The sequence below is a fragment of the Streptomyces sp. NPDC047108 genome, assembly GCF_040643575.1.
Lineage (GTDB): Bacteria > Actinomycetota > Actinomycetes > Streptomycetales > Streptomycetaceae > Streptomyces.
Genome location: NZ_JBEYUP010000025.1, coordinates 1 through 56,379, shown reverse-complemented (window position 1 = coordinate 56,379; position 56,379 = coordinate 1). Strand labels below are relative to the sequence as shown.

Genomic DNA, 56,379 nt, shown 5'->3' with positions numbered 1-56,379 from the left:
GTGCGCGGCACATACCCGTCGGCCTGATCACCAACGTCCCCTCCTCCTGGGGGAACACCGACGCCGAGCGGGCGGCGGAGCTGAAGAAGGTGATCGACACGGACTGGAAGGACTCCCGCCCCTTCGCCTGGAGCGACTTCGGCGACCGGATCCTCACCCCGCGCACCGAGGCGGAGCGCAAGCCGGCCGCCGTCCTGTGGGAGCGCGCCCGTGACACCACGCACGGGTGCCGGCTGGTCTACCAGGCCGAGACGAACGACGAGATCCAGGCCAGCAGTTCGCTCGGGTACTTCTCGTACCTGGTGGGGCGTCCGCACTGGCCCGCGTTCATGCCTGTCCCGCTGATCGCCGCGCTCGGGCACCTTCCCGGCAGGTCGTAGGGCCGAGGGAAGGGCGACGGCCCGGACAGGGGTTCCTGTCCGGGCCGTCGCCCTTCCCCTGCCGCTGCCGGTCGGCCGCCGTTTCTCCCAACCGGGCGGGGGCAGACGCCCACTACGCGTAACCGGGCAGGTCCGAGGGGCCCGGACTGAGCACGGGAGGCGACGGTATGAACGCGTGGGCACCGGCATGGGGACGGCGCAGAGCCCAGCAGGCGGCGAACAGTTCGGCGATGGAGGCCGCGGCCCGCTGGGGCCTGGCGGCCCGCGGGGTGCTGTACTTCCTCATCGGCGCTCTGGCGCTGCGGATCGCCTTCGGCGACAGCGGGGAGCAGGCCGACCGCGGGGGCGCGCTGGAGGAGTTGTACACCCAGCCGCTGGGCGCCCTCCTGGTGTGGGCCGTGGGCATCGGGCTCGCGGGCATGGCGGTGTGGCGGCTCTCGGAAGCGCTCGTCGGGGCGTCAGGGCCGGACGGCAGGAAGGCCCACAAGCGCCTGCTCTCCGCCGTACGCGCCGCCTTCTACGCCTTCGTCGCCTACTCGGTGCTCTCCTTCGCGGCGGGCGAGAAGGGCAGCGGGTCGAGCGACGCGCAGTCCCGTGACGTGACCGCGCGGGCGCTCGAACTCCCCGGCGGGCAGTGGCTGGTGGGCATCGCCGGGCTGGCCGTCGCCGGCGCGGGGATCTGGATCGGCGTCCGCGCGGCGCTGCGGAAGTACCACAAGCATCTGAAGCGTTCCTCGATGTCGCGGCGCTCCCGCAGGGCGGTCGACGTGCTGGGGGTTGCCGGCGGCATCGCCCGCGGCGCGGTCTTCACGCTGGCGGGGAGCTTCGTAGCGCAGGCGGCGATGGACTACGACCCCGACGAGGCCAAGGGCTTCGACGACACCTTGCGCGTGTTCGCCGACACCCCGGCCGGTCCGTGGCTGCTCGCGGCCGTCGCGGCGGGGCTGGCGCTCTTCGGCCTGTTCTCGTTCGCGATGGCGCGGTGGCGGAGGGTCTGACAACAGGGTCCATCGCGAAGCGTCCATCGCACAGCACGGGCCACCGGACGGGAGTTGAGCAGCCGCTCCTCACGCCGACATGTCGGACCCGCGTGGGAGAGTCCGTCTCATGGACGGACACAAGGACGGACGCGGGGACGGGCGCATGCACGGCGTTCCTCTCGTCGAGCGGGTCATCGAGAAGGTCGGCCGGGAGGGATTCGGAGGGTTCTGCGGCGCCCCACGGCTCGACGCGCCCGTACCGCTGCCGGCCGCGGCGGTGAAGGGTCTGCGGATGCCGGGAGGCAAGCCGCTCCCTCCGAGCCTGCGGCGGTGGCTGGAGTTCGACGCCTCGTGGCTGGCCGGGCTCGGGTGGTTCACGGACTCCGCGACCCCGGCGCTGGAGGGGAACACGCTGTCGGCGACGGCCCATGAGATGTACGGGTTCGACCGCAGCGAGTACATGTGGACCGAGATGTTCGCCGACTTCGAAGTGCTGCTTCCCGGCTCCTGCTTCCCCTTGGTGGGCGGGTGCGATTCCCGCCGGCTGGTCTACGCCGGCGAGCCCGACTCGTTCGGCGAGTACCCGGTCCTCGTGACCGACATCGACGACCTGCCCTACGTGGCGGTCATGTACCCGGGGCTGGACGTGTACCTCGCCGATGAAGCCGGGGTGATCGACCTCGACTTCGGCACGTACACCGAGCTGGCCGACCACCCCGTCTACGGCGCGCGCATGCGGGAGCACGCCACCCGGACCGGTCTCGGTCCCGAAGGCAAGGAGATCTACGACCTCTTCGTGGAGGGGGACGCCGCGGGCGCGGTCATGCCGTGAAACCGACGGCGGTCGGAACCGTTCGGATCGTCCGAACCGTTCGGATCGTCAGGCCGGTTCGGATCGTCCGGCCCGTTCTGCCGTTCATGCGGGCGGGCCGTGCCGGGGGCGGCCGCCGCGGCCAGGACGGTCTCGACGACCACGGGCAGCGATGCCGGGTGGAGGTCCAGGAAGAGGTTCGGCTCGACCAACTCCAGCTCCATCAGGCGCGGTTCGCCGTCGTCGCCGGTGACCAGGTCGACCCTCGCGTACAGCAGTCCGGAGGGGTCGGGCACGGCGGCCAGCGCGCGCTCGGCCACGTCGAGTTCGGCCGCCGTGGCCTGCCATGGCTCCAGTCCGGGGTGGGGCATCTTGTCCGCGTCGTAGGGCGTGCCCGGTTCGAGTACGGCGCCCTTGCGGCTCGCGTGCAGGAACCGCCCGCCGAAGAACTGCAGCGCCCGCTCGCCCTGGACGTCGATGCTCGCCATGTACGGCTGCACCATGGCGGTCAGGCCCTTCTCGTGCAAGCCCGTGAGATGCCGCAGGGCCGCCTCCCGCTCCCTGGGCGCGTAGCGCGCGGCGTTACGGGCGCCCGCTCCGCACACGGGCTTGAGGACGTACTCGCGGTCGTCCGGGAGTCCGGCGACGGCGCCGGGTTCGAGATACCGGGTGGGGACGACGGGCACTCCGGCGGCCGCCAGCTCCCCGAGGTAGCGCTTGTCGGTGTTCCACCGCACGATGCCGGCGGGGTTGGCCAGCCGTGTGGCCTTGTCGCAGAGCTCCACCCACGCGGTGAACTCCTCGGTCCGCCAGGTGTAGTCCCAGGTGGAGCGGATGAGGGCGAGATCGAAGGCGGACCAGTCGGTGCCGGGGGCGTCCCAGGGCACGGCGTGCGCCTCCGCCCCGGCCTCCTGCAGAGCCCGCACCAGCACCGGGAGGTCCCGGTCGTGGTGGGGCTCCGCCCCGGAGTCGTAGGTGACGGCGGCGATGCGCACCACGGTCGGTTCTCCTCTCATCTCCGGCGCTCGGCCCGCCGGGTCGGCCGCCGCGCGCCGCACTGCGGCGGTTCGCGGCCCTCCGGCGCAGGCTAACCGCAGACGCGGGTGGATCACCGAACTTTTTCCCGGGGGCGGCCGACGGCCAGGGCGGCGAGGCCGGGATTCCGGGGCCGTGGCGGTGGAGACGGAGAGTCCGGGACCGTGGCGGCGAGACCGCGAATCCGGGATCGTGGCGGTGGAGACGGAGAGTCCGGGACCGAGGCGGCGAGACCGCGAATCCGGGACCGTGGCGGACGACGCAGAGTGCGGGCGGTGGGGGCCGGGGCTCCGGGGCCGGAGGCCGGGCGGACACGCCCTCGGGCCGGCCGGCCCCGCCGGCTCATTGCCAGCCGTTCACCCTGCTCCGTTTCCTCGACGACGACGTCGTCAGAACGGTGTGGGTCAGCAAGTCGGTTCGGATCATGGTTCCGTTCCCTCCTCGAGGGGGTTCCTTCACCCGGAACCGTAGGCCGCCGGCCCCGCCAGTTCGTGGGGTGCTGTTACTCAGATTCCCGCCACACGTCCGTAACGACGCAGGTGATGGCCGCGCGAATAGTAGGCGGACGGCCCGGCGGAGTCAGGCGTCCGGATCCGGGCGACTCCGCGCCCGGCCTCCGGGGCAGGCCGTTCCCGCCGGAGGAGGCAAGACGCCCCGCCTGCACCGGCGTCGGGCGACAGCGACGGTTACCGGGCCGTGACATGAGAAGTCCGGCCCTCCGGGAAGGCGTTCTGATGAACCGAACCGAGGGGCCGGCAACGACCGGCCGGTCCCGAAAGGAGCCGGATCGATGTTCAGCAAGAAGACCGTCATGGCGATCACCGCCGCCACCGCCGCGGTCGCCGGGGGACTGGCGTTCGGGGTCCCGCAGGCCACGGCGTCCGGCGCGGCGACCCCCACATGCCGGGAGGCGGGCCTCGAGGTCACGCTCGACGACCTCGGCACGCCCCAGGCGGGGATGAACCACTCCGGAACGTATCTGCGGATGAAGAACACCACGGACCGTACCTGCGCCGTACGGGGCTACCCGGGCCTGGGGCTGGAGAAGGCCGGGCACGAGCAGGCCCCGACCGACACGGACCGCGGATCCACGTACTTCGCCCAGGATCCGGGCAGGAAGACCGTGTATCTGCAGCCCGGTGACTCCGCCTGGGCGGACCTGGAGTGGACCCACACCGGTGCGAACGACGTCAAGGCGAAGTCCCTGCGGGTGACGCCGCCCGCCGCAACGACGCAAGCGCGGGTCCCCCTCGACGAGAAGGTCGACAACGGCAGGCTCGCGGTGACGGCGCTGTCCGACACACCGCCCGGAAGCCCGGCAGGCTGAGGCCGGGCGGGACGACGGAACCGAACAACGGTTCCGCGTCTGCCGAGGTCACCAACGTTCCGCGCCCCCGCGCCCTTTGGGCCGGGGGCGCGTGCGTGCCCTGCTCCGCCGGACCGCGGGCCTCACACCCAGGTGCGGGCTCGCGCCACCCTCCCCTGCCCGTTCACGCCCCGGTGCGGGCTCGCGTCACCCTCCCCTGCCCGTTCACGCCCCCGGCACGGGCTCCGCGCCCTCCCCGGCCGGGCGCTGCACCGGCACCAGCGGCTGGTTCGTGAGGTGTTCGAAGGTGCCGGTGATGGTCAGCATCCGGTCGAGGCCGGTGCTGCGCCGGTCCAGGTGCAGGCGTACGCCGTGCCCGCCCGCTGTGCGGTGGACCTGGAGGAGGGCGGAGAGCCCCATGGAGTCGACCGTGCCCAGCCCCGCGCAGTCCAGGTGCAGTGCCTCCAACTCCGTCCGCCCGTCGAGGACTTCGTTGACCCGCTGCAGCAGCACATCGCTGGTGTCGTAGGCGAGATCACCGACAAGGGCTATCGATACGGCGTGCGGCCCGCTCTCCTCCGTGGTCAGGGACAGGTTCGGGTCGGGCAACGGAGTGGTCGTCATCAGCTCTCCAGGCCGGCGGTGTCAACAGGTGGCCAGCGCGCTGCGCCCGTCGGCGAGAAGGGCTGAGGCGCGAGGGAAATCGTGCAGGTGCTCCTGGAGCAGCTCCAGCGTGGGGACCAGAGAGCGTGCCGGGACCTTGCGGGCGGTGAGGACGTCCGCGGTCCAGGTCAGGAATCCGGTGAACAGTGTGGGGTCGTCGACGTAGAGCGCGACGGCGAGGAAGTCGGCGATGTGCGCGAGGTCCTCCGCCGTACGGTCCCGCTGCGCATCGTCGTAGTCCCGCATCGCCGGGAAGCGGTCCTGGAGGCCCTGGAGGGTCTCGCGCACCAGCCGGACCCGGCTGCGGGCGACCATCGTGTACTCCTGGTCCTTCAAGTGCGGGAGGTCGTCGGCCACTTGGTGACCGACGGACGGGCGGTGCAGGCCCTCGGCGAGCCGGTCGGCGGCGGCGCGGGCGTCGGAGGCCCAGGCGTCGGCGCCCAGCAGCCGCGCGTACCGGCCGTCGGGGCCGAAGGCAGCTCCGCCGGCGATGACCGGGACACCGGCCGCCTGGCATGCGGTGATGGCGGCGTGGGCGGTCGGCAGGCGCGGAGGCAGCGAGCTGGAGAGGGCGACGGCGGCGGGCGCGGTGCGGTGGAGGTGGGCGATCAAGTGGGGCGAGGGCACATGCGCCCCGAGGTAGTCGACGTGGAAGCCGCGCAGCCGCAGGGTCTCGGCGAGCAGGCGCGCGGGAAGGGCGTGCCATTCGCCGTCGACGCAGGCCACGGTCACCCGTGTCCGCTCCGCCGCGGCGACGTCCGGGCGCGGGGGCCTGGGCAGCGCGGAGACGGCGCGTTCGCTGATGGCGGTGGCCGCGTGTTCGTCGGCGACGGTCATACGGTTGGCGGCCCATTCGATACCCACCCTGTGCTGGACGGTCCCGATCACGTCCAGCAGCACGCTCTCCGGGGCCAGGCCCGCAGCGAGCGCGGACTCGACGACCTCCAGGGCCGCGTACTCGTCCTGGGCGCCGATCGCGGCCCAGAGCCGGTCCGCCCACGGCTGGGCGGCGGCATCGATGTGCGGCGGGCTCAACAGCCGGGCGCCGGGCCGGAACCCCTCGGGATCCGTCGCGTCGCCCTCGGGATGCGGGTCCCGCTGCGGGGCGGGGTGCGTCGTCATGGCGTGGGTCTCCCGGATCCGGTGCCGTCGGGGGCACCCGCGGTGCGGGGCGCCGTGATGGCGATGACCGCCATGTCGTCGGGGGCGTCGGCGGCGGCCCATTCGGACGCCAGCATCTGGATGCGCTCGGCGACCGCCGTGGCCGGGGCACCGGCGCACTCGGCCAGCGCCCGCCTGAGGCGCTCGTCGCCGAACAGCTCGCCGCCCATCGGACCGCCCCTCGCCTCGGTGATGCCGTCGGTGAACAGCAGGCAGGTCTCCCCCGGCGCGAGCGTCGTCGTCACCGTGTGTGCCGGTGCCTCGGGCAGGGCACCGACGATCGTCCCGTGCGTGGCGGCCTCCTCCACGGTTCCGTCCTGCCGCACGATGAGCGGCGTCGGGTGCCCGGCCGAGGTCAGCCGCAGTCGCACCGCGCCGTCCACGTGCCGGGCCGAGGCCAGGACGAGGGTGGCGTAGCGGGTGTGATGGCTGCTGAGCATCGCGTTGTTCAGCAGGCGCAGCATCCGCTGGTGGTCGTCCGCCAGTGGCAGGAGCGCCTGAACGGTGCTGCGGATCTTGCCGGTCAGGACGGCGGCTTCGAGTCCCTTGCCGCAGACGTCGCCCAGGACGGCCAGGGTCTCGTCCTCGCCCGGCCCCGTGCCGGGGTGGACGTCGTAGAAGTCGCCGCCGACGCGTTCGCCGTCCCCGGACGGCCGGTAGCGTCCGGCGAACTCCACCCCGGCGACCTGATGCACGGCGGGCGGCAGGAGTTCGCGCATGAGGGTGTCGGCCAGCGAGGTCTGCTCGGCGTAGAGACGTGCCGCCGACAGGGCCGCGCCCGCCCGTTCCGCGAACAGGCCGACGAGCTTGTCCTCGCCCTCGCTGAACGCGGCGTGCCGGCTGTTGCGCAGCAGGACGATCGCCCCGGCGGGGACGCCGTGCCCGGGCAGAGCGGTGACGGCGACGGCTCCCGGGTCGCCGAACCCGTCCGGTACCAGCCAGGACGGCGCGCCGGACGGGTCGATCCACCGGGACGGTACGGGCGGGAAGCCCTGCAGCGCCTCGGCCAGCCCGGGCACGTCGTCCAGGGCGGCCGAGGTCGTCGTGGCGCGGCGGACGGTCCCGTGCTGGTCGCACATCGCCAGAGGCAGCTTCCGCCCCGCCCCGGGAGCGATGACCACCGCCGCGTCGGCGAGGTGCTGGACGGCGAGGGACGCGGTCAGCTCCATGCAGCGGTCGAGGTTGAGGGACCCCAGCAGCCTGCCGGACACCTCGACGAGGAACTGCGTACGGTCGCGCTCCGCGCGCAACTCCTCCAGGACGCGGAGGTGTTCGGTGTCGTCGGTCAGCCAGTACGCCGTACGTCCGCCTCCGAGCACGGAGGGCCGCGCCGAGAATCTGCGCCCGTCGACGCTCCCGGCAAGGACCGTGAGGTGCGGCTCGTCATCGGGACGGCGGCCCCGCACGCGGCCCGTGAGGCGTTCCGGGCCACCGCCGGCGGCCACGGGGTACGGGTGGGTCTGCGGCCGAAGCCAGGACAGCGCGGTGTCGTGGAGGTGGCCGCCGGGGACGGTGGTGGGGTCCAGGCGTCGGGCGGCTTCGTTCAATTCGACGATGCGTCCTGCCGCGTCGGCCACGAGGACCGGGTAGGGGGCACCGTCGACGCTGCCGTGGGGGGCTGCCGCCGCGCCGGGTGAACTGTCCGCGAAGTGGGTCACTCTGCAGGGCTCGCACCGGCGTGGGCCCTTCTCCTCTCCCTGATGTGTTCCGTGGCCGGAAGATTGCCGGACGGCAACGTTCTCGCAGATCGCTGTACGGGGCAACCCTCTTGGGGCGGCACCGCCTTCCCGAGCACTCGCCGTACGGTTCGTCCCCCTTTGCCGCGGAGAGGGCGGAGCCGGTCCGGGTCGGCAACGAGCCCTGGGGCACGGTCCGTTCGGGGCCGACAGGACGGACAAGGCAGGCACGCAAGGGCATTTCGGGCGAGAGAGTGTCGGCCGTGCGTGTAGGCGGGAGCGGTGCGCGTACGCGGGGAGCGCCGCCGATGCGGACGCAGCGGCCGGCTCGGGTCGGCCCGCCGTACGGCCCGGCGTACGGCGCGGGGACGAGGCCCGCCCGGGCCCTCCCTGCACCCGACCTCCGGGATCTTGCGATACCGACGCAGAATCGGTGCGAGTTGTCTGCGTCGGGGCTCCCCGACCAGGGTGAAAGGACCGCGGCGCGCACGGGGCGCCCGGTCACAGCACCACCCGCCTGACGCGGCCCGTCACGGCATGGTTTTGCCCATCCGCCGGATCGCGCCCCGGTGACGAGGAGCCGAGATCATGGCCACTGCCGGATCCGGGACGCGCCGGCGCCCGCTCACGGCGCCGGAGCGCGTACGGACCGAGCACGTACGGACCGAGCACGTACGGATAGAGCGCGTACAGACCGAGCCCGTACGGACCGAGCCCGTTCCGACCAGGCCTGTACACAACGAGCGCGTACGGACCGGGGAGCCCCCGCGTCCGTACGCCGAGGGGGACATCGACGCGTCGCTGGCGGCCGGATTCGCCGCCGGGGACGAACGGTCCCTGGAGGCCGCCTACCGCCTCTGCGGCTCCCTCGTCCACGCCCTCGCCCGGCGCGCCCTCGGCGACGACCAGGAGGCGGAGGACGTGACCCAGCAGGTCTTCCTCGCCGCCTGGCGAGGCCGGAGCGGGTACCGGCCCGAGCGTGGCAGTCTGGCCGGATGGCTGGTCGGCATCGCCCGGCACAAGATCGCCGACGCCCTCGACGCCCGTTCCCGGCGCGCGGAGGCCACCGCCGCGGCGAGCGCGGGCTACGTCCGTACGGCCGCCACCGCGCCGGAACCGGAGGAGTCCCTCGACCGGGTGCTCCTCCAGCGCGAGATCCGCCGACTGACCTCGGCGCAGCGGTACGTGGTGGGCCTGGCCTTCTACGCCGACCTGTCCCAGACCCAGATCGCCGAGCTGACCGGCCTGCCCCTGGGGACGGTCAAGAGCCACATGCGCCGCGCCCTGCACGCGCTGCGGCGCTCGCTCCGCCGCGAGCCGTACGCGGGGACATCCGGCGGGACCGCTGGGTGCCCGCCGCTCGAGCGGAGCCGGTAGCCCAGCGGGGATGGCGCGGTACGGGAACCCGGGCGGGGGATGGCGCGGTACCGGAACCCGGCGCCCCTCAGCGCCCGACCAGGGAGACCAGCTCTTCCAGGCCCGACCGCAGACCATGCAGCCTCCGCACTCCCGCGACCTGCGCGGATCCGCCCCACCCGGGGCCCGCGAGCAGCAGCCGCGGATGTGCCCTGGCGCCGCGCAGCCCCCACTGCACGCCCCCGATGAAGTGCACGAGCGCGCGGTCCGCGGTCGAGCGCGACTGCGCCCAGAGCACCACGGCGGCCGGACCGGTCCTGCGGACGGCCTCGTACAGCGCCTCGGCGGGCAGCGCGGCCCCGAACATCCGCGCCGGCAGCCCGCGTTCGCCCAGCGCCGCGGCCAGGGCCTCCAGGGGGAGGCTGTGCTGTTCGCCGGGCGCGCACGCCAGCAGCACCGGTGGCCGGTCGCGGAGCTCACGCGCGGGCCGTACGCGGCGCAGGGCCGAGGAGACGTGCCACGACAGCAGGTGCTCGACCTCGACGTAGCGCTCCCCCGACGACGCCCACTTGCGGCCCGCCGCGTGCAGCGCGGGGGCGATGACCTCCTCCCAGGCGGTGAGGAGCCCGTGCTCGGTGACCGTCCGGTCCAGCAGGTCCTCGACGGCGGAGGCGTCCAGGCGTACGGCGGCGCGTGCGAGACCGCGGCACTCCTGCCGTACGTCGCCCAGCGGCAGCGCGGCCCGTCCGCCGGGAGCCCGCCGCGCCGCCCCCGCTTCGGGAGACCCGGGCGACGCCGCGGGCTCCTCGCGGGACACGGCGGACCGCCCGCCGCCCCCACCGCGGGCCGGATGCGTCCGCAGCGCCGTGCCGGCCGCCTCGGCCGGTGGGACACCCTGGGCGGTCAGCCGGCACATCTCCTCCAGCCGCGCGATGTCCTGCGGGGTCCAGCGGCGGTGCCTGCCCTCCTCGCGCGTCGCGGGGCCGATGGCGTAGCGCCTCTCCCAGGAGCGGAGCGTGGTCGGCGCGACGCCCAGCCTGCGGGCGACGGCTCCCGTGCTCAGCGCGGCGGCCGGATCGCCCGAGGCGGGTCCGGGTCGCCGGTCAGCGTTCACGTCTGCCATGGTACGAGCCGTACGACGCACCATCGATGCAAAAGCTCACCCCTGACCCTCCCCTCCGCGGTCACCGCGCCCGGCTCGCCAGCAGTTCCCGTGCCGCCCGCGTCCCCGACGCCATGGCGCCCTGAACCGAGCCCGTGGCCCGGTGGTCGCCGCAGACGTGCACCCCGTCCGCGACGCGTGTGGTCCGGCTGAGCGGCCACGGCGGCGGCATGGCGGGCAGCGCCCCCGGGACGGTGTACGAGGCGAGGTGCTCCCAGGTGCTCGTGTCCGCCCCGTAGACCTCGGAGAGCACCTGCCGCAGCCCGCGCTCCTCTCCCCCGTCGCCGAGGACCGACGTCGAGACAAGGGACCGGCCGTCCGTGGCGTAGGCGGGTGAAACCTCGGTCAGGACACAGGTGTTGAGGAACCGGCGCCCGGCGTCGAGCAGGAGGGCCGGCTCGCGCAGCGGCGAAGCCGGGGCCGCGTGGTAGGACGTCGTGACGGTCCGCGTGGGGACCGGGGGAAGGTGCGGGAGCAGCGCGGACGCGGCCTGCGCACCCGTGGCGACCACGACGGCGGACGCCGGGCGTTCCGACCCGTCCGCCGTCACCACGCCCTCGTCGGTGAGCGCGGACACCGGGGTCTCCAGCTCCACACAGCCGGGCGGGAGCGCGGCGGCCAGCTGTGCGGGGACCGCCCCGATGCCCGCCGCGGGGAGGGTGAGGCTGCCGCGGACGAAGCTGCGCCAGACCAGATGGAACATCCGGCTGCTCGTCTCGAGGTCGTCCTCCAGGAAGACGCCCGAGAGGAAGGGGCGCAGCAGGGTCTCGACGCAGGTGTCGGAGAGCCCGGCGCGCGCCAGCTCGGTCCGCGTCGTGTGCTCGGGCATCCGCTTGAGCAGCACGGGCGGGGCGAGGGTGTCCCGGGCTGTCAGCCCGGCGAGCACCGCGAGGTCGCGGGGTGACGCGGCCCGCCCGGTGAGCAGCGCCGCGGCGTCCCGGGGGCGGCGGCTGGGGTCGGCGAACCGGACCCGGCCGCGCGCGGTGTGCACCAGGGCGCCCGGTGTGAAGGGACGCAGCCGCAGGCCGGCGAGCCGGATACGTCTCTTGACCTGGGGATACGAGGTGTTGAACACCTGGAACCCGCGGTCGAGCACGAATCCCTCGTGCCGGTCGCTGCGCATCCGTCCGCCGACGCCGTCCGACGCCTCCAGCACGGTGACGTCGACTCCGGCGGCCGCCAGGTCGAGCGCGCAGGTCAGCCCGGCCGGTCCCGCACCGACGACGACCACGGGGTGGTGGTCCGTCCGTAGATCGGTCATCGCTCCCGTCCCTCTCCGTCATCGCTTCGGTCACGCTCCGTCGGGGCGCGCCCCGGTCGCACGCCGTTCCCTCCGGCCCGGTCCTCCTCCACCCTGCATTCCCCCGGCGGGCCGCGCCCGGATGCACCGGTCGCGGGCCGCGCCCGGAAGCACCGTGCCGCGTCTCCTTCACCGCTTCCCCCGGCAGGGCATACGACCTCCCCCGAAAACGCACGCATCCGTTCCCGGCTCCGCTCCGAAATACGGGGTGAGGGGCCAAGGCCCGCAACCGGAGCGTGGAGGGAAGCGGAATGACGACGCGAGGACGCAGGCGTACGGCCGTGGTCGGGGGTGGGATCGCCGGCCTCACCGCGGCCTACCGTCTGGGCCGCGCCCATGACGTGACGCTCTACGAGGCCGACGAGCGCCTCGGCGGTCACGCGCACACCCACGAGCTGACCTCCCGCGACGGAGCGGTCCGGGCCGTCGACTCCGGCTTCATCGTGCACAACGAGCGGACCTACCCCCACCTCCTGCGGCTCTTCGACGAACTGGACGTGCCCACGCAGGAGACCGAGATGAGCATGTCGGTCCGGTGCGAGGGGTGCGGGCTGGAGTACGCCGGGGCCCGCGGGCCGCGCGGCCTCTTCGCCCGCCCCGGTACGGCCGTGCGCCCCTCCTATCTGCGCATGCTGAGCCAGGTCCCGCGGTTCCACCGGCGGGCCCGCGCCCTGCTGCACTCCGGACCGCACCAGGGCTCGGGCACGGACGGGGGCACGGACGGCACCGAGACCCTCGGCGCGTTCCTGAGCCGCTGCGGCTTCGGCCCCTACTTCACGGCACACTTCGCGATCCCGCTCGTCTCCGCCGTCTGGTCCTGCCCGCCCGGTACGGCGCTGCGCTACCCCGCCCGGTATCTGTTCCGGTTCCTTGATCACCACGGGATGCTGTCGGTCGGCGGGTCCCCGCAGTGGCGCACGGTCTCCGGAGGGTCCGCGGAGTACGTCCGGCGGGTCCGCAAACAGCTCGCCGCCATACGCCTGTCGGCCCCCGTCCGCGCGGTCGCGCGGCAGCGGGACGGCGTACGGATCACCACCGCTGACGGTGCCTCGGCCACGTACGACTCCGTCGTCGTCGCCGTCCACGCCGACCAGGCGCTGCGGCTGCTCGCCGACCCGACCGAGGCCGAACGCCGCGTGCTGGGCGCGTTCGGCTACTCCCGCAACCGGACCGTGCTGCACACCGACAGCGCGCTCCTGCCGCGCAGCAGCGGCGCGCAGGCGTGCTGGAACTATCTGCTCCCGGACTGCCGGGCGTCCGGGGCGCAGGTCCGGGTCAGCTACGACATGAACCGTCTGCAGCGCCTGGACGCCCCGGAGACCTACGTGGTGACGCTGAACGGCGACGACCGTATCCGGCGCGACCGTGTGCTGGCGGAGATGACGTACGAACATCCCCTCTACACCCCGCAGTCGGTGGCCGCCCAGCGCGAACTGCCCGGCCTGTCCGGCCCGGTGACGGCGTTCGCCGGGGCCTACCACGGCTGGGGGTTCCACGAGGACGGCTGCCGCTCCGGGGTCGAGGCGGCCGCGGCACTGGGGGTGATCGCATGAGTCCCCGCGCACCGGCCCTGTACCGGAGCGTCATCACGCATGTGCGCGCCGGGGACACCCCGTACGGCCTGCGGCACCGCACGTACCTGTGGCTGGTGGACCTCGACGCGCTGCCGCGGCTGCCCGGTCCGCTGCGCTGGCTCGCGCGCTTCGATCCGCGCGACCACTTCGGAGGGACGGCCGGGACGATCCGTGAGGGGCTGGACCGGTTCCTTGCCGCGCACGGGGTGGAGACGGACGGCGGGCGGGTGCTGATGCTGGCGCACGCCCGTGTGCTCGGGTACGTCTTCAACCCCCTGTCGGTGTACTGGTGTCACGGCCCGGACGGAGCGCTGCGCTGCGTGGTGGCGGAGGTGCACAACACCTACGGGGGCCGGCACTGCTATCTGCTGGGGCCCGAGACGGCGGACTCCCCGGCCCGCACGTCCAAGGAGTTCTACGTCTCGCCGTTCCTGCCTCTGGCCGGCGACTACCGGATGCGGCTGCCCGAGCCGGGCGAACGGCTGGGGATCTCCGTCCACTTGGAGGGGGCGGGCGCGCGGCGCCTGACCGCCACGGTCCGTGGCACGCGCGGGCCCGCGACCCCGTCCGCCGTCCTGCGGGCCGCCGTCCGGCACCCCTGGTCCACCGCCGCCGTCTCGCTCGGCATCCGGCTCCACGGCATCCGCCTGTGGCTGCGCGGCCTGCCGGTCCAGCCCCGTCCACGGCACGAACCTCAGGAGGGTATGCAGTGAGCACCCGTACGTCCCCCGCCGGCGCGACGGCCGGGTCGCCGATCGACGCGGTCCGCTGGCCCGATGTCGCCACGGTGCCGGCCTGTTCGGCCGTCCGGGCCGCCGTCGCGCGGCGGATCGTCCGGCACGCGTTCCACCGGCTGCCGTTGCGGGTGCGGATGGGACAGGACCCCGTCCTCGGAACGGGCGGGCCGGAGCTGCGCGTTGACGATCCCGCGTCCTTCGAGCGCCGTATCGCCACGGGAGGGCTGATCGGATTCGGCGAGTCGTACATGGCCGGGGAGTGGGACTCCGGCGACCTCGTCGGGGTGATGACGGTACTGGCCCGGCACGTGAGCACCCTGGTGCCGCCGCCGCTCCAGCGTCTGCGCCGCCTGTGGGCCGTGGCGCAGCCCGCGGCCCACCGCAACACCCCCGACGGTGCGCGCGCCAACGTCCACCACCACTACGACCTGTCCAACGAGCTGTTCGCCGAGTTCCTCGACGAGACCATGACCTACTCCTCCGCGGTCTTCGGCAGGCTGCCCGCGGACCCGGCGCAGCTCGTCCCCGCCCAGCACCACAAGATCGACCGACTGCTGGACCTGGCCGGTGTGGGCCCTGGTACGCGCCTGCTGGAAATCGGCACCGGCTGGGGCGAGTTGGCGATCCGTGCGGCCCGGCGGGGCGCCCGGGTCCGCTCGCTGACCCTCTCGGACGAGCAGCGCGAGCTGGCCCGGCTCCGCATCGAGGAGTCGGGGTTCGCGGACCGCGCCGATGTGCAGCTGTGCGACTACCGCGAGGCCAGGGGCTCGTACGACGCGATCGTGAGCGTCGAGATGATCGAGGCGGTCGGGGCGGAGTTCTGGCCGGTGTACTTCACGGCGCTGGACCGGCTGCTCGCGCCGGGCGGCCGGGTCGCCCTCCAGGCGATCACGCTGCCGCACGACCGGATGCTCGCCACGCGCGACACGCACACATGGATCCAGAAGTACATCTTCCCCGGCGGGATGATTCCCTCCGTGCGTGCCATGGACGAGATCACCCGCAGCCACACCCGTCTGCGCATCGCCCGCCGCGACGCGTTCGGCCCCCACTACGCGGAGACGCTGAGGCTGTGGCGGGAGCGGTTCGCCGAGGGCGACGCCCGGGTGGACGGGCTGGGCTTCGACACGACGTTCCGGCGGATGTGGACTCTCTATCTCGCCTACTCGGAGGCGGGGTTCGCGGCCGGGTACCTCGACGTCGAGCAGATCCTTTTCACCGAAGCGGGCTCCACGGAAGCGGACCGGTTCCCGGCCCGAGCCGCCGGAAGGACCGATGAGGGCGGTGGTTCCCGGTGAACGTGTTCGGCTCCGGTTTCGCCTGGAACGCCTTCGCGCTCAATCTGGCGGTGGCGGCGGGCGCGGCGTTCTCCGTCGTCCTCGTCGCCTTCCTGGTGGCGCTGCGCGTGAAGATGCACCGGATCGTCGACATCGCGTGGGGCCTGGCCTTCGCCGCCGTCGCCCTGGCCTCGTACGGGATGTCGGCCGGGTACGGCGACGACGGGCGGCGGCTGCTCGTCACCCTCCTCACCGTGGTCTGGGGGCTGCGGCTGGCCGGGCATCTCGCCTGGCGCGGGCGCGGGCAGGGCGAGGATCCGCGCTACGAGCGGCTGCTGGGCAGGGCATCGGGGAACCGCACCTGGTACGCGTTCCGCATCGTGTATCTCCTGCAGGGCGCCCTGGTGTGGCTGGTGTCACTGCCGGTCCAGGCGGCGGCGTACGAGACCGGTGCGATGAGCTTCCTCGCATGGCTGGGCACCGCGCTGTGGCTGCTCGGTCTCACCTTCGAGACGGTCGGCGACCGTCAACTGGCCCGGTTCAAGGCCGATCCGGCGAACCGCGGCCGGCTGATGGACCGCGGCCTGTGGTCCTGGACCCGGCATCCCAACTACTTCGGCGACTTCTGCGTGTGGTGGGGGATCTTCCTCGTCGCGTGCGACGCCCCGGCAGCGGCCGCTGCGACGGTCATCGGCCCGCTGGTGATGTCGTTCCTGCTGATCGGCGGCAGCGGCAAGGCGCTGATGGAGCGCCATATGGCCGAGCGGCCCGGGTACGCCGCGTACCGGGCGAGTACGAGCGGCTTCTTCCCGCGGCCGCCGCGGGGTCCGCGGGAGGGGGACACGGAGGCGGGCTAGGAAGCAGGGCGGGCGCCGTGGGCCCCAGCGGACCTGCCGCTGGGGCGCTTCGACGGGATCGGGCCCGGCTCAGGCGCTGACCTGCCGGCCTGGCGACAGCTCCCTGTCCGGGCGGGACCACGCGGTCATCCCTACTTGCAGTCGTTCCAGGCCTTCGCCAGCTCCTTCGGTATCTCCTTGACCGTGGTGCAGCCCGTGGCCTGCTCCAGGGCGCCGGAGGCGATGAACATCCACTCCCCGTCCTGGATGGTGAAGTACTTCATGGTGGCCCCTTCGTCCTGCATGGCGACTCCTTCCTTCTCGGAGTGGCCCGGCGTCACCTCGAAGGTGGTGCCGGCGAACTCGTTGCCGCACTCGCCGTAGTAGAAGGAGCCGGGAGTCGGCTGGATGTGCTTGAAGACGGGGAAGGCCTGGCGGTAGGCGTCCGTCACCGCCTTCTTCACCTCGGCGGACGCGACGAGCTTGCGGCAGGAGTCGTCCCCTCCGGACGAGCCGCCCGAGGTCTCCCCGCCGGTGCTCCCGGAGTCCCCCTTGCCGGCCGAGGAGTCCGAGCCCGACGAGCCCTTCGAGTCCGAGCCCTTCGAGTCCGAGGCCGAGTTGGAGGAGTCCGAGGCGGACGATTCGTTGTCGTTGCAGGCGGGCAGGGTGGCCAGGGCCCCGGTCAGCAGGACGGCGGCGATCAGGCCACGGGAGCGGGAAGTCACGGTAATACCTCGTTCAGGTGCAGTCCGGCCGGAGACCCGGCCAGTGGTCGTTGCGGGTCCGGCGGGTGTGCCGGACCCGGGATCGCCACGACGATCCGAGAAGTACACGCGCCAGTCGCGCAAAGGTTGCCTGGGACGGAGAAATCTCTTGTCGATTCCCCGGCGACGGTGCCGCGCCCGCCGGGTCGGCGGCTCTGCGGGCGTGGCCGAGCGGCGGCGGCTCTGCGGGCGTGGCTGAGCGGCGGCGCCTCTGTGGGCGCGGCTCAGTGGCGGCCGCTCAGCGGACGACGAGCGAGGAGACGAGTTCCTCGGCCAGAGGCACGTCGCGGGAGTCGAGGCGCATGGCGCGGATGCTGATCTCGTGGCGGGGGATCCACCAGAGGCGAGCGGTGAACTCCTGGCCGCTGCGGCAGGTCACCCGCCAGGCCCGGTAGGCGACCCGCTGACCGGAGACCTGCAAAGTGTCCCGTTCGACCAGCCGGCTGTCGGTCATGGGGCTGTTGCTGTCCGGCTCCCCTTTCTCGGTCCAGCAGTTCAGCAGCGCCATGGGCCAGTTGTCCTCGTCCATGGCTCCGCTCTGGTCCCCCGTCCGCGTCGCGACCTGAATCCCCGTGGCCCAGCAGGGATCCATGTCATGCCGGACGCCGGGAGGCTGTACGCAGGCCTGGCCCCCCCTTTCGGGCTGCCAGGCCTTCCAGCCGCGGGGTACCCGGAAGCTCACGCCGCGCAGATCGACCTGCTGGGACGGGGTCACCGACGCGGGCCTTTCCTGCTCGGCGAGCGGGTGGGGGAAGGTGACGACGGCGACGATCGCGAGGAGCGCGGCGGCCACGGCCGCTCCGAGGGCCGGCAGCGGCCGCGGCCACCGCCGGGCCTGGCCGGCCTCCAGGGGCCGCAGCGACTGTGCGGTCACCAGCGCCGATCTGGCGGCGAGGGCGGCTCTCAGCCGCTCCTCCAGTTCCGCCGTCTCCGGCGACTCCCGCTTCATCGGATCCTCCATCGGGCCTCGAGCCTTCACCCTCCCGCCCGGCGGACGAACGGTCAGTCCTCCAGCCGCTTCCGCAGTGCGGCCAGCGAACGGTGGGCCATCGACTTCACCGCTCCCTTGGAGATGCCCATCGTCTCGGAGATCTCCGCCTCCGAGAGACCTGCCCAGTACCGCAGCACCAGGATCTCCCGCTGACGGGGAGCCAGCAGGCGCAAGGCGGCCAGCATGTCCCGGTGTTCGTCGGCCAGCAGGGCCGTGTCCTCCGCGGAGCGGGCGTGGTGCTGCTGCTCCGGGCGGAACGCGTCGGCCACCCGGCGCCTCCGCAGCACCGACCTGGCCCGGTTGACCACGGCCCGCCGCAGATACGGCACCTTGCTCGTGCTGCCATCCAGCGCACGCCATCTGCGGCACACCGCGGCGAACGCGTCCTGCACCACGTCCTCGGCCGTCGCGTGATCGCCGACCAGCAGCACGGCCAGCCGTACGAGGGACAGCCGGTGGGTCCGGTACAAGTGCCCGAGCGCGTCGTCCTCGGCCTCGGCCGCGGCCTCCGCGGGCCGCAGCGTCACCAGGCCCATGTCCTCGAAGCCCTCGACGTGCGGCAGGAGGATCAGAGGCGCGGGCACACGGAGTCCCCGCAGCACCCGCTGCCATGCCATCTTCCACAAAGCTCCCTCCCGGGATGCTCTCGGCCACCTCCAGTCCCTCGGGGAACGTAGACAGCGGAAGATCGCGCACAAAAGAGAAAGCTCTACTCAACTCCTGCCGGGGGCCTGGACAGTCCATGCGGAGCGTGCTCCTCCGGCGCGGATCGGCGCTCGTACGCGGCGCGTTCGGGACCGTACACGCCCCGTGCCGGACCGTTCGCCAACCCGCGCCGTGTCAGCCGCAGTTGCCGGGGAGGTACGTCACCTGGGGCGCGCCGGTCCGCGGGTGGACCACGACCTCGGCCTCCACGCCGTACACCCTCCTGAGCAGGTCCGGGGTCAGTACCTCGGCGGGCGGGCCCGAGGCCGTGACCGCGCCGTCGCGCAGGACGTAGAGGCGGTCGCAGTGGAACGCGGCCAGGTTGAGGTCGTGGAGCGCCACCAGCACGGTGGCCGGCAGCCGCCGCAGGATGCCGAGGACGTCGAGTTGGTGACGTATGTCGAGGTGGTTGGTCGGTTCGTCGAGCACGAGCAGCGACGGCTCCTGGGCGAGGGCGCGGGCGATGAGGACCCGCCGCCGTTCGCCGCCGGAGAGACGGTCGAAGGGGCGGTCGGCGAAGCCGGTGGCGCCGACGGCTGCGAGGGCCCCGTCGATGAGCCGGGCGTCCTCCGCGGTGTCCCCGGCGAGCAGCTTCTTGTGCGGTGAGCGGCCCATGGCGACGACCTCCCGCGCGGTGAGATCGATGTCCCCGCCCCCCTCCTGCACGACGGCGGCCACGGTGCGGGCGAGCCGGCGGACGGGCAGGGACCAGGCATCTGTTCCGTCGACGCGCACCCTCCCCGCCTCGGGGCGCAGCACGCGGTAGACGGCGCGCAGGAGGCTGGACTTGCCGCTGCCGTTGGGGCCGACGAGGCCGATCACCTCGCCGGGCCGGGCGGTCAGCGAGACGTCCTGGACGAGGTGGTGTGCGCCGGCGGTGAGCGTGACGCCCTCGACGGCGAGTTCGGTCGCGCTCATGCCACTCCCCGCTCGGTTCCGCGGCGGGCGTCCCGGCGCATCAGCCACAGGAAGAACGGTCCTCCGCACAGCGCCGTCAGCACGCCGACGGGGATCTCCATCGGTGCGGCGATCGTGCGCGCCGCGATGTCGGCCCAGACCAGGAAGACGGCCCCGGCCAGCGCGGCCGTGGGCAGGACCCGACGGTGGTCGCCGCCGACGAGTAGGCGCACGATGTGCGGCATGATCAGGCCCACGAAGCCGATCGGCCCGGCCGCGGCGACCAGCACGCCGGTGACCAAGGACAGCAGGACGAACATCCGGACGCGGAACCGGGCGACGTCCAGTCCCATCGTGGTGGCGGCCTCCTCCCCCGCCAGCAGCAGGTTGAGCGACCGCGACTGGACGAGCAGGACGCCGATGCCCAGCACGAGTCCTGCCGTGGGCAGCCACAGCGTCTGCCACCGGACGCCGCCGAGACCGCCGAGGGTCCAGGAAAGGATCTCCCGGGCCTGGTTGCCGCGGTCAGCGGTGAGCAGCAGCAGATGCATCACGGCGGTGAGGACCGCGGCGACCGCCACCCCGGACAGCACGAGGCGTACGGAGGTGATGCGTCCGCCGGCGCGGGCGGTGACGTACACGAGCAGCAGGGTGAGCAGCGCGCCCGCGAAGGCGGCGACCGACAGGGACACGGGGCCGAACAGGCTCAGCCCGAAGACCACCACGACCACGGCCCCGAGCGACGCCCCCGAGGAGACGCCCAGCAGATACGGCTCCGCGAGCGGGTTGCGTACGAGTGCCTGCATGGCGGTGCCGACGACCGCGAGCCCCGCACCCACGACGGCCCCGAGCAGCACTCGGGGCGCCCGTACGGTCAGGACGATCGTCTCGCGCGCCGGGGACGCGACCGGTTCCGGGCCCAGGTCGGCGCCCAGCGCGTGCGCGACGATGCTCCACACCTCGCCGGGCGGCACGTGCACCGAGCCGATGCCCAGGCCCGCGGTGAGCGAGACCAAGAGCAGACCGCCGAGGACGGCAACGGTCAGCGCGAACGTGCGCCCGCGTCCACGGTGTCGGGGGCGGGCGGCCCGTACTGCGGTGGCGGGGGCGGCGGCCTGCGGCGGGGCCGTCACCGGAACCTTCCGGGGTGCAGGGCGCGCGCCAGGTCCTCGACGGCGTACGGCGGGCGGACCCCGACGAGGGTCGAGGTCAGCGGCACCACCACGAACCGCTTGTTCTTCACCGCCGGGACGTCGGCGAGGGCGGGCTGCGACAGCAGGAACTTCTTCTTCCGCTCGACGCTTCCGGCGCCCGCGTAGTCATAGATGGCGATGACCTCGGGCCTGCGGTCCACGACCTGCTCCCAGGACACGTCGCCGAAGACCTCGTCGAGGTCGGAGAAGACGTTGCGGCCGCCGGCAAGGCGGATGATCTCGGTGCCCAGGCCCTTGCCGCCGGCGGTGAACGCCGCCTTGTCGCCGCTGTCGTAGACGAACACCGGCACGTCGGAGGCTCCCTCGAGGGCGCGCTGCGTCCGGTCGATGCGCCGCTCGAGGCCGGAGACCAGTGCCTCGGCCCGGTCCCGGACGCCGAAGATCTTGCCGATGGTGCGGATCTCGGCGTAGGTGTCCTCCATGGACAGCTTCTTCTTCGAGCCGCAGTACTCGCGGTTGAGGTAGGTGGAGATCCCGGCGTCGGCGAACGCCGTGCGGGAGCGGCCCTCGTTCTCGGCGAACGCGCTGCCGTAGCCCCCGTAGACGAAGTCCGGTTCGGCCTCCAGCACGGTCTCGAACGACGGCTCCTTCTTTGCCAGTTCGGGGACGGCCTCGAAGTCCTTCCGGTACTGGGGCAGGACGGCCGAGTCCGGGTAGGCGGTGCCCACCATCCGGTCCTTCAGCCCGAGGGCGAGCATCAGCTCCGCGGGGTGCTGGTGGATGGTGACCACCCGGGACGGCGGTTCGCGGTGCGTCGTGCGCGTACCGCAGTTGTCGACGGTGACCGGGAATCCCTTCGCCGCCGGTGCGGACGCCTTGTCGCCGGCGTCGCCCTGGGAGGAGCCGCATCCGGCGAGCAGGGTCGCGGACAGGGCGACGGCCAGGGACACCGCGACACGCGTGAGGCGGCGGGGGCATGGGCGTGGGCGGGCGGGGGACGTGGGCAGGGGACGGGGCATGCCGTCGTACACGTAGAGCCTCCTGGGGAGTCCGCGCTCCTCGGAACGGGCCCGCGACAGGCCAGTGTCCTGACTCCCGGATCAGCGTGTGCCCCGGCCTTCCCGCGCGGAGCGCGGTGGCCGTGTGCACGGGGTCCACTCCCCGGTCACAGTGGCGGGACCGTGCCGGATTCGCACCGGCTTCCTGTCTCCCGTCGCGGTGATGACCAGGCGATATTACGTTCCTTTGGTCCGGAGGTGAAAGGGCGTGCGGATGTGATCCCTCGCGCGGTCCGGGACACCGCGCACCTCAACAGGCCCGGATCCAGGGCCGGTTCAGGCCCTCGACCGACGAACGCGCCAAAAGCGGAGGGTCCGCACGGTGTGGCCGGCGACACGGTGCGGGATCCGGCAAGGGGCCCTGCGACGCCGCGGTGCGGCCCGCGGACGGTGGAGCCGGGGGACCCGGCAGAATGCCGGGCATGCCCAAGGTGCCGAACATGCCGACCGCCGACGCGCTCACCCAGGTCTCCGCCATCGGCCCGTACTTCGCGGTGGCCTGCGGACCGCGGCCCGACGACGCCGGTTTCCGGCCGCTCACCGACCTGTACGAGGACGCGGCGGCACAGGCCGGCTACGTGACGACGATCGAACGGCGGCTCGGGACCGGCGGCCCACGCGTCGCCGCCTCCACCCTGCACATCGGCACGGCCGCGCGCCTGTGGTCGATCGCCCTGGCGACCGCCGCCCTCACCGGCCGCGTGCCGGACCTGGCGCCCGAGCGGCTGTGGTGGCGTACGCCCGAGTCCGGCCCCGTCGACCTGTGGCTGCGGGAAGTCCCGGCGCTCGCCGGAGGCGAGCTGTCCGAGGGCCTGTACGAGACCGTCCTGGTCCGCAATCTGCTGCCGCTGGGCGATGCCCTGCGGCAGCGGTACGGGCTGTCGGCGCGGATCCTGCCGGGCAACGCCGCCTCCGCGCTGATCGGCGCCGTCCCGCGTGCTGACGGCCCACGTCCCGGACGCGCCCGTGCCGCCGCTCCCGCTCGCCACCGCGCTGCTGGGCAGGGAACCCCTCGCAAGCGCCGGTGAGTTGACCCTGGCCCCCTTCACGTACCGCCGCCGCAGCTGCTGTCTCTACTACAAGGTCGACGGGCGCGGCCTGTGCGGCGACTGCGTGCTCCACGACCGGGGCGGGCGCGGACGCGGCACCGGCCCCGCCCGCGGCGCGAACTCCTAGCGGCGCGGAGCCAGTTCGGTGGCGTCCCGCTTGAAGGCCCACTCCATCGTCGGCTCCATGGTGAAGCGGAAGACGCGGCGTACGGGTGGCGTGCACAGCACCGTGATGAAGGCGGCGGCGAAGACGGTGACCGTGATCTCACCCTCCGGGGTGTGCAGCCACGGCAGGTCGTACCAGTCCCAGAAGCGGGACCCCTTGGCCAGGAAGCCGTGCAGCAGATAGCCGTAGAGGGTGCCCGCTCCCAGGGCGGTGAACCACATGCGCCGTTTGGGCACCCAGGTGAGGAAGCAGGCGACCAGCACCATCGAGCAGCCGAAGAGCGCGACGGTCATGACCGCGCCGCTCCAGGCGGGGGCGCCCAGTTCCTGTGCGCTGTCCCGCCGGTAGAACCAGACGGCGTTCATCCGCGGGGCCGCCCAGTACGCGACGGCCATGGCCATGGCGAAGACCGGAACGGACAGCGTCTTGATCTCCCTGCGGCGCAGAAGCTGAAGATGCTCCGGTCGCAGGAAGAGTCCGACGACGAAGAACGGCAGGTACTGCAGGATGCGCTGCAGGTCGAGGTCGTCACCGATGTCGGGCGAGACGGTGGCGAGGACGGCGATGGCCAGGGCGACGGGAACCGGCCACCGGATCATCCTCCACAGCGGCGTGGTCAGCCGCCATACGAACAACGCGGCCAGGAACCAGGTGAGATACCACGGGTCGAGCAGACTGATCGGGTAACCGGGGTCGGGATCGGCATAGCGTTTGAAGAGCGAGTACGCCACTTCGAAGACCACGTAGGGCACGGCGATGCCGGTGACGAGCCGCTTGAGCTGAGGAACCGTCATGCTGAAGCTGCGCGAGAAGTAGCCGGAGACGAGGACGAACGCCGGCATGTGGAAGGTGTAGATGAAGATGTAGAGCGCCGCGGCCGCCCGACTGTCGCCTCGCAGGGGCTCCCAGGCGTGGCCGCACGCGACGAGGACGATCGCCAGATACTTGGCGTTGTCGAAGAAGGGGTCGCGCACCTTGACCGGACGTCCGGCGTCCTGCCCGGGGCCGCTGCGGGCCGCGCTGCCTCCGCCGGTCCCCTGAGTACGGGCGGCCGGGGTCCGAATGCGGAGTTTCATGGTGCTGGCGGAGTCGTTTCCGCCCGGCCGGTCGGTCACACGCCCACCCGCCCCGTACGGCACGGTGCGTTCACGTGCAGGACGGCACGCCGGCAGCCAGGGGCCGAGCGGACCGTCCACGGCGCCCTCGCGGCGCCGCCTTGCGCAGGTGCGTGCACTTCCCCGAGCCCTCCGTTCCGGTGAATGCGAGACATGTCGCGCGTACCCGCGAAGTGGAGGGAAACGCCTGAGGTTTCCGTCACACCAAGCCCTGCCCGCCCGGCCGCGCGGGCGGGCGCAGCAGGTCAGGCGGGCGGAGCCGGGCAGGAGTGCAGGGGGCAGGAGGGCTGGGGGCAGGGCAGACAGGACCGCCGTTCAGCCGACGAGTTCGGCGAGCACGTCCTCCATGGTGACGAAGCCCAGCACGGCCCCCTTGTCGCCCCGGACCGCCGCGAGGTGCGTGCCTGCGGCGCGCATCGCGGTCAGGGTGTCGTCCAGCGGGGTGTCGATCTCGACCGTGGTGATGGGCCTGAGCGCCGAGCGCGGATACGGCTTCGTCCGGCCCTGCACGCCCAGGGTGTCCTTGATGTGAAGGTAGCCGAGCAGCGTGCCGCCCGGACCGGTCACGGGCAGGCGGGAGAAGCCGGCAGTCGCGGCGGCCCGTTCCAGTTGCTCGGGCGTGACCGTGTGATCCACGGTCACCATGCGCTGGTGCGGCACGAGAACCTCGCCGACGGGCCGGTTCCCCAGCTCCAGCGCGTCCCGCAACCGCTCGCCGTCCGTGGGACCGAGCAGACCGGCCTGGCTGGAGTCCTGGACGAGCCGGAGGAGTTCGTCGTCGGTGAAGACGGACGCCACCTCGCCCTTGGGCTCGACGCGCAGCAGCCGCAGTACGGCGTTGGCGACCGCGTTGATGCCGAAGATCACCGGCCGCAGCGCCAGGGTGAGCGCGACGAGCGAAGGCCCCAGCGCCAGGGCGGTACGGGCGGGCGCGGCGAGGGCGATGTTCTTCGGCACCATCTCGCCGACCAGCATGTGCAGATAGGTCGCGGCCGTCAGGGCGATCACGAACGCGATCGGGTGCACCAGCGCGTCCGGGACGCCGAGGGCCTCGGACGGGGGCTCCAGAAGGTGGGCGATGGCCGGTTCGGCGACCGCGCCGAGCACCAGCGAGGAGACGGTGATGCCCAGCTGAGCCGTCGCCATGACCGCGGAGAGGTGCTCCAGGCCCCACAGCACGGTGCGGGCCCGCCGGTCGCCCTGGTGAGCTCCGGGCTCGATCTGGCTGCGGCGCACGGCGATCAGGGCGAACTCGGCGCCGACGAAGAAGGCGTTGGTCAGCAGCGTCAGGCCGCCGATGAGGAGTTGCAGCGCGGTCATCGGGCGTCCTCCTCCACCTGCTGCTGCTCCCCGGCGGTCTCTCCGTCAGCGGGTGCGGGTGCGGTCACGCGGACCCGGTCGGCGCGGTGGTGGCCGATGCGCAGGACGGCGAGCTGCCAGCCCTCGACGTCGATGCGGTCGGAGACGGTGGGTATCCGCTCCAGGCGCGCGGCGATGAGTCCGGCCAGCGTCTCGTACGGTCCCTCGGGTGCCGCCAGGCCGATGGCGGCGAGCCGGTCCAGCCGGACGCTGCCGTCGGCCTCCCAGACGGCGCGGCCGTCGAAGGCGGGTTCGGCGGGACACAACTCCGGTTCCTCGTCCGGGTCGTGCTCGTCGCGGACCTCGCCGATGACCTCCTCGACGATGTCCTCCACGGTGGCGACGCCGGCCGTCCCGCCGTACTCGTCGACGACCACGGCCATGGTGCGGTGGCTGCGCATCCGCTCCAGGAGCCGGTCGACGGGCAGGGTGTCGGGGACGAGCAGGGGCGCGGTCATGAGCCGGGTGACCGGGGTGCGCGGGCGCTCGGCCGTGTCCAGGGCGAGGACGTCGCGGATGTGGACCGTGCCGATCACCTCGTCGAGGGTGTCCCGGTAGACGGGGAAGCGGGAGAGCCCGGTCGCGAGCGTGAGGTCGGCGGCGTCGGCGGCGCTGGCATGCGCTTCCAGGGCACGTACGTCCACGCGAGGCGTCATCACGTTCTCCGCGTCCAGATCACCCAAGTGCAGGGTCCGGACGAAGAGTTCGGCCGAGTCGGCCTCGATCGCCCCCTCCTTGGCGGAGTGGCGGGCGAGGGCGACCAGTTCCTCGGGGGTGCGGGCGGAGGCCAGCTCCTCGGCGGGCTCCAGACCCATGCGGCGTACGAGGCGGTTGGCCGTGCCGTTCAGGTGGCGGATCAGCGGCGCGAACACCGCGGTGAAGCCGCGCTGGGGACCGGCGACGACCTTGGCCACGGCGAGGGGGCGGGCGATGGCCCAGTTCTTGGGGACCAGCTCACCCACCACCATGAGGACCACGGTGGAGACGGCCACGCCGAGGAAGGCCGCCACGGCGGAGACGGCTCCGGCGGGCAGGCCCACGGCGCCCAGCGGGCCCTCGAGCAGGGCGGCCAGGGAGGGCTCGGCGAGCATGCCGATGACCAGGGAGGTCACGGTGATGCCGAGCTGGGCGCCGGAGAGCTGGAACGTCAGGCGCCGCACGGCCCCCAGCGCCGTCTCGGCACCGGGCTCCCCCGCGGCGGCGGACCGCTCGAGCTCGCTGCGCTCGACGGTCGTCAGGGCGAACTCGGCCGCCACGAAGATCGCACAGGCCAGCGTGAGGGCGAGCGCGAGCAGGAGCAGGAGGATCTCGGTCACCGTGCCACCTCCGCTCCCGGGCTCACCTGGGGCGGGGAGGGGAGGGCACGGCTCGTACTGGGAGGCTCACCCATTGCGGGTCTGCGGCTCCTTCTGGGATCGGGGGACACGGCGGGGCCGTGAGGCACTGGCCCCATAGTAAAGGGAAGGCAAACTGGGGTCGCCTTCGAGGGACGGTCAGCCCCGGACGATGCCGGTCCCTACAGCGGCGGGAGCGCCAGCGCCCGAGGGAGATCGGTCCGGCGGCCGATGCTCAGCTTCTCGTACGAGCGCTGGAGGAGGTTGGCCACCGTGCGGACCGATATCTGCAGGCGGTCGGCGACGTCCTGGTTGCTCATGCCGGTGGCCGCCAGCTCGCACACCTCCCGTTCGCGTCCGGTCAGCGCCCCGCCGCGCGCGGCCCCCGGGAGCCAGGGGGGCCTCTGACCGGTGCAGCGGGAGTTCAACTCCTCGGCGAGGCGGGCCAGTTCGGCGCGGCGCTCCCGGCCCGTCGCCCAGACCGAGGCCGCAAGGACCGCCTCGAGGGCCAGCCCTGAGTAGCCCAGCCGTCCCAACTCATCGCCCACCAGCGCCAGTTCGCCGACATCGCGGCCGGCCAGGGCGCTGCCGTGGCGGGCGAAGAGGGTGAACAGCGGGCTGTCGCAGGACGCCGCGGCCTCCGTCAGGCGGCGGGCCGCCGCGGGGGTCGGCCTCAACCGGCAGCACAGGTACGAGCTTTCGGCCGCTGTGGTCAGCCGGCCCCCGGCGAGATAGCGGTCGGCCAGCCGGTCGGCGAGGTCCGCCGCGAGCCCGAACCGGCCGGCCGCGGCCTCCACGCGCGCCTCGCCCTTCATCAGGTGCTCGCGCAGGCTGGAATCGGGCGGGAGATGGCGTACGGCCCGGGTGAGGACGTCGGCGGCGACGTCGGTGCGGCCCAGCGCCGCGGCGCAGGAGGCGTACTCGGTGACGATGTAGGTCTCGACGGGAAAGATCGTCTGGTCGTTGACCATCGCGTACGCCTCGCGCAGCAGCGGCAGCCCCTCGGCCGGGCGGCCCGCCCAGCAGTAGGCCACGCCGTGGATGAAGGCCACGAGCGTCACCTCGGCGCGGTCGCCGCGTTCGACGGCCTGCCGGTAGTGGCGTGCGGCGGCGGTCAGGGCACGGTCGAGACGGCCGGCCATCACCAGGGCGTAGACCTGGCAGGCGATGGTGGCGCCGCGCATCGAGCCCCACGCGCCGGGCAGGCGGATCGCCCCGCGGTCGAACTCCGAGACGACCTGGGCGGGTCTCCCGCGGAAGGTGAGGGTGTACGCCCGCAGGGGCGCGGAGGCGTTGTCGACCAGCCAGCCGCCGCCCGTACCGGTGTGCAGGGCCGACGGGACGATGCGGTGCGCGGGGCTCTCCCCGTGGGTGAACAGCGCCAGCGCGGTGGTCGCGACGTCGTACTCGGGTCCGCCGTCCCGTGCGTCGCCCAGCACCGCACGCGCACGGTCGGGCCGGCGCAGCCCCCAGAAGAGGTTCAGCGCGCGCAGCGCGGGCGGCCCGTCGTGCGCCGCGAGCAGGTCCTCGGCGCGGGCGGCCAGCCCCTGGGCGACGAGGGCCTGGCCCTGCACGCGGACGGCGTCGGGTCCGTCGGCGGCGGAGGCCAGGCGTTCGGCGAGTGGCGCGTCGCCGCGGGCCAGTGCCGCGCCGGCCGCCTCGACCAGCGCGGCGGAGGGTACGGGGGCTCCGGCGCGCTGCCGCCACAGCACGGGGCGGATCGGGTCGGCCCTGCCCCCGTAGCGTTCGAGCGCCTCGGCCAGGTCCCGGTGGACCCGCCGCGCGCGGAGGGGCCCGGTGCCGGCCCGGACCACCTCGCCGTACAGGGGATGCTTCAGCCCCACCAGCGCCGGGGGCGATGCGGGCGGCGAGGAGACGGACATGCGCCCTGGTCCCTGCGCATCCGGTGTCTCCGTACCGGCGAGCCCGGACCCGGGGGTCTGCCCCTGCGGCTCCCCGGCCGCCGCCGTACCCGCGTCCACGGCCACCGCAGTGTCTGCGTTCGCGGCCACCACCGGACCCTCGTCCTCGGTCACCGGCGGGCCGACATCCACCGCCGGGCCCCCGTCCCCGGGTGCCGCCCGTCCCGTGTCCTCGGGTGCGCAGGTGATCAGTCCGCGTTCGGCGAGGGCGTCCAGCACGGGCGGGTCGACCAAGGCCTCCAGCACCCGCCGTTCGACCGGGCCCGCATGCGCCAGGTACTCCAGCGCCCGCACCTGTTCCGCGGCCAGGACGCCGACGGCCCGGGCCACCAGGTCCCTGAGCCGCGCGTGCTCCCCCACCGGCCCGCGCCACCCCCACACGCCACGGACCCGGTGCAGCGCGCCGGTCTCCGCGCCCGCGCCGAGCAGATGCCGCAGGAACAGCGGGTTGCCGCCGGTCACGCGCCACAGGGCCGCGGCGCTGAGGCCGTCGACCGGACCGCCGAGCACGTGCTCCAGCAGCGTGCCGAAGTCCGCTTCGGGCAGCGCGGTCAGATGCACGGTCTTGAGCGCGACCGAGCGGCGCAGCGCGTCCAGCGCCCCGGTGTCGGCGACCGGGTCGCGCGCGGTCAGCAGCACCGACGCGCCCGCGTCCTCGACCAGCGCGCCGACCAGCGCCGACGAGGCCGTGTCGAGATGGTCGGCGTCGTCCACACCGAGGACGAGACGGCGTCCGCCGGCGCGTGACCGTACGGCGTCGGTGAGGGCCGGCAGCGCCTCGCCTCCGGGGCCGGCGCCGCCGGGGAACCAGTCCGCGGTCGCCAGGAACGGCACGTCGCGGGTGGTCGTACTGCCCCCCGCGGTCAGAACGACCCCGCCACCGGCCGCGCACTCCGCCAGGACGGCCTCGGCCAGGCGCGTCTTTCCCACTCCCGCCTCGCCCGTGACGAGTACGGCGGTGGACGACTGTCCGAGCAGGCCCGCCAGTTCGGCGACCTGACCGGACCGTCCGGTCAAGGGCCACGCGCCTGTGGGGAAGTCGCTGCTCATCGCCCACGAGCCTGGGCCTCCGACGGCGGAAAAGCAATGGTCACGGCTTACTCATGACCCCGTCAGGGCGTGACCACAAAGGTGAGGGAGCCCAAGAGACGGAGCCCGACGGAAGGGCACAGAGACACGGAGCCCGACGGAAGGGCAAAGAGACAAGGAGGCACCATGCGGCGAACAGTCCTCGCCCTCGTGGCGGCGAGCGCGCTGGCCGGGCTCGCGGCCCTGCCTGCCGCGGCCGGGCCTGGACAGCAGGAGGGGAAGGACCGGCAGGCGCAGGGTCAGAGGCAGGAGCGCGGCGGCGGAAAGGCCGCGGCGCAGGAGTCTGCGGTGGTCGCCGCGGCCGGAGACATCTCCGTGAACTGCGGAGAGCCGCGCTGCCCGGACGCCGACACCGCCGAGCTGGTCGAAGGCTGGTCCCCGGACGCCGTCGTGACGATGGGCGACCAGCGCAACGACAGCGCGAGCCTGGAGGACTTCCAGAAGTACTTCGACCCCAACTGGGGGCGCTTCAAGGATCTGATCAAACCCAGCCCGGGCAACCACGAGTACGACGGCGACCCGGAGGCCACCGGGTACTTCGACTACTTCGGCGAAGCCGCCCGTCCTCAGGGAAAGTCCTGGTACAGCTTCGACGTCGGCGGCTGGCACATGGTCTCCCTCAACTCCGAGGAGGACCGCAAGGCAGACGGCGAGCAGGTCCGCTGGCTGGCCGAGGACCTGGCCGCGACCGACAAGCAGTGCGTGATGGCGTACTGGCACCGGCCCAAGTACAGCTCGGGCAGCGGGCACGGCGACTTCCCGAACATGAAGCCGTTCTGGGACGTGCTGCAGGAGCACGGCGCCGATGTCGTGCTCAACGGCCACGACCACGACTACGAGCGCTTCGCTCCGCAGGACGCGGACGGCAACGCGACCGAGAAGGGCATCCGGCAGTTCGTCGTCGGTACGGGCGGCGCGTGGCAGCGGCCGTTCGGCGAGACCCGGCCGAACAGCGAGTTCCGGCTCGCCGACACCTTCGGGGCCCTGAAGCTCACGCTCGAGCCGGGCAGCTTCGCCTGGCAGTTCGTGGACACCGAGGGCACGGTCCACGACGAGGGCGGTCCCACCGCCTGCCACTGACCCGGGCAAGGCCGGCCCGGGGCCCTCGCGGCGGGTGGTGACCGGGGGCGCTCACCGCCCGCACGCCGTACGTACGCCCGCACACCGTACGTACACGCGCGCTGTACGTACGCCCGCGCCGCAGGCCGCACCCGCGCGCCCGCGGACGGGCCCGCGCGGGGACGGAGTCCACGCCGGACACACGCCCCGCACACGCCCGCGCACGGAAGAAGTCCGCCCGCCTCACTGACGGCGACCGGCTCCTCACCCGCGCACCGCCGTGCCGGACAGGGCCGAAAGACCCTCCCGGACACGTTCCCCCCACAGGAGAGTAGGGATGACACTGAGACGCCACATGAAGAAGTTTCTGACCCTGGGCGCCGCCGCCACCCTGGCCGCAGGCGTCGTCGCGACCGCGGGAGCCGCGGAACCGTCGCTGGTCCTGGACTGGGAGAGCGAGGGTCAGCGCACCCTGCCCGACGGGCCGCCGCCGGACTGGGCCAAGGAGTACGACCCGTCGATCCGGCACGACAACGGCGAGCCGCAGGCCCGGATCGCCAAGGCCCCGGACCCGGTACGGGCCGGCGAGTACGCCGCCCGGTTCGAGCTCCGCAAGGACGACCCGGTCATCAACGGCGGCACACGCTCGGAGCTCTCCGGCGACTTCCTCACCGGAGAGCAGTGGTACGGCTTCAGCACGTACCTCAAGGACTGGGACCCCGACCAGGCACCCGACATCGTCACCCAGTGGCACCAGCACTGGGACGTCGGCAGCTCCCCGCCCCTGTCGATCAACACCCGCAAGGGGCACTGGCAGATCAGCCAGAACTGGGAGGACCACCAGGAGCAGACCGACCTGGGTGCGTACGAGACCAACAAGTGGACCGACTGGGTCGTCCATGTGAAGTGGTCCTCGGGCGACGACGGCGTGCTGCAGATCTGGAAGGACGGCAAGCCGGTCCCGGGCTTCGAGAACCGCACGGGCCCGAACAACTACAACGACGACCGCGGCAACTACATGAAGATCGGCATCTACAAGTGGCCGTGGTCGCAGGGCAAGCCGTCCGACACCGACCGCCGCGTGCTCTTCCACGACGAGGTACGCGTCATGGGCGAGGACGGCAGCTACGAGGCTGTCGCCCCCGCGGGCGGCACCCCGCCGCCCGCGGCGGACAAGGCGTCCGGCACCAAGGCGTCGGGCAGCGAGGCGGCCAAGGACAAGGCACCTTCGGAGAAAACCGCGTCCGGCGCCGCGGCGGCCGGTCGCTGACGGGACCGTCATGAACAGCACCCCCTGGCCCCTGGTGGGACGAGCAGGACAGATAGCCGAACTCTCCGCCCTGCTCGGGGAGGAGGCCCGGGGGGTGCTTCTCACCGGCGAGCCGGGCATCGGCAAGTCCCGGCTCGCCGCCGAGGTCCTGGACCGGTGTGCGCAGGACGGCGCCTACGTCGTGCGCACCTCCGGGGCCCAGGCCAGCAGCCGTATGCCCTTCCACGCCATGACGGGGCTGCTCACCCCGCCCCGGTCGCATGCGCACAGCGCCACCACCCGTCCGCTGGACCCCGTGCAGCCCGGTGGCGAGCCGACCGCGGACCTCTTCGCTCGTGTGGCACGGGAGTTGCAGCAGCGAGCCGAGGGCAGGCCCGTGGTGCTCGGTGTCGACGAGGCCGATCATCTCGACGCGGTCTCCGGCGCGCTCGTCCAGCACCTCGCCGCCACCTTCCGGGCCACTCCCCTGCTCGCCGCCCGCACCGACGCGCTGGACACCCCCACCGTACGAGCCTTGCGCGGCCGTTCCCTCGTCCGGGAGTTCGTGGTCGGCGGGCTGCCCCGTGAACAGGTCGGTGAACTCCTCGACGGCGCGCTCGGCGGCCCCGTCGACGGGCTGACCACCGACCGGCTGCACCGGCTGACCGGCGGCAACCCCCTCTTCCTGCAGCATCTGGTCGCCACCGGGCGCAGCTCGGGCGCGCTGCGCGCCAGCGCGGGCGTGTGGCGCTGGCACGGCCCGATGCGCGGCTACGAACGCCTCACCGATCTGGTCGTCGGCGCCGTCCGCTCCCTCGGGCCCGACGAGGCCCGCGCCCTGGAGTGGATCGCCCACACGGAGCCGGTCCCCCTGACCGTGCTGGAGCGTCTCGCCGTCCCCGACGCCCTGGAGGAGCTGGAGCGGCGGCAGTTGATCACGCTGGAGGGCGACGGCGACCGTCTGCGCGTCCGCACCAGCCATCCCCTGTACGGCGAGATCACCCGCTCCCGTACACCCTCGGTCCGGCGCCGGATCGTCTACCGCGAGTTCGCCGACGCCCTCGCCGGCAGCAGCCTCGCCCGCGAACAGCGCCTCGCGCTGGTCAACTGGCGCCTCCTGGCGGGCGATCCGGTGGACGATCAGGACATCCTGGCGGCAGCCTCCGACGCGCTCGCCCGCCGCGACCCGCGCCTGGCCGAACGCCTCGCCCGTACGGTCCCGGCCGGACGCGACCTCCTCGCCGAGGCCCTGGTGGTGCAGGCGCGGGCGGAGGAGGCCGAACAACTCCTCGCGCGGATCGACCGGCCCGCGCTCCGCGCCCTGAACCTCTTCTGGGGGCTGCGCCGCATCGAGGAGGCGACCCAGGTCCTGCGCCAGGCGCAACAGGCCGGCCCGGAGCAACATCAGGGCACGGACGAGGAGCCGCGTGCGGAGCGGGAACCGCAGGGGGAGCAGGGGCGGGCATCGGAGCCTCGCCCTGAACGGGCGGCTCGGGACGGCGCGGTGTCCGCCGCCCGGAACGGCGCGACATCCGCTGCCCGGAACGGCGACCCGTCCGCCACCCAGGACGGCGACCGCTCGGCCGCCCGGCTCGCCCGCGCCGAACTCGCCGTCGCCGAGCTGGCGTTGGCCACCTTCGGACACGGCCGGACCAACACCGACAACCTTCCCGAGCTGCCGGACCTGCCGCCCGAGACCGCCGTCGCCAGCGCCGCCGCGCCGCTGCACGCCTACCTCCTCACCTTCGGCGGCCGCCCGGGCGCGGTCGTCGCGCAGGCCGACTCCGGCGAACTGCCGCTCACTTCCCTCTGGCCGACGATGGGCGGGGCCGTCCGGGCCAGCCATCTGCACGCGCTCGTGCTCGCGGGCCGTATCACCACCGCCCTGGCGACCGCGCGGGAGTACTACCAGGCCGCCGTCGAACAGGGCGTCGGTGACGTGGCCGCACTCCTCACCCTGGAATGGGGCGTGTGCCACGCGTGGGCCGGGAACCACCCCGCCGCGCTGCCCCACTTCCGCGAGGCGCGCGCCCTCATCGACGAGCACACCCCTTTCCCCGTCCAGGCGTTCGTGTTCAGCGAGTACGCCGCCGGGCTGGCCGCCGTCGGGGACGCCCCGTCGGGGCAGCGCGTCCTGTCCGAGGGCGAGAGCCGGATGCCGACCGGGTCCGCGATGCGCGAACACCTTGCCCTCGGCCGTATCCGTCTCCTCGCCTGTTCCGGCCAGATCGACCGGGCCGCGCCGGAGGCGGAGGAGCTGGGCCGTCGCTATCTGGCCCGGGGCCGACTGACGAACGCCGTCGAGGCCCTGTACTACGCGAGCAGGATCCGGCCCTCCCTGCGCACGGCCACGCTGCTGGAGGAGTTGGCCGGCCTGTGCGACAGCCCGCTGTTCCCGCTGCTGGCCCGGCACGCACGGGCCGCCGCCGACCACGATCCGGCAGCACTGGGCCAGGTCTCCTCCGCCCTGGCCGGGCTGGGCTACCACGGCATGGCGGCCGAGGCATCGGCGCGGGCGTCGGCGTACTCCGCGGGGCGCGAGGCGGCGCACCACGCCTACCGCGAGAGCCGGGAGCGCGAACTGTGCCAGGGGTTCCGTGCGCCCTGGTCGCCGCGTACGACGCTGGCGCTGCCGCTCACCGCTCGCCAGCGGGAGGTGTGCGAACTGGCCGCGCGCGGACTGGACAACCCGACGATCGCCTCCCGGCTCGCGCTGTCCGCCCGCACCGTGGCCAACCATCTGCAGGCCGCCTACACCAAGCTCGGCGTCCGCTCCCGCTCCGACCTGGCCGCGGCGCTGGGGCTCTGACCCGGCGTACGCGCTCAGCGCCGGCACGTCGGCGGCGACGGTCCGCCGCGCTACTGGCTGCGGGTGCTGACACGGCCCGTGTGCACCTCGTAGAACCAGCCGTGGACGCGCAGCCGGCCGTCGGCCAGGCGTGCCCGGACGCACGGGTAGGTTCGGAGGCTGTCGAGCTGGAGGAGCATGTGCTCGCGCTCCGCGAGGGACATCCGCGGCTCCGGCTCTCCCGGGCCGCCGGGCGCGACGGGACCGCCCGGCTCGCCGTCGCGGCCGCGTTCCGCCGCGGCCGAACCCGGTCCGCCGTCCTGCGGTCCGGTCACGGCGCCGCACTCGGAGTGGACGCAGACGACGATGTCGGAGACGCCGAGCACCTCGACCGCGTACTCGATGGTGAGCGCCGCCTCCCCCGTCGGCCAGTCGTCACGGTTGGGGGGCACCATGCCGCCCGCCGTCCGCAGTTCGAACAGCTCGCCCGGCCGGGCTCCGGTCATGAGGGCCGGGACGACGCGGGAGTCGGAGCAGCAGACGAACAGCACCTCCGGCGTCTGCCCGCCCGCCAGATGGCTGAGGTCCTCGCCGCTGCTGCTGAAACTCCTGGCGTGCTCGATCAGCGCCTGCACTGTCAACCCCACGTTCCTCGACATCTGTATTCGTCGGCGGACTCCGGCCGCCCGACCTGTGTGAACACCGTGCCCAACCGCACCTGAAGCCCACCTGAAGCCATCGCGTCCGCCGCACCCCGAGGCGACGTCCCCGTACGGGCGCATGACGCGGCCCCCGTCCGCCGCTCTACGACAACTACCCGTCGTAGTCGGGGAGTCTGAACTGCCCCTCGGCGTGGCCGCCCTCGAAATCGGTGGGCGTGTTCCCGATGTTGGCGATGACCGTGTAGCCGAAGTTCTCGATCTCGACGCGTTGGTCACGTTTCAGTTCGCCCTTCGGTATCCGGCGGCGCTCACTCCGGACGCGCCGCCGCCACCTCGTCGAGCACACGAGCGGTCGCCTCGGGCGCGGCGAGCATCATGGCGTGCCCGCACGGGATCTCGCGCAGCTCCCACCCGGCCGCCTCCGCCCGCGCGAACGACAGGTCGAGACTCGCCAGCGGCGGCTGGGTGTGCCGCACATACGTCGTCGGCACGGCGGCAAGGGGAGCCGGGTCGTACGCCGCGGGCTCGGTCTGGCAGCGGAACGGGAACCGGACCAGGCGTTCGCCGACCCACGGCCGCAGATCACCGGTGATGCCCCACTGCTCCAGGAAGCCGGAGTCGGCCGGGAGGTACCAGCCCTCCCCCGCCTCCCGCACCAACTGCCGGTAGCGCCGGGCGACCTCGGGGGGCTCCACGTCGAGCAGGCACTCCCCCGGCTCGGTGACGAAGGCTCCGAGGAAGGTGACCGAGGCGATGCGGCCCCGGGCGCGTTCGGCGGCCGGCCCTGCCAGCACCCCCGCGTAGCTGTGGAGGACCAGATGGACGTCGCCGAGGTCCTCGTACCACAGCAGGCTCGTCAGATCGTCGACGTGCGTGGACAGTCCGACCTCCCGGGTCAGCTCGTCCCGGCGCTCGCCCTGGCCGCGGAGGCTGGGCGTGAAAACCTCGTGCCCCCGCGCGGCGAGCAGACGCCGGACGGGACGCCAGCACCAGCCGCCGTGCATGGCTCCATGCACCAGCACGAATGTCGCCATCGAACCGCTCCACCTCGCCTCACGCCTCCTGCGGCGGCAGCGTAGGCGGCGGATGCGTCGCGGGCCGGTAGCCCACGCCGGGTCCCTTGGTGCGGTGCGCGCCAGCCGGGGAGCGGTCAGCCGGTGTGACGCGGCGCGCGGAGCCGGATGACGGCGGTGCCCCCGGTCAGGTCCACCTCGGAGCGGGGCGGCGCTCCGTCCTCCGCGTCGTCCCGCAGGAGCAGCGCGCTCTGCCGTTCCTTGAGCTCGCTCTGCTTGCCCGGCGAGAAGCTCGCGTGGAGCTGTTCGAAGCCGGTCGCCGACACCTGTCCCTGCCGTGCCGTGTTGCGCCACGGCAGCATCCCGGCCCGTCCTGCCCGCAGCAGGAGTTGATCGAGGAACGCCACCACGGTCAGCAGGATCACCAGCCCCGGCAGCGTCATGAAGAAGACGATCTGCACACCCGCTCCCCTCCTTCCTCCTCCGCGATCGGCCCGCGGATCGTAAGAGCCGTACGCCGTGCGGCCATTCTGGCCCGAAGGCTGCGGAATGGAGCCGGTGAGGGAGATCACGGGGGCGGGAGGACGTGGTGGCGACTCCATGACCTCACATGCCGCTGCCGCCCCCGGAGTAGCCGCCGCGACGTGAGCCGTCGGCGCGCACCACCATGCGGACCGCTTCGGCGATCGGCGCCGCAGGGAGGTACTCCTTCATCCGGCGCCGCACGTCCCGGTTCTCCCAGTCGGGGTAGAGCTCGCGGCTGAACCGCATCGCGGCGGCCAGCGCCGTCAGGTGCACGTCCCGGGGGTCCGGCTGCCCGGACGGCGCGGGGTGTGCTTCCGGGCGGGCCAACGCGTCGACGCGCCGCCGCAGTTCGGAGATCCGGTCGGGCTCGGCCACCGTCCAGTCGGTGACCGGGAAGATGCCCAGGGCGCGTTCGGTACGGACGCGCAGCAGACCGCGCGACGCCATCAACTCCCGGTATTCCCGGCCGACTTCGAAGGACGCCTTGCGCACCCAGCGCTCCAGCCCCATCGACCAGGACCGCGGTTTGGCGGAGAGAAGCTCGCCCAGGACCCAGTCGGCGAAGCTGTCCACGGGCGCGACGGACCGTACGTCCAGGATGCGGAACTCGTCCACCGTGAAGGCGCCGCGCAGCATCAGCTCCGTGAGGACTGCACCGCCGAGACCGCGGTCGAGGTTCCGGATCCGCCGCGCGGCGCCGGTGTCCGGGTCCGCGCAGAGCAGCAGCAGGTCCTCGGGCAGCGACGTCGGCGCACTCGGTGTATTGACCACCCGTTCTGGATACCGGTCGCGCACACATCGGCGCAACCGGGAACGCGTCCGCACAGCACTGGTGAGGGATCGTCAGAAGCCACTCGCCGTACGGCAGTTGGCCGCTGTCATAACGCGATCCCCTCCGCTACGGGGAGTCCTGGGTCGACGCGGAGCCGTTCCTGTCCGACACGTCCTCGAGCCTGCCCCCCACCTTGGTGCGCAGTTCCTTCAGCAGCGCGGGCTTCCCGCTGATCGCCCAGCGTGGACCGACCAGGTACGTCCCTCCGTACATGCTCGCCGAGTCCAGCCACACCAGCTTGAGCTTCTCCTTGGGGAAGGTCGTGACCAGGTACTCGCCGGAGGCGTTCCGGCACACCCCTTCCCGCAGTTCTTCGGCCTCGGTCCGGATCTCGGCCGTGCAGCCGGTCCTGGCGGCGATCTTCTCGATGTTCGCGGGCGCGGGTGCGACCGGGCTCGGCTTGCGTTCGGCCTTCTCCGCCGTCGAACCGCCGTCGTCGCCGCAGCCCGAGGCGAGCGTCAGCGCGGCCAGCACCCCGGCGACGGCGGTGACACGTACGGGCCCCCGGACCCTCCGTTCCCGGCTACCGCCCTGTCCTCCCGCACGCCGCCCGCCCACCTCATGCCTCCCTCTCGGCTGCCCCGCCCACCGGCCGGGCGATCACTCCTGGCCACTCATACGCAGCAGGGCGGCCAACTGCTCACCACGCGCGCCGGACCGTCGCGCGGATGTGGGAGGCTCGGCGGATGCCGCATCTCGGATTGGTCACCCTGGTCGTGCCGGACTACGACGCAGCCATCGCGTTCTATGTGGACGCGGTCGGCTTCGAACTCCGGGAGGACACGCCCCTCGGCGACGGAAAACGGTGGGTCGTCATCGCGCCGCCCGGGTCGCGGGAGACGGGCCTCCTCCTGGCCGAGGCCACGAACGACGAGGTGCGGGCGCGCATCGGCGACCAGACCGGCGGTCGCGTCGGCTGGTTCCTGCACACCGACGACTTCGAACGGGACAGCGCACGCATGCGGAAGGCAGGAGTCGTCTTCAGGGAGGAGCCGCGGCACGAGCCGTACGGCACGGTCGCGGTGTTCCAGGACCCGTACGGGAATCTCTGGGACCTGATCCAGCCCGAGTCCAGGACCTGATCCAGCCCAAGTCCGGGACCTGATCCGGCCCGAGTCCAGGACCTGATCCGGCCCGGGTAAGGACACTCGAGGCTCCGGCGCCTGGGTCGCGGATCCGGCGCCGGGCCGTGTCCGGCCGTGGCGGAGGAGTCAGCCGAGAGGTTCGGGCGCGCCCGTGCCGCACGTCTCGCGCATGAGCCGGGTCCGCTCCGCCGCGGCCCGCTCGACGAGCAGGCCCTCCAGATGGTCCGTCGGCCGGCGACGCCGCCGTACGAGCAGGGCGGCACACCACGCCGCCGCTCCGGCTCCCGCGCCGATCAGCAGATACAGCACCACAACCCCCAAAGAACATCGTCGCTTCGGCGCCCCCCCGCCTCGGACCTCCATCGTCCCCCACCGGGGCTGTGATGGCCCGCCTTCCGGGACTACCGCTTCGGCCAGTACCAGAGCGGTTCGTCCAGCGCGCTCTCCCGCCCCGCGACCTCCGTCTGCCCGAACTCCTTGATCAGCTCGACGCTCTGCATCCCGACCCGGTGGCGGCGGGTGCCCGCCGCCAGCGCGTCGGCCAGGGGCCGGGCGTGCGTGACCACGACAGTCTGCGTGTCACGGCTCGCCGTGAGGATCAGGTCGGCCAGAGGGTCGAGAAGGTCGGGGTGCAGGCTGGTCTCCGGCTCGTTGAGCACCATCAGCGCGGGCGGGCGCGGTGTGAGCAGCGCGGCCACCCACAGCAGATAGCGCAGTGTCCCGTCGGAGAGTTCGGCCGCGCCCAGCGGGCGCAGCAGTCCGTGCTGGTGCAGCTCCAGTTCGAAGCGGCCGTCGCGCGGGGCGATCTCCACGCGGCTGCCGGGGAAGGCGGCGTCGACGGCCTCGTCCAGTGCCGCGCCGTCCCCCGTCTCCCGGATCGTCTGCAGCGCCGCCGGCAGGTCCGAGCCGTCGGCGGAGAGGACGGGGGTACGGGTGCCGATGCGCGGGAGCCGGGCCGGGGCTTCGGCGTCGGTGCGCACATGGTCGTAGAACCGCCAGGAGCGGATGCGCTCCCGCATGCTGAGCAGGTCGGGCGCGAGCTGGGGGTCGGCGAGTTCGCTGAGCATCGAGTCGTACGGCCGGAGTTCGCCGGTGCTGCGGTGCCATCCGCCCTCGGCCGTGCGCGTCCGTACGGAGGGTCCCGACCGGTCGGAGAGGAGGGCCGCGGGGCGCAGGACCGGCCCGGCCCAGGTCGCTTCGCGCTTGATCTCCGGGTCGAGGTTGAAGAGCGAGGACTTTCCGTCCTCCTGCGCGACGGGGATGGGGTGGCCGAAGTCCACGGCGTATCCGAACTCGTCGCCGGAGAAACCGAGGCGCAGACTCACCGGCCCCGAACGTAGCGTGCCCTGGACGGGGTGACGGCCTTCGCGCACCGCGCGGCTGATGCTCTCGGGGCCCGCCCACAGCGTCGAGGGCAGGCCTCCCTCGCGTGCCAGCGCGGCGACGGCCCCGCCGCGCGCCGAGTCGGCGAGGAGACGGAGGGCACGGTAGAGGCTGGATTTTCCGGTGCCGTTCGCCCCGGTCACCACCGTCAGCCGGCCGAGGGGGACGATGAGTTTGCGCAGGGAGCGGTAGTTCTCGACCGCCAGAGTGGTGATCACAGCTCGGATTTCTTCCTCCGGGGACGGGACGGAGGCCGTCGCACCCGGGAGGGGCCCGTGCGGCGCTCGCGTGCATCCTCCCCGCGTCGTCGCCTTCGTCGCCCCGGCCACGCCGGAGCAGTGTCACGCAGGCAGACGCAGGGAGCGCGGGGGAGGTTCATCGGCCCGCACGCCGGAGACGGCCCACGGGGGCACCGGCCGTGCGCCGGGGCGAACGCATCGTGCGCGGCGTGTGCGATCCCTCTGCATACGCCCCGAGGGGCCCGCGGACGGGGGCGCGCGGTGGGCCCGTCGGACCATACGACCGACACGCCGGGGCCTCGCAGGCGCCCGGTCCGGGGCGGTGCGCCCCGTACCCGGATCGGCCGGCAACCATGCTGCCCGACCGACGAACGGCCCGGCGGCAATGAAGCAGTCGGCCGGACGGAGATCGCTTCTGCGCGCTCTGTGGGTGCCGGCCGTGATCGTGCTTGTCTCGTCTTCGTGTTCGTTCCGCGGAATGTCCGGGCGGTCGTCCGGAATTCCGTGCACGGACACGGAATACGGTCCCGATTGCCCGACGGGGCCGGCCATCTGCAATCGATCGGCAGGAGCGAATCGAGATGGAATTACCCCGAGCGTCAAAGGGACCGCATACCCGTGACGCATTCCGGAACAGTGGGCTACGTCGTCGCACGGCGGCCGTGACCGTACTGGCTGCGATCGGCGCCCTGGGTGTCGGGGCCTCATGGCCCGCCCAGGCCGAGGACGGCACGGTGTGGGACCGGTTGGCCGTGTGCGAGAGCGGCGGCAACTGGCAGATCGACACCGGTAACGGCTTCTCGGGTGGCCTGCAGTTCTCCGACACCACATGGCGCGCGTACGGCGGTGGTGCTTTCGCGTCACGGGCGGCGCAGGCGACCAGGGCGCAGCAGATCAGTGTGGCCCAGCGCACCCTCGCCTCGCAGGGGTGGGGCGCCTGGCCTGCGTGTTCGGCATCCCTCGGACTGCGGTCGACGGCCGTGGGAGAGGCCACGTCGGGCGGGACGGAATCCGCGTCCCGGACGTCCTCCGCCGTGCAGCCTCGTCGGTCGCCGTCCGGTGAGCAACATGGCGGCCGGGACGGCACCCGGCGGAATCTGGGAAGGGGCCATGTGGTGAAGCCGGGCGAGACCCTCAGCGGCATCGCGTCCGGCCACGGCGTCGGCTGGATGCACGTCTACCGGCTGAATCGCGGGGTCATCGGCAGCGACCCGGATCTCATCCTGCCGGGGGTGCGCCTTTCGCTGCGATGAGCACGGCCGGAGCCCGGTCGTCAATGTACGGCCGAAGCCCGGTCGTGCGGGCCGGGCTCCGGTGAATCCCGCAATGCACCGGTGAATCCAGGGGAATTGCCGGAGGAGTACGCCCGGTTGCGCGCGCCGAGCCGTACCGGATTCCCCCGGGAAAGCGGGCCGTCCCTGCAGGAGCGGCAGGGACGGCCCTTTCCTCACAAGTCGTTTGACGGTCGATCAGGCAGACGGGTCAGCATGTGCCGCCCCGCACCGCGGAGTTGAGCTTGACACGGCCGTACCCCGCATTCATGCCGCGGTGGCGTGCATGCGCGCCCGTACGAGCTCGGGTCGAGAGGGGGAATTCCACGGACGGTCGACCGGACCCGCTCAGCCCTCCGATCCCCCGGAGTTCTCGAACCGGCGCAGGAGTTCCCTCAGGGCGGACATCTCGGCGGACAGGGCGGCGCGGCCGCCGTCGGTGATCTCCACCCAGGTGCGGGGGCGCTTGCCCTGGTATCCCTTGGTGACGCGCACCAGGTCCTGCTGGGCCAGGACCTCGAGATGGCGTCCGAGGTTGCCGTCGGTGAGCTTGAGCAGCTTCTTGAGATATCCGAAGTCCGCCTGCCGGGTTTCGTGGAGGACGGCGAGCAGGCCGAGGCGGGTCCGCTGATGCACCGCGTCGTCCAGCCCGGTGGTGGGGTGGTGGTCGGTCTCCTCGTCCGGACGGTTCATCGCGCGGCGCGCTCGTTGCGGAGTGCCACCAGCCCGGCGGCAAGGACCGTCAGGCCCAGCAGGACCTGGACGAGCGGTGGCACGCCGTAGAGCCACCCGCCGTGGGACGGTTCACCGACGATGCGTACGGCGATGTCGTTGGCCTTGTCGGTGATCATCGCGTCGTTCTCCATCGAGCCGATCACGGCCAGGGCGGCCGCGCAGGCGGTGAGGTAGGCGTTGCGCTGGACGACGGCCAGGATCAGCAGGGCCAGGCCGGTGATCCCGAGCGGACCTCCTCCGAACACCCAGGTCAGCCCGAAACCGAGCAGCAGCGCGGACGCGAGAGCGGCCACGACATAGGCCCCGCGCCCCGAGCCGATGCCCGTCCTGATGCGCCGGGTTCGATACCAGAAGGCGATGGCGAGGAAACCCACCGGCACCGCCACCCACCAGTACAGCCCTTCGCTCCTCCAGAGCGGGCCGAAGGGGACGTAGGTGAACGGGGCGCTCAGCATGATGATGACCCCGAAGGTGATGAGCGGCACCGACGACGCACGGCGGTCGGCCCGTGCGCGTTGGCGCAGTTCCTCCGTGTGAGCCAGCACGGCCCGGGTTTCAGCGGCTTCCATCGCGGACTCCATTCCTCGCTCCTGCGAACGCAGAGCACTCCGTAATGCAGAGTGATCGGCCGTCAAGAGCGAACGAGCCGGGTGCGGTACATCACTCAGGCGCTTTCGTCCCGCCAACTCCCGGGGTGGCCAGGCACATTGAGAACGGTCCCGTGGCCGGCATGCGGCGGCTACTCAAATCCCTCAGCACGCCCCGCAACCCCGGGATGGGAACGTACGTTTGATAAGCGTTGTCGGCACTCACCGAGCATTCCGGCACCAGACATCAGACATCAGACATCACCCTGACATGGGAGCAGAGCATGAAGATCTCCAACCGGGCGTCCGCGCCCGTCTGGGCCGACCTGTCCGCAACGGACGTGCCCGTGGCCAAGGCCTTCTACGAGGCGCTGTTCGGCTGGTCGGCCGAGGAGGCGCCGTCGGACGAGGCGGGTGGCTACGGCATGTTCGCCCTAGGCGGGAAGCTCGTCGGCGGCTACGGGCCGTGCCCGACGCCGGAGGCCCCGACTGCCTGGATGGTGTATTTCCAGGTCGACGACGTCGACGCCACGGCCGCCAAGGTCACCGATAACGGCGGAGCGGTCGTCGCCGCACCCATGGACGTCCTGGAGGCAGGCCGGATGGCGGTCCTCACCGACCCCGAGGGCGCGATCTTCGGAGTCTGGCAGCCGCGCGACCACACCGGATTCGGGGTCATCGACGAGCCGGGGAGCGTCTGCTGGTTCGAGCTGATGGCCCGCGACACCGGCAAGGCCGTCTCGTTCTACTCCGCGGTCTTCGGCTGGGAGGGTCGCACCAGTTCCGCCGGCCCCAGCGAGTACACCGAGTGGCACCTCGAGGGGACGTCGTTCAGCGGCATGATGGGCATGACCGACGCCTTCCCCGCCGAGCTGCCGGCGCACTGGATGGTCTACATCGCCGTGGAGGACTGCGACGCCGCCGCGGCCCGGGTCACCGAACTCGGGGGCAACGTCAGCGTTCCGCCCACCACCATCCCGCCGGGCCGGTTCTCCGTCGTCAACGACCCGCAGGGCGGCACCCTGTCCCTCATCGCCCTGGCCCCGGGTCACTGAACGGGGCAGAGGGCCGGGGCCGGCCGGAGGTCACTCGGCCGGCCCCGTCTTCCGGCGATGCGCTGCCGGGGAAGGCACACCGCCGGTTGCCACCGACGCCCGTCAGGCGGACGCGTGGCAAGTGAGTTTGACCTGGGCCGCTCCATGGTGGTGGTAGTTGTTGCCGTTCTCGTCCCAGTTGTAGCCGGTGCCGACCAGCCGCACCGCGATGCTGCCGTCCCGTACGGGGAAGGTGCCGCCCTCGACGAGCCGCCCCCGGTTGGAGATCTGGTCGACCGAGAAGGTGTAGTCGGAGGCGTACAGCTCCGCCGGGTCGTGGAACACCTCGTAGTAGGAGGGGTTTCCTGCCACGTCGCGGTCGTTGGTGCCCTCCGGGACGTAGACCGAGATCGTGCAGACGTCGGAGTCCTCGCTGGGCGTCCACCACCAGACCGCGCGGTTGTGCCCGTCGTCGCTGTTGCCCGACATCGGCATCGCGGTGAACGAGCCGTTGCAGCCCGCTCCGGTGTAGCCGCCCGAACTGAGGGTGTACCAGCCCTCGATGCCGTCGGACGAGCGGTTCAGCTCCCGGTATCCGCCTCCGGCCGGTGTCGGGCAGCCGGGGCCTGCCCAGGCGGTGTACGTGGCCGGCTCCTCCGTGGGCGCGGGGGGCTTGGGCGGCGGGGGCGACGGCGAGCGCGTCGGCTTCTTGGCCTTGGACCGGGACTTCGACGGCGAGGGGGACTTCGACGGGGTCTTCTCCGGGGCTCTCCCCGTCGGAAGGACGAGCGTCGGCTTGGGCCCGGCCCGCAGACCGGTGTTGTCCGCGACGTCGTCGGTCCGGCCCACGGGACCGGACACCCACGGAGAGCTCACCAGCAGCCCCAGCCCGGCCATGATGAGCACGGCACCCAGCGCGATCCACCACCGGTACCCCGCGTCACGGAAGGCCCTTCGCCCCCCGTCCTCCCACATCTTCTGCCCGGTCCAGCACGAACACGGCTCTCCCGAAAGGGTAATTCCGCGTTCGTCGCATCGTTGACATGACATCGAATTTTCCCCTGATAACGCCACGAGCACTCGAACACACCCTGGGCCGCCGGTTCGCAGCGACACTAGAGGTGACCGCCGGGTAAAGGTAGAGGTGCGGCCGATCCGCCGGAAGAGTAGCGCACCGAATCCGTCTCCACGCCCCCGCGCAAACAAGGAGCGGGGATTTACAGGAATCCTTCACGGACCCGGGGTCCAGGGCACAACTCCATGACACCACTGACGGGTTGGACGGGGATTCACCGTGCCGGGTTCCCGGAGCGCGCACAGCCCTCGCACCCAGGACCGTCGGCAGAATTGCCCACGGCTCTCCAAAGAGCGGCCAATTCGCCCAAGCAATGCCATTCCCGGCCGCCGGGGACGGACGGGTCGCACATCGGATCGAGCCCGACGCTCACCACCGCGGAGGGATGACGAACCGCATCGCAGCAGGTCACGCCGGAGTTCGGAGGGCATGGAAGGGGACGGCGGGCAGTACCGCGGTGACCGTCGGCCTTCCGACACTCCCCCGACTTCCGCACGCGCTGCGTCGCGTGGGCCCGACCTGGGCAGAGGTGCGAAGCGAAGGTGAGTAGCGATTACTCCTTGAACTCCCGCCTCCATGCCCTACAGTCCGGGAACGGAGACGTCCGCATATCGCTCCGCTCCGGCCACCGGCCCTCGTCCCGGCGTCCGGAAGAATGGCACGCGCGCGAGCGCGAAAACAATGGGAAGCCGATGAAGCACCGACGACCGAACTTCTTTTCGGCGTCGGTGGCAGAAGGCTTTCTCTGCCGGTGGAATACGCACGGTGCACTCTCTCGGTGACACGGCGGATTCCGACTCTTGGCTGCCCGGAATCCCGTTCTGCGGACGCGGCGCATCCGACGGAGTGGCGAATCCCCGTTCCGTGAGAAATCCCGGGGACGCCCTGCCGGCTACGTGCACGCTCGACGGCTCCCGGTCCGCGGTGGCTACAGGCGGGCGATGCGGCCGAGCGGTGCGCGGGGTTCGCGTCGGGTGGGGACGCGGCCGGTCAGCAGGATGAGGCGAGCGGCGCGTCGGCGCTGTCCGGCGTAGGGGGCGAGCAGTTCCGGCATCTCGGTGTCGCCGAGGCCGCGGCGGCCTGTGGGGGCGTAGCCGATGTGCCCGGGCAGATGCGGCTCACCGCATGTGATCACATCGGGCGCGCCGTCAGCCGAGGTCGAGCAGGTGAGCTGCGCTGGTGCGGGAGCACCGCTCGGCCTTGACGTGTTGTCCCTGACCATCCTTGATGATCTTGTCCCGGCGGGCCAGTGACGAATGTCCCTGACCCGGCGTCATCCGACCGGAGGGAAGACCCGTCCGAGCTTTGCGCGCCCACCTGGGTCTGCGCCGCAGGGTGGGAGACCGTCAGGATCCCGCGAGACCGCCGAGTGCCGCCGAGTGCCGCCGAGTGCCGCCGCCAAGGCTCCCGCCTCACCGAAGTACTGCCGTGAGGCGGGGCGGCAGGCCACAGGCCGTGCGGGCCGGCTGCCGTGTCCAGAGCACCGCGCAAAGGTCTGCGACGGCGCGTCGGACATGGCCAGAGGTGTATCCGGGTGAACCTCGACCCGGATGGCTGCGTGAACACGTGCACCGCGAGGTGGCAGGAGCTCGGTCTGCGGAACATGAGCCGAAAACCCCCATAGAGAGGCTCACGTACCTCATGCGTCGTTCCCTACTCGCCGCCTCCAGCGCGGCGACCGCCCTCATCGCCACCCTGGCATTGGCCCTCAACACCCCCGCCGCGTCCGCTGGGACCGGCGGGGGTGACCACGAGCCCTGGGTGGTGCGCACCGCAGCGATGCGCGCGGATGCCGAGCAGTTCCGTTCGTTGTGCGGAAAGCAGAAGGAGGGGAGACCCGAGCGCCGCACGTTCCCTCTCTTCGGCCACCACAACCGCGCGTTCCCTCCGTCCGGCCACGGGAAGGGTTTCACTGCGGTGCAGGACTTCCAGCGCCAGGACGCTGACGGCACCGTGTATTGGGCCGGACACGACCCGAAGCACCCCGAGAACACCATCGCCGTGTCCGTCATCGGAGCGTGCACAGACGGTCCGGTCACCCTCTCCGGCGCGATCGAGGTCGGCTCCCGCCAGTACCAGTACCAGCCGTTGGCCAAGCGCCCGGGCTGGTTCCAGCTGCAGGAGATCGACTCCCTGAAGCTGCCCCCCAACGGACACGGTGTCGACACAGTCGAGGTGCCCGCGGGCCACAAGCCCCCCAAGCCGCCCCACAAGCCCCGTAAGCCGGGGTTGAGGATCGCAACTCCCGACAACCCGGCTGCCATCGACATCGTCGTCGCCTACACCCCGGCCAGCGTCACAGAACTCGGCAGTGTCGCGGCGGTCCAGGCCCGGATCAGGTACGGCGTGAACCAACTCAACAGGGCGCTTGCGACGAGCGGTGTGCCGGCCAGTGTGCACGTCGTCAACACCTACCAGACCCAGCCGACCGGCGTCGCACGCGAAAACGCCGGAACCCTGCTGGGCATGCTCAGCAACCCCGCGAACCCGACCCTCGGCGCCCCGGCCGCCGCGCAGCGGGCGTCATCCAGCGCCGACCTGGTCGCGCTCCTCGCCGCCATCCCCGCAGAGGACAGCTCCGGGCAGGCCAACCTGCCCACCCCGGCCGCAACCTCGACGACCGACAGCGCCGCGTTCTCGGTCACCAGCGTCTTCTCCGTGACAGCGTGGGAGAACCTCGCACACGAGATCGGCCACAACTTCGGTCTGAAGCACGACCGCCTGACAGTGGCCAGCCAGGGGGGAACAACCCCCGTCGGCACCCAGAACTACGGCTGGATCACCCCCGATCAGCAGTGGCACACGATCATGGCCTACTCCAGTGCCTGCACTCAGCCGTGCAAGGTCGTCAATCAGTACTCCAACACCGAGGACGTCTTCAACGGCCAGCCCCTCGGCGACGCGAACAACAACAACGCCGCCGTCGCAACACGCAGTGCCGACATCCTGGCCGCCTACCGTCCCTCTTTGGTCACCAACCGGGTCTCTCTCAACATCTCCGCCGACCCTGTCGGCGGAGCCACCAGTGTCAAGCCCAGTGAGTACGGCCCGTACGACCCCGGCACCCAGGTCACCGTCACGGCCGTCCCCAGCCCCGGCTTCCAGTTCACCGGCTGGGTGGTCGACGGCCAACCCCAAGCCGTCACCACGCCCAGCTACCAGATCACCATGAACGCCAACCGCAGCATCGTCGCGCGGTTCAGCGAGATTCCGTGACCGTACGAGCCTCCTAGGACTCGGCAGCCGAGGACACAACGGCATCGGACGCTGCCCGACCGACATTGAAGTGTCCTGGGCCGAAGCCGGGCGACCGCACGATGCATGATCCCTTGCTCATGCGCGTCGCCCGGCTTCACTTCTCCACGGTCGAGTGGCAGCACTCTCCGCTTGTTCGATCAAGGCGTGGACGAGCAGCCTCATGAAAGCGCGAGGCTAGGCAGAGCTCCCGTCACTCCCGCAGACACCCGACTCCCAGGCCCAGGCGGCGATCTCCACGCGGTTGCGTGCGGCCAGCTTGCGCTGGACGTTGGCGAGGTGGGTCTTGACCGTCGACAGCGTGACGTAGAGCTCGGCCGCGAGTTCCTCGTTGGTACGGCCTCGGGCCACGAGCCGGACGACGTCCAGCTCGCGCTGGGTCAGCGGTTCGGCCGGCCGGGCGGGCCCCTGGCCTTCCCCGCCCCTCACGGGTTTTCCGGCCGCTCCGTCGCGAAGTCCGGGCCGGTGAGGGGCCATGTGCGCGAGGAGGCGGACCGTGATCGACGGTGAGATCAGGGAGTTGCCCGCGGCGGCGGCCCGTACGGCCTCCGTGAGCAGCCCCGGTGCGCCGTCCTTCAGCAGGAAGCCGCAGGCCCCGTTGCGCAGGGCCGTGTAGACGTACTCGTCGAGGTCGAAGGTGGTGGCGATGAGCACGTTCATCGGCTCGGGCACACCGGGGCCCGCGAGCAGCCGGGTGGCCTCCAGACCGTCGAGCTCCGGCATCCGGATGTCCAGCAGGCAGACGTCGGGCCGTACGCGCCGCGCCTCCGAGACGGCCGCCGCCCCGTCGGCCACCTCGGCCACGACCTGGATGTCCGGCTGGGAGTCCAGGATCATGCGGAACGCGGCGCGGACCATGGGCTGGTCGTCGGCGATGAGCACCCGGATCGTCATGGACGACATGATCCCAAGTGTCGCGCCCCCGGTCAGTGGGTGGTCAGGGTGTCGAGCGGCAGAAGGGCGTGGACGCGCCAGCCGCCGCCCGGCCGCTCCCCCGCGCTGATCCGCCCGCCGATGCCTTCGACCCGTTCGCCGAGTCCGACGAGTCCGTATCCCCCGCCGGTTGCCCGGCCGCCGCTCGCGGCGTCGTCCTCCCCTCCGTGCGCGACGCTCCGCCCCTCCTCGTCCGGGCGGCGGCGGCCGTCGTCGGTCACCGTCACCTCGATGCGGTCGGGCACGTCGGGGTGAGGTTCGACCCGGACCTCGACGCGTGTGGCTCCCGCCGCGTGCTTCCGCGCGTTGGTGAGCGACTCCTGCACGACGCTGTAGACGGTCGTGGCGACCTCCGGCGGCACGGGCCGGTCGGTCACCCGCGGGTCGAGGGCCAGTGTGGCGGGCGGCCCCGCGACCGCGAACTTCTCGACGAGCGTGTGCAGACCGCCCAGGTCTCCGGCGGGTCGCGTCGCCGCGGGCGCACCCGGATCACGCAGGACGGAGACCATGGCACGCATCGATCCCAGCGCCTGGGCTCCGGCCTGCTCGATCTGCGCCAGCATCCGGTCCAGGTCCTCGGGGCTCTGGGCGTGGCCGGCGTCCGCCGTGAAGCGGGCCGCCTTGGTCTGGGCGACGATCGCCGTGACGTGGTGGGCGACGAAGTCGTGCAACTCCCGTGCGTACTCGAGGCGTTGGGACTGGCGCACGTCCTCGATCTCCCGGGTGCGCATGGTGTCGCGCAGGCGCAGCGCCAGCCCGAGGACGACCGCGCAGGGCACGGCGCACACGATGACGAAGCTGATCAGCAGATAGAGGGTGTCGTCCCAGGCCTCGATCCGCAGGAAGAGGAGGACCGCCGCGCAGGACACCGCCGCTGACAGCGCGATCGCCTTCAGGGGACGGCAGCGCCGCACCGTGCGCGTGATCACCAGCAGCAGGACGCACAGCTCCACCATCCCCGGCGTGTTCTCGGGGCGCTGCGGGAGCTGTGTCTGTACGACCGTCAGGGCGCAGGACGCCGCCGCGGCGACCAGGACGCACTGCCAGAACCAGCGCTCCGGCGCGAAGAGGGCGAGCAGCGCCAGCGCCCCGGTGACGACGGTCGCAGCCGCCACGGCCACGTAGGGCGCGTTGCGGCCTTCGAGCACGATCAGGGGGAGCAGCCCCGCGCCGATCAGGCAGATGAGGATCTGCTGAGCGCGGGAGCGGGACCGGAACGCGGCAATCATGCAGGTCACGCTACGGCAGGCCGGTCTTCCTTCACCTCGGCCGTTCGGCCGATGGAGGCGGCTCGCCGCTTCGGTATTCCGGTGGATCCGCGGGGGACGTCCGGCCCGGCAGCATCGGGACGGTCCGGTGGGACGGCCGCGGCATCGGCCCCCGTCCCGCCTGCCCGAGCCCGGAGATCCCCTCTCGTCCGAGCCCGCGTCGGTGCCGACCGGCCGGCCGTGTCGAGCGCGGATCCGGCGTCGGCCCGACCGATCGGGCCGAACCGTCCCGTGAAACTCACCCAGGAGCGATGTGCGATGAGTCAGCCCTTGGACGCCCCCGCGTCCCCCCGCAGGCCCGGAGCGGTGGTCGCCACCGGCCACGACCTGACGAAGGTCTACGGCGAGGGCGAGACCGCGGTGACGGCGCTCGCCGGGGTGTCGGCCCGGTTCGTCTCCGGGGAGTTCACCGCGATCATGGGCCCCTCGGGGTCGGGCAAGTCCACGTTCATGCACTGCCTCGCCGGTCTCGACACCCCGACGTCCGGCAGCGCGTGGATCGGCGACACCGACCTCGCCTCGCTCGACGAGGCCCGGCTCACCAGGCTGCGGCGCGAGCGCATCGGCTTCGTCTTCCAGTCGTTCAACCTCCTGCCCACGCTCACGGCGCTGGAGAACATCACGCTCCCCTGCGATCTGGCCGGGGTCTCCCCCGACCCGGCCTGGCTGCGGGAACTCGTCTCCGCCCTGGGCCTGTCCGACCGCCTCGGCCACCGCCCGGACCAGCTGTCCGGCGGCCAGCAGCAGCGGGTGGCCTGCGCCCGGGCGCTGGCCTCGCAGCCCGCGATCGTCTTCGCCGACGAGCCCACGGGCAACCTCGACTCCCGGGCGGGCGCGCAGGTCCTGTCGTTTCTGCAGATGTCCGCGACGATGCTGGGCCAGACGGTCGTGATGGTCACCCACGACCCGGTCGCGGCCGCGTACGCCGACCGCGCGCTCTTCCTGGCCGACGGACGCCTCGTGCACGAGATGACCGATCCCAGTGCCTCCGGGGTGCTGGAGCAGATGAAGACCTTCGACGCCGGTCAGCAGCAGGTCGCCCGATGAGCACCGGCCCCCGTCCGGGCCCCGCGGCGTCGCCCGGCAACGGGTCGTACGGCGGGTCCGCATCTCAACGCCGGTCCCCCGGGTCCGTGTCGTCCACCCACCGCCCCTCGTCCCGGAGGTCCGCCATGCTCCGCACCACCCTGCGCACCCTGCGCTCGCATCGCCTCCGGTTCGCGCTGCCCGCGCTCGCCGTCGTGCTCGGCGTCGCCTTCGTGACCGGATCGCTGATCTACGGCGACTCCGTCAGTACCGCCGTCACCAAGGCCCTGGCCAACTCCCAGCCGGATGTGTCCGTTGCGGTCCAGCCTGCTGAATCCGCCCGGTACTCCTCGTCGGGCTCCTCCGCGACGAAGTCGCGCATCGACGACGCGATACTGAGGCGTCTCCGCGGCGTGCCCGGGGTCGCGGCGGCGCGGGGCACGGTCGAGGGCCGCTCGTTCCTGGCGGGCCGGGACGGCACGCTCGTCGGTGACCTGTACCGGTCCGCGGGCGTCAACTACGTCCCGGACCGCACGGGCAAGGACCCCCGCTACCCCCTCGCCGCCGGCCGCGGACCGCGCACCGCCGGCGAGGTCGCCGTCGACACGGCGGCGGCCGAACGGTCCGGGCACAGGGTCGGCGACACCGTCCGTATCGTCGTCGGCGGCACGGCCCGCGACGCCCGCCTCGTCGGCCTCTTCACCGCCCAGGACAGCCGCGTCGCCACCGGCGGAACGCTCACGGCGTTCGACACCGCCACCGCGCTGCGGCGCTTCGCCCCGGTCCCCGGCAGCTACACGTCGATCACCCTGACCGCCGCCGACGGAACGTCGGAGGCGGAACTCGCCCGGCGGGCCCAGGAGTTGCTGCCCCGCGGGCTCGAAGCCGTCACCGCCGCGGAGCTGGAGAGCGCCGCCACGGACGCCTCCGGCAACAAGCTCACGACGCTGCTGCTCGGCTTCGCCGGTGTCGCCCTGTTCGTCTCCACCTTCCTCGTCGCCAACACCTTCACCATGCTGAGCGCCGCCCGGGCCCGCGAACACGCCCTGCTCCGCGTGGTCGGGGCGACCCGGCGGTACGTGATGCGCCAGGTCCTCGCCGAGGCCGCGGTCGTCGGGGCCGTCGCGTCCGTCGTGGGCTACGCCCTGGGCATCGGCGTCGCGGCCCTCCTCAACACCCTGTTCGGTGCCGCGGGCGGTACGAGCGCCCCGCTGCGGATCGACCGGCTCACCCCGGTCCTGGCCGCCTTCGGCGTCGGCATCGGCATCACCATGCTGGCCGCCTACATCCCGGCGCGCCGCGCGGCGGCCGTCTCACCGGTCGCGGCGCTCCGGACGAACCGGCCGCCCACGCCGGCCTCGCTCCGCCGCCGCAGCGTCCTCGGCGCGGCGGTCACCGGGCTCGGGGTACTGCTGCTCTGGGCGGCCACCGGTGACGAGAACATCCTCTACGCCGCCGGGCCCGTCCTCCTCGTCGGTCTCATCGTCCTCACCCCGCTGATCGCGCTCGGCGTCACGCGCCTGCTCCGTACGCCTCTGCGCCGACTGGCCGGGATCCGCGGCAAACTGGCGCTGGAGAACGCCCGCCGCAACCCGCGCCGTACGGCGGCCACCGCCGCCACGCTCATGGTCGGCCTCGCGATGATCACCGCCGTCACCGTCGTCGTGGCCTCGATCGGGCGTATGGACGAGGACGAGGCCGACCGCGCCATGGCCTCCGATCTGCGCATCACGGCCGTCGACTTCGGCGAGGTCGGGCCGGATGTCGCCCGGCGCGTCGAACGCCTCCCGTACGCCGCGGCCGTCACCGCCGTCGTCGACACCGGCATCCAGGTGTCCCGCGACGACATGATCGGGGCGGCGGCCGTCACCCCCGGCACCGTGGAACGCCTGGCGCCCATCACCCTCCGCGAGGGTTCGCTCCAGCGTCTGGACCGCGGCATCGCTCTCGAGCAGGAGACCGCCGCGGCCCGCCACGTGACGCTCGGCAGCCGCGTCACCGGCAGCGTCGACGGTACGAAGCGGAAGACGGCACTCCCCGTCGTCGCCATCTATGAGGGCAAGGACTTCGCACCCGCGCTGGTCTCGCGGACCAGGCTGCCGCACGCCACCGGCACCGAGGACCGGGCGCGCATCACGTCGGTGCTCGTCGACGCCGACCCCGGCCGCACCGCCGCGCTCCAGCGCGACATCCGGCGCGCGCTCGACAACCCGACCCTGCTGGTGCAGGACCGCGCGGAGGTGCGGACGGCGGCGAGCGCAGACACGGCCGAGTTCCGGGACATCATGTACGCCCTGCTCAGCGTCACCGTGCTGATCGGTGCCCTGGGGGTGGTCAACACGATGGGCATGGCCGTCTCCGAACGCGTCCGGGAGATCGGCATGTTGCGTGCCCTCGGACTCGACCGCCGGCGGCTCGCATCCGTCCTGCGCATCGAGTCGGTGACCATCTCCCTCCTCGGTTCGGCCCTCGGGCTCGTGGCGGGCGGCGCGATCGGCACGGCAGCCGTCCTCACCCGGTCGAGCGTCCCCCTGGTCGTCCCGTGGGGCACGGCGGCCCTGTGCTTCGCCGCCACGGCCGCGATCGGCGTCCTCGCCTCGCTGTGGCCGGGACGCCAGGCGATGGCGGTCCCGATGCTGAAGGCGATGGGCAGCGACACGGACTGACGCGGACAGGAAGACCGTGGGGAGGGAGACCGGCGAAGAGGACCGGCGATGGACACCGCAGAAGCTGAGGGACTGCGGAGATGAACGGCGCGGAGATGAACACCGCGCCAGGTCCGGGCCGTACTTGTCGGCAGGGCGGTGGTCGCCGCCAGCCGTTCGAGGAGGTCGCATCCGGATGTCCGCTCATCGCGCCCTGGCCGCAGCCGCGCTCATCGGCAGCGCGCCGGTGCTTCTCCTCACGGTCGGCGCCGGGCCCGCGTGGGCGCACGGCGCCCCGACCGATCCGGTCAGCCGGGTCGCGGCGTGCGGACGCGAGGGCGGCACGGCCGGTTCCGCCGCGTGCGTGGCGGCGGCCCGGGCGAGCGGCGGTGGCGCGGCCTTCAAGGAGTGGGACAACCTGCGCGTGCCGAATGTGGCCGGGCGGGACCGCCGGATGATTCCCGACGGGAAGCTGTGCAGCGCGGGCATCGACGCGTACGAGGGGCTGGACCTGCCGCGGGCCGACTGGCCCGCGGACAGGCTCCGCGCCGGGAAGCCTTTCAACCTGACCTACGCGTCGACCATCCCCCACAAGGGCACCTTCAGCGTCTACCTCACCAAGGCCGGGTACGACCCGAGGCAGCCGCTGACATGGGGCGACCTCGACGCCAAGCCGTTCCTCACGGCCAAGGACCCGGCGCTCCGCGACGGCGCCTACCGCCTCAGGGGCGAGCTGCCCGCCGGACGGACCGGGCGGCACCTCATGTACACCGTGTGGCGCAACACCGACACTCCCGACACCTACTACTCGTGCTCCGATGTCGTGCTCACCGGCGGCAAGCCGGCGTCCGGCGCGGGCAGTGCCTCAGGCGGAGGGGCCGGAAGCGGTAAGGAGAAGGCGACCGAGGACCGACCGGAGAAGAGGAAGGAGCAGCGGCGCGAGAAGGCGGACGGCCAGGCCGAACGGTCCACGGCCGGGCAGCCGTCGGAGTCGCCCGCCCCTTCGGGGTCCGGACCTGCGGCACAGCCCGCCTCCGCGGCGGGCGACTCCGACGGCGTCCCTGTCCTGCCGATCGCGGTCGCGGCGGCCGCCGCTCTCGCCGCCGCCGGCGCGGCGGGCGCCTACCACCGGCGACGGCGCAGCTCGCGCTGACGGGCCCCGGGCCCGTTCAGCGGCGGGCGGCCCGGTTCCGGGCGTGCTGCCGGGCCGTACGTTCGTTGCCGCGCCGGTAGTTGCCGGTCCATCGCGCCATGACCAACTGCGGCTCGCCGGAGGCGACTTCGTCCAGGAACACGCGGGCGCGCGAGCCGCGCAGCGTTGCCGCGACCGTACGGCGGTGGGTCACCACGATCGTTCCGTCCGCGCGCTGTTCATAGGCGAATCCTGCTGGTCCGGGCATGAGCCCTCCCCCTCCTGGTGCGCAGCCCCCCGGCCGGCGCCACCGGGCGCAACCATCGCACCGACGCCGCACACAGGCAACGGGATATCGGCGCACGGGACGGGGCGGAGGCCCGTGGACCGAGCGCCCTCCATGACTTCTCCCGCACGCCGCACACCAGGCATCCGCGCCCCGCCTCAGAACGCGGATGCCTTCTCGTACGCCGTGAGGACGTCGGCCGTGGGTCCGTCCATGACGAGTTCGCCCTTCTCCAGCCACAGCACGCGGTCGCAGGTGTCCCGGATCGACTTGTTGTTGTGGCTGACCAGGAAGACCGTGCCTGCCTGCTTGCGCAGTTCGCGGATGCGCTGCTCCGAGCGCCTTTGGAACTTCCGGTCACCCGTCGCCAGCGCCTCGTCGATCATCAGCACGTCATGGTCCTTCGCCGCCGCGATGGAGAACCGCAACCGGGCCGCCAT

Annotated in this window: 49 protein-coding genes, 4 pseudogenes and 1 riboswitch (1 of these 54 only partly in view); of the genes and pseudogenes, 21 read left to right on the top strand and 32 right to left on the bottom strand. The window is 72.6% G+C overall.

Annotation, left to right across the window (positions count from 1 at the left end; all coding sequences use genetic code 11):
• From ABZ822_RS29835 to ABZ822_RS29825, 3 genes are all read left to right on the top strand, one after another.
• Positions 1 to 380, top strand: the 3' portion of a protein-coding gene (locus ABZ822_RS29835; protein ID WP_360861016.1) for a hypothetical protein. It extends 244 nt beyond the left edge of the window; only the last 380 of its 624 coding nucleotides appear in the window; its start codon lies off the left edge, out of view; it ends in the stop codon at positions 378 to 380.
• A 167-nt stretch (positions 381 to 547) separates the two neighbouring features.
• Positions 548 to 1,378 carry a DUF1206 domain-containing protein gene (locus tag ABZ822_RS29830; RefSeq protein ID WP_360861014.1) on the top strand — a complete coding sequence of 277 codons (831 nt, stop codon included), beginning with the start codon at positions 548 to 550 and terminating at the stop codon, positions 1,376 to 1,378.
• Positions 1,379 to 1,487: 109 nt separating this feature from the next.
• Complete coding sequence (locus ABZ822_RS29825) at positions 1,488 to 2,192, top strand: hypothetical protein (protein ID WP_360861012.1); 705 nt, start codon at positions 1,488 to 1,490, stop codon at positions 2,190 to 2,192.
• 113 nt (positions 2,193 to 2,305) lie between these two features.
• Here ABZ822_RS29825 and ABZ822_RS29820 read toward each other — a convergent pair.
• Positions 2,306 to 3,169, bottom strand: a pseudogene (locus tag ABZ822_RS29820) (hypothetical protein); the annotation flags it as partial.
• Positions 3,170 to 3,996: 827 nt separating this feature from the next.
• Here ABZ822_RS29820 and ABZ822_RS29815 point away from each other — a divergent pair.
• Positions 3,997 to 4,533: a DUF4232 domain-containing protein gene (locus tag ABZ822_RS29815; RefSeq protein WP_360861010.1), complete on the top strand. Its 537-nt coding sequence runs from the start codon at positions 3,997 to 3,999 to the stop codon at positions 4,531 to 4,533.
• A gap of 204 nt (positions 4,534 to 4,737) precedes the next feature.
• Here the strand turns inward: ABZ822_RS29815 and ABZ822_RS29810 are convergent, their stop codons facing one another.
• The 3 genes from ABZ822_RS29810 to ABZ822_RS29800 are packed head-to-tail and all read right to left on the bottom strand — an operon-like array spanning position 4,738 to position 7,913.
• Entirely contained in the window at positions 4,738 to 5,136 is a 399-nt protein-coding gene (locus ABZ822_RS29810) for an STAS domain-containing protein (protein ID WP_360861008.1), read from the bottom strand.
• Between the two features lie 21 nt (positions 5,137 to 5,157).
• Entirely contained in the window at positions 5,158 to 6,297 is a 1,140-nt protein-coding gene (locus ABZ822_RS29805) for a cobalamin-dependent protein (protein WP_360861006.1), read from the bottom strand.
• Positions 6,294 to 7,913, bottom strand: a complete 1,620-nt coding sequence (locus ABZ822_RS29800; RefSeq protein ID WP_360861080.1) for a GAF domain-containing SpoIIE family protein phosphatase — start codon at positions 7,911 to 7,913, stop codon at positions 6,294 to 6,296. Before ABZ822_RS29800 ends, ABZ822_RS29805 begins: the two co-directional genes overlap by 4 nt.
• Positions 7,914 to 8,600: 687 nt before the next feature.
• Here ABZ822_RS29800 and ABZ822_RS29795 point away from each other — a divergent pair.
• Positions 8,601 to 9,389, top strand: coding sequence for a sigma-70 family RNA polymerase sigma factor (locus tag ABZ822_RS29795; protein ID WP_360861004.1), 789 nt, complete (start codon positions 8,601 to 8,603; stop codon positions 9,387 to 9,389).
• Between the two features lie 67 nt (positions 9,390 to 9,456).
• Here ABZ822_RS29795 and ABZ822_RS29790 read toward each other — a convergent pair whose 3' ends face one another.
• Together ABZ822_RS29790 and ABZ822_RS29785 are read right to left on the bottom strand one after the other, a co-directional pair.
• Positions 9,457 to 10,491 (bottom strand): MerR family transcriptional regulator, encoded by a 1,035-nt coding sequence (locus ABZ822_RS29790; protein WP_360861002.1) that lies wholly within the window; start codon positions 10,489 to 10,491, stop codon positions 9,457 to 9,459.
• A 61-nt stretch (positions 10,492 to 10,552) separates the two neighbouring features.
• On the bottom strand, positions 10,553 to 11,791 hold the full coding sequence (locus tag ABZ822_RS29785; RefSeq protein ID WP_360861000.1) for an NAD(P)/FAD-dependent oxidoreductase: 1,239 nt from the start codon (positions 11,789 to 11,791) through the stop codon (positions 10,553 to 10,555).
• A gap of 290 nt (positions 11,792 to 12,081) precedes the next feature.
• Here ABZ822_RS29785 and ABZ822_RS29780 point away from each other — a divergent pair, with 290 nt between their 5' ends.
• The 4 genes from ABZ822_RS29780 to ABZ822_RS29765 are packed head-to-tail and all read left to right on the top strand — an operon-like array spanning position 12,082 to position 16,275.
• Entirely contained in the window at positions 12,082 to 13,383 is a 1,302-nt protein-coding gene (locus ABZ822_RS29780) for an FAD-dependent oxidoreductase (RefSeq protein WP_360860998.1), read from the top strand.
• Entirely contained in the window at positions 13,380 to 14,117 is a 738-nt protein-coding gene (locus ABZ822_RS29775; RefSeq protein ID WP_360860996.1) for a DUF1365 domain-containing protein, read from the top strand. Before ABZ822_RS29780 ends, ABZ822_RS29775 begins: the two co-directional genes overlap by 4 nt.
• Positions 14,114 to 15,439, top strand: coding sequence for a class I SAM-dependent methyltransferase (locus ABZ822_RS29770; RefSeq protein WP_360860994.1), 1,326 nt, complete (start codon positions 14,114 to 14,116; stop codon positions 15,437 to 15,439). The genes ABZ822_RS29775 and ABZ822_RS29770 overlap by 4 nt, the downstream gene beginning before the upstream one ends.
• Complete coding sequence (locus ABZ822_RS29765; protein WP_360860991.1) at positions 15,436 to 16,275, top strand: DUF1295 domain-containing protein; 840 nt, start codon at positions 15,436 to 15,438, stop codon at positions 16,273 to 16,275. The genes ABZ822_RS29770 and ABZ822_RS29765 overlap by 4 nt, the downstream gene beginning before the upstream one ends.
• A gap of 131 nt (positions 16,276 to 16,406) precedes the next feature.
• Here the strand turns inward: ABZ822_RS29765 and ABZ822_RS29760 are convergent, their stop codons facing one another.
• From ABZ822_RS29760 to ABZ822_RS29735, 6 genes are all read right to left on the bottom strand, one after another.
• A complete protein-coding gene (locus tag ABZ822_RS29760) occupies positions 16,407 to 16,979 on the bottom strand; it encodes a hypothetical protein (RefSeq protein WP_360860989.1) in 573 nt (190 codons plus the stop codon).
• Between the two features lie 277 nt (positions 16,980 to 17,256).
• Positions 17,257 to 17,967 carry a hypothetical protein gene (locus ABZ822_RS29755; RefSeq protein WP_360860987.1) on the bottom strand — a complete coding sequence of 237 codons (711 nt, stop codon included), beginning with the start codon at positions 17,965 to 17,967 and terminating at the stop codon, positions 17,257 to 17,259.
• A 53-nt stretch (positions 17,968 to 18,020) separates the two neighbouring features.
• Positions 18,021 to 18,626, bottom strand: a complete 606-nt coding sequence (locus ABZ822_RS29750) for a SigE family RNA polymerase sigma factor (protein WP_360860985.1) — start codon at positions 18,624 to 18,626, stop codon at positions 18,021 to 18,023.
• 223 nt (positions 18,627 to 18,849) lie between these two features.
• Entirely contained in the window at positions 18,850 to 19,632 is a 783-nt protein-coding gene (locus ABZ822_RS29745) for an ABC transporter ATP-binding protein (protein WP_360860983.1), read from the bottom strand.
• A complete protein-coding gene (locus ABZ822_RS29740) occupies positions 19,629 to 20,744 on the bottom strand; it encodes an iron ABC transporter permease (RefSeq protein ID WP_360860981.1) in 1,116 nt (371 codons plus the stop codon). Before ABZ822_RS29740 ends, ABZ822_RS29745 begins: the two co-directional genes overlap by 4 nt.
• A complete protein-coding gene (locus tag ABZ822_RS29735; protein WP_360860979.1) occupies positions 20,741 to 21,796 on the bottom strand; it encodes an ABC transporter substrate-binding protein in 1,056 nt (351 codons plus the stop codon). Before ABZ822_RS29735 ends, ABZ822_RS29740 begins: the two co-directional genes overlap by 4 nt.
• A gap of 29 nt (positions 21,797 to 21,825) precedes the next feature.
• Positions 21,826 to 22,010, bottom strand: a riboswitch (cobalamin riboswitch).
• 235 nt (positions 22,011 to 22,245) lie between these two features.
• Here ABZ822_RS29735 and ABZ822_RS29730 point away from each other — a divergent pair.
• Both ABZ822_RS29730 and ABZ822_RS29725 read left to right on the top strand, forming a co-directional pair.
• Complete coding sequence (locus tag ABZ822_RS29730) at positions 22,246 to 22,851, top strand: hypothetical protein (RefSeq protein WP_360860977.1); 606 nt, start codon at positions 22,246 to 22,248, stop codon at positions 22,849 to 22,851.
• 1 nt (position 22,852) lies between these two features.
• A complete protein-coding gene (locus tag ABZ822_RS29725) occupies positions 22,853 to 22,999 on the top strand; it encodes a (2Fe-2S)-binding protein (protein ID WP_360860975.1) in 147 nt (48 codons plus the stop codon).
• Here ABZ822_RS29725 and ABZ822_RS29720 read toward each other — a convergent pair.
• From ABZ822_RS29720 to ABZ822_RS29705, 4 genes are all read right to left on the bottom strand, one after another.
• Positions 22,996 to 24,114, bottom strand: a complete 1,119-nt coding sequence (locus ABZ822_RS29720; protein ID WP_360860973.1) for an acyltransferase family protein — start codon at positions 24,112 to 24,114, stop codon at positions 22,996 to 22,998. The two genes, ABZ822_RS29725 and ABZ822_RS29720, sit on opposite strands and share 4 nt — an antisense overlap.
• A 354-nt stretch (positions 24,115 to 24,468) precedes the next feature.
• A complete protein-coding gene (locus ABZ822_RS29715) occupies positions 24,469 to 25,473 on the bottom strand; it encodes a hemolysin family protein (protein ID WP_360860971.1) in 1,005 nt (334 codons plus the stop codon).
• Entirely contained in the window at positions 25,470 to 26,828 is a 1,359-nt protein-coding gene (locus ABZ822_RS29710; protein WP_360860969.1) for a hemolysin family protein, read from the bottom strand. The genes ABZ822_RS29715 and ABZ822_RS29710 overlap by 4 nt, the downstream gene beginning before the upstream one ends.
• Positions 26,829 to 27,028: 200 nt before the next feature.
• A complete protein-coding gene (locus tag ABZ822_RS29705) occupies positions 27,029 to 29,818 on the bottom strand; it encodes a LuxR C-terminal-related transcriptional regulator (protein ID WP_360860967.1) in 2,790 nt (929 codons plus the stop codon).
• Positions 29,819 to 29,983: 165 nt separating this feature from the next.
• On the opposite strand from ABZ822_RS29705, the gene ABZ822_RS29700 reads away from it, so the two are divergent.
• From ABZ822_RS29700 to ABZ822_RS29690, 3 genes are all read left to right on the top strand, one after another.
• Positions 29,984 to 30,937 carry a metallophosphoesterase gene (locus ABZ822_RS29700; RefSeq protein ID WP_360860965.1) on the top strand — a complete coding sequence of 318 codons (954 nt, stop codon included), beginning with the start codon at positions 29,984 to 29,986 and terminating at the stop codon, positions 30,935 to 30,937.
• Positions 30,938 to 31,253: 316 nt separating this feature from the next.
• A complete protein-coding gene (locus ABZ822_RS29695) occupies positions 31,254 to 32,186 on the top strand; it encodes a polysaccharide lyase (RefSeq protein WP_360860963.1) in 933 nt (310 codons plus the stop codon).
• 10 nt (positions 32,187 to 32,196) lie between these two features.
• On the top strand, positions 32,197 to 34,974 hold the full coding sequence (locus ABZ822_RS29690; RefSeq protein ID WP_360860961.1) for an AAA family ATPase: 2,778 nt from the start codon (positions 32,197 to 32,199) through the stop codon (positions 34,972 to 34,974).
• 50 nt (positions 34,975 to 35,024) lie between these two features.
• On the opposite strand, the gene ABZ822_RS29685 is transcribed toward ABZ822_RS29690, so the two are convergent.
• From ABZ822_RS29685 to ABZ822_RS29660, 6 genes and pseudogenes are all read right to left on the bottom strand, one after another.
• The gene (locus ABZ822_RS29685) at positions 35,025 to 35,588 is read right to left on the bottom strand and encodes a carbonic anhydrase (protein ID WP_360861078.1); all 564 of its coding nucleotides are present in this window, start codon (positions 35,586 to 35,588) and stop codon (positions 35,025 to 35,027) included.
• A gap of 178 nt (positions 35,589 to 35,766) precedes the next feature.
• A pseudogene (locus ABZ822_RS29680) lies at positions 35,767 to 35,886 on the bottom strand (hydrolase); the annotation flags it as partial.
• A 37-nt stretch (positions 35,887 to 35,923) separates the two neighbouring features.
• On the bottom strand, positions 35,924 to 36,649 hold the full coding sequence (locus ABZ822_RS29675) for an alpha/beta fold hydrolase (RefSeq protein WP_360860959.1): 726 nt from the start codon (positions 36,647 to 36,649) through the stop codon (positions 35,924 to 35,926).
• Positions 36,650 to 36,765: 116 nt separating this feature from the next.
• A complete protein-coding gene (locus ABZ822_RS29670) occupies positions 36,766 to 37,089 on the bottom strand; it encodes a DUF6191 domain-containing protein (protein ID WP_360860957.1) in 324 nt (107 codons plus the stop codon).
• A 145-nt stretch (positions 37,090 to 37,234) separates the two neighbouring features.
• Positions 37,235 to 37,924, bottom strand: coding sequence for a GPP34 family phosphoprotein (locus ABZ822_RS29665; RefSeq protein ID WP_360860955.1), 690 nt, complete (start codon positions 37,922 to 37,924; stop codon positions 37,235 to 37,237).
• Positions 37,925 to 38,051: 127 nt separating this feature from the next.
• Complete coding sequence (locus ABZ822_RS29660; protein WP_360860953.1) at positions 38,052 to 38,543, bottom strand: hypothetical protein; 492 nt, start codon at positions 38,541 to 38,543, stop codon at positions 38,052 to 38,054.
• A 128-nt stretch (positions 38,544 to 38,671) separates the two neighbouring features.
• Here ABZ822_RS29660 and ABZ822_RS29655 point away from each other — a divergent pair, with 128 nt between their 5' ends.
• A complete protein-coding gene (locus tag ABZ822_RS29655; RefSeq protein WP_360860951.1) occupies positions 38,672 to 39,067 on the top strand; it encodes a VOC family protein in 396 nt (131 codons plus the stop codon).
• 129 nt (positions 39,068 to 39,196) lie between these two features.
• On the opposite strand, the gene ABZ822_RS29650 is transcribed toward ABZ822_RS29655, so the two are convergent.
• Both ABZ822_RS29650 and ABZ822_RS29645 read right to left on the bottom strand, forming a co-directional pair.
• The gene (locus tag ABZ822_RS29650; RefSeq protein ID WP_360860949.1) at positions 39,197 to 39,382 is read right to left on the bottom strand and encodes a hypothetical protein; all 186 of its coding nucleotides are present in this window, start codon (positions 39,380 to 39,382) and stop codon (positions 39,197 to 39,199) included.
• A gap of 89 nt (positions 39,383 to 39,471) precedes the next feature.
• Positions 39,472 to 40,671, bottom strand: a complete 1,200-nt coding sequence (locus ABZ822_RS29645; protein WP_360860947.1) for an AAA family ATPase — start codon at positions 40,669 to 40,671, stop codon at positions 39,472 to 39,474.
• 683 nt (positions 40,672 to 41,354) lie between these two features.
• Between ABZ822_RS29645 and ABZ822_RS29640 the strand changes: the two genes are divergently transcribed.
• Complete coding sequence (locus ABZ822_RS29640; RefSeq protein WP_360860945.1) at positions 41,355 to 41,945, top strand: transglycosylase family protein; 591 nt, start codon at positions 41,355 to 41,357, stop codon at positions 41,943 to 41,945.
• A gap of 366 nt (positions 41,946 to 42,311) precedes the next feature.
• On the opposite strand, the gene ABZ822_RS29635 is transcribed toward ABZ822_RS29640, so the two are convergent.
• Together ABZ822_RS29635 and ABZ822_RS29630 are read right to left on the bottom strand one after the other, a co-directional pair.
• Entirely contained in the window at positions 42,312 to 42,656 is a 345-nt protein-coding gene (locus ABZ822_RS29635) for a transcriptional regulator (RefSeq protein WP_360860943.1), read from the bottom strand.
• Positions 42,653 to 43,267 (bottom strand): hypothetical protein, encoded by a 615-nt coding sequence (locus ABZ822_RS29630; protein ID WP_360860941.1) that lies wholly within the window; start codon positions 43,265 to 43,267, stop codon positions 42,653 to 42,655. Before ABZ822_RS29630 ends, ABZ822_RS29635 begins: the two co-directional genes overlap by 4 nt.
• A gap of 302 nt (positions 43,268 to 43,569) precedes the next feature.
• Between ABZ822_RS29630 and ABZ822_RS29625 the strand changes: the two genes are divergently transcribed.
• A complete protein-coding gene (locus ABZ822_RS29625; protein WP_360860939.1) occupies positions 43,570 to 44,340 on the top strand; it encodes a VOC family protein in 771 nt (256 codons plus the stop codon).
• Positions 44,341 to 44,442: 102 nt separating this feature from the next.
• Here the strand turns inward: ABZ822_RS29625 and ABZ822_RS29620 are convergent, their stop codons facing one another.
• Positions 44,443 to 45,216: an adhesin gene (locus ABZ822_RS29620; protein WP_360860937.1), complete on the bottom strand. Its 774-nt coding sequence runs from the start codon at positions 45,214 to 45,216 to the stop codon at positions 44,443 to 44,445.
• Between the two features lie 1,106 nt (positions 45,217 to 46,322).
• A pseudogene (locus tag ABZ822_RS29615) lies at positions 46,323 to 46,541 on the bottom strand (DNA-3-methyladenine glycosylase 2 family protein); the annotation flags it as partial.
• Between the two features lie 494 nt (positions 46,542 to 47,035).
• Here ABZ822_RS29615 and ABZ822_RS29610 point away from each other — a divergent pair.
• On the top strand, positions 47,036 to 48,610 hold the full coding sequence (locus ABZ822_RS29610) for a reprolysin-like metallopeptidase (protein ID WP_360860935.1): 1,575 nt from the start codon (positions 47,036 to 47,038) through the stop codon (positions 48,608 to 48,610).
• A 216-nt stretch (positions 48,611 to 48,826) separates the two neighbouring features.
• On the opposite strand, the gene ABZ822_RS29605 is transcribed toward ABZ822_RS29610, so the two are convergent.
• Entirely contained in the window at positions 48,827 to 49,543 is a 717-nt protein-coding gene (locus ABZ822_RS29605; protein ID WP_360861076.1) for a response regulator transcription factor, read from the bottom strand.
• A gap of 32 nt (positions 49,544 to 49,575) precedes the next feature.
• Entirely contained in the window at positions 49,576 to 50,811 is a 1,236-nt protein-coding gene (locus ABZ822_RS29600) for an ATP-binding protein (RefSeq protein ID WP_360860933.1), read from the bottom strand.
• A gap of 297 nt (positions 50,812 to 51,108) precedes the next feature.
• Between ABZ822_RS29600 and ABZ822_RS29595 the strand changes: the two genes are divergently transcribed.
• The 3 genes from ABZ822_RS29595 to ABZ822_RS29585 all read left to right on the top strand — a co-directional run bounded on the left by ABZ822_RS29595 (position 51,109) and on the right by ABZ822_RS29585 (position 55,674).
• Positions 51,109 to 51,897, top strand: coding sequence for an ABC transporter ATP-binding protein (locus tag ABZ822_RS29595; RefSeq protein ID WP_360860931.1), 789 nt, complete (start codon positions 51,109 to 51,111; stop codon positions 51,895 to 51,897).
• A 125-nt stretch (positions 51,898 to 52,022) separates the two neighbouring features.
• A complete protein-coding gene (locus tag ABZ822_RS29590; protein WP_360860929.1) occupies positions 52,023 to 54,542 on the top strand; it encodes an FtsX-like permease family protein in 2,520 nt (839 codons plus the stop codon).
• A 175-nt stretch (positions 54,543 to 54,717) separates the two neighbouring features.
• Complete coding sequence (locus ABZ822_RS29585) at positions 54,718 to 55,674, top strand: lytic polysaccharide monooxygenase (RefSeq protein WP_360860927.1); 957 nt, start codon at positions 54,718 to 54,720, stop codon at positions 55,672 to 55,674.
• A 16-nt stretch (positions 55,675 to 55,690) separates the two neighbouring features.
• Here the strand turns inward: ABZ822_RS29585 and ABZ822_RS29580 are convergent, their stop codons facing one another.
• Both ABZ822_RS29580 and ABZ822_RS29575 read right to left on the bottom strand, forming a co-directional pair.
• A complete protein-coding gene (locus ABZ822_RS29580; RefSeq protein ID WP_360860925.1) occupies positions 55,691 to 55,921 on the bottom strand; it encodes a hypothetical protein in 231 nt (76 codons plus the stop codon).
• Positions 55,922 to 56,097: 176 nt separating this feature from the next.
• A pseudogene (locus ABZ822_RS29575) lies at positions 56,098 to 56,379 on the bottom strand (ABC transporter ATP-binding protein); the annotation flags it as partial.

Coding starts and splice junctions, on each gene's coding strand:
- ABZ822_RS29830 (WP_360861014.1), top strand. CDS start 548: ATGAACGCGTGGGCACCGGCATGGGGACGGCGCAGAGCCCAGCAGGCG.
- ABZ822_RS29825 (WP_360861012.1), top strand. CDS start 1,488: ATGGACGGACACAAGGACGGACGCGGGGACGGGCGCATGCACGGCGTT.
- ABZ822_RS29815 (WP_360861010.1), top strand. CDS start 3,997: ATGTTCAGCAAGAAGACCGTCATGGCGATCACCGCCGCCACCGCCGCG.
- ABZ822_RS29810 (WP_360861008.1), bottom strand. CDS start 5,136: ATGACGACCACTCCGTTGCCCGACCCGAACCTGTCCCTGACCACGGAG.
- ABZ822_RS29805 (WP_360861006.1), bottom strand. CDS start 6,297: ATGACGACGCACCCCGCCCCGCAGCGGGACCCGCATCCCGAGGGCGAC.
- ABZ822_RS29795 (WP_360861004.1), top strand. CDS start 8,601: ATGGCCACTGCCGGATCCGGGACGCGCCGGCGCCCGCTCACGGCGCCG.
- ABZ822_RS29790 (WP_360861002.1), bottom strand. CDS start 10,491: ATGGCAGACGTGAACGCTGACCGGCGACCCGGACCCGCCTCGGGCGAT.
- ABZ822_RS29785 (WP_360861000.1), bottom strand. CDS start 11,791: ATGACCGATCTACGGACGGACCACCACCCCGTGGTCGTCGTCGGTGCG.
- ABZ822_RS29780 (WP_360860998.1), top strand. CDS start 12,082: ATGACGACGCGAGGACGCAGGCGTACGGCCGTGGTCGGGGGTGGGATC.
- ABZ822_RS29775 (WP_360860996.1), top strand. CDS start 13,380: ATGAGTCCCCGCGCACCGGCCCTGTACCGGAGCGTCATCACGCATGTG.
- ABZ822_RS29755 (WP_360860987.1), bottom strand. CDS start 17,967: ATGAAGCGGGAGTCGCCGGAGACGGCGGAACTGGAGGAGCGGCTGAGA.
- ABZ822_RS29750 (WP_360860985.1), bottom strand. CDS start 18,626: ATGGCATGGCAGCGGGTGCTGCGGGGACTCCGTGTGCCCGCGCCTCTG.
- ABZ822_RS29745 (WP_360860983.1), bottom strand. CDS start 19,632: ATGAGCGCGACCGAACTCGCCGTCGAGGGCGTCACGCTCACCGCCGGC.
- ABZ822_RS29730 (WP_360860977.1), top strand. CDS start 22,246: ATGCCCAAGGTGCCGAACATGCCGACCGCCGACGCGCTCACCCAGGTC.
- ABZ822_RS29720 (WP_360860973.1), bottom strand. CDS start 24,114: ATGAAACTCCGCATTCGGACCCCGGCCGCCCGTACTCAGGGGACCGGC.
- ABZ822_RS29715 (WP_360860971.1), bottom strand. CDS start 25,473: ATGACCGCGCTGCAACTCCTCATCGGCGGCCTGACGCTGCTGACCAAC.
- ABZ822_RS29705 (WP_360860967.1), bottom strand. CDS start 29,818: ATGAGCAGCGACTTCCCCACAGGCGCGTGGCCCTTGACCGGACGGTCC.
- ABZ822_RS29700 (WP_360860965.1), top strand. CDS start 29,984: ATGCGGCGAACAGTCCTCGCCCTCGTGGCGGCGAGCGCGCTGGCCGGG.
- ABZ822_RS29695 (WP_360860963.1), top strand. CDS start 31,254: ATGACACTGAGACGCCACATGAAGAAGTTTCTGACCCTGGGCGCCGCC.
- ABZ822_RS29690 (WP_360860961.1), top strand. CDS start 32,197: ATGAACAGCACCCCCTGGCCCCTGGTGGGACGAGCAGGACAGATAGCC.
- ABZ822_RS29675 (WP_360860959.1), bottom strand. CDS start 36,649: ATGGCGACATTCGTGCTGGTGCATGGAGCCATGCACGGCGGCTGGTGC.
- ABZ822_RS29655 (WP_360860951.1), top strand. CDS start 38,672: ATGCCGCATCTCGGATTGGTCACCCTGGTCGTGCCGGACTACGACGCA.
- ABZ822_RS29635 (WP_360860943.1), bottom strand. CDS start 42,656: ATGAACCGTCCGGACGAGGAGACCGACCACCACCCCACCACCGGGCTG.
- ABZ822_RS29630 (WP_360860941.1), bottom strand. CDS start 43,267: ATGGAAGCCGCTGAAACCCGGGCCGTGCTGGCTCACACGGAGGAACTG.
- ABZ822_RS29625 (WP_360860939.1), top strand. CDS start 43,570: ATGAAGATCTCCAACCGGGCGTCCGCGCCCGTCTGGGCCGACCTGTCC.
- ABZ822_RS29620 (WP_360860937.1), bottom strand. CDS start 45,216: ATGGCCGGGCTGGGGCTGCTGGTGAGCTCTCCGTGGGTGTCCGGTCCC.
- ABZ822_RS29610 (WP_360860935.1), top strand. CDS start 47,036: ATGCGTCGTTCCCTACTCGCCGCCTCCAGCGCGGCGACCGCCCTCATC.
- ABZ822_RS29605 (WP_360861076.1), bottom strand. CDS start 49,543: ATGACGATCCGGGTGCTCATCGCCGACGACCAGCCCATGGTCCGCGCC.
- ABZ822_RS29600 (WP_360860933.1), bottom strand. CDS start 50,811: ATGATTGCCGCGTTCCGGTCCCGCTCCCGCGCTCAGCAGATCCTCATC.
- ABZ822_RS29595 (WP_360860931.1), top strand. CDS start 51,109: ATGAGTCAGCCCTTGGACGCCCCCGCGTCCCCCCGCAGGCCCGGAGCG.
- ABZ822_RS29590 (WP_360860929.1), top strand. CDS start 52,023: ATGCTCCGCACCACCCTGCGCACCCTGCGCTCGCATCGCCTCCGGTTC.
- ABZ822_RS29585 (WP_360860927.1), top strand. CDS start 54,718: ATGTCCGCTCATCGCGCCCTGGCCGCAGCCGCGCTCATCGGCAGCGCG.
- ABZ822_RS29580 (WP_360860925.1), bottom strand. CDS start 55,921: ATGCCCGGACCAGCAGGATTCGCCTATGAACAGCGCGCGGACGGAACG.